This window comes from Polaromonas sp. (assembly GCF_013817205.1).
In the GTDB taxonomy this organism is placed as follows: Bacteria; Pseudomonadota; Gammaproteobacteria; order Burkholderiales; family Burkholderiaceae_C; genus Polaromonas.
The window spans coordinates 1-52,098 of the sequence record NZ_JACDDD010000016.1 but is presented as its reverse complement, the minus strand read 5'-3'; the positions used below and the strand labels follow the sequence as shown (position 1 = coordinate 52,098).

At 61.4% G+C, this 52,098-nt stretch carries 63 protein-coding genes; 40 read left to right on the top strand and 23 right to left on the bottom strand.

Annotated features, from left to right (window positions below; genetic code table 11):
- Positions 1-31: 31 nt before the first annotated feature.
- A complete protein-coding gene (locus tag H0W47_RS05920) occupies positions 32-1,549 on the bottom strand; it encodes a CoA-acylating methylmalonate-semialdehyde dehydrogenase (RefSeq protein WP_296921827.1) in 1,518 nt (505 codons plus the stop codon).
- Between the two features lie 118 nt (positions 1,550-1,667).
- Here H0W47_RS05920 and H0W47_RS05915 point away from each other — a divergent pair, with 118 nt between their 5' ends.
- Positions 1,668-2,648 carry a LysR family transcriptional regulator gene (locus H0W47_RS05915; protein WP_296921821.1) on the top strand — a complete coding sequence of 327 codons (981 nt, stop codon included), beginning with the start codon at positions 1,668-1,670 and terminating at the stop codon, positions 2,646-2,648.
- Positions 2,649-2,660: 12 nt separating this feature from the next.
- On the opposite strand, the gene H0W47_RS05910 is transcribed toward H0W47_RS05915, so the two are convergent.
- From H0W47_RS05910 to H0W47_RS05890, 5 genes are all read right to left on the bottom strand, one after another.
- A complete protein-coding gene (locus H0W47_RS05910; RefSeq protein ID WP_296921819.1) occupies positions 2,661-3,941 on the bottom strand; it encodes a TRAP transporter large permease subunit in 1,281 nt (426 codons plus the stop codon).
- 9 nt (positions 3,942-3,950) lie between these two features.
- A complete protein-coding gene (locus tag H0W47_RS05905; RefSeq protein WP_296921817.1) occupies positions 3,951-4,454 on the bottom strand; it encodes a TRAP transporter small permease in 504 nt (167 codons plus the stop codon).
- A gap of 49 nt (positions 4,455-4,503) precedes the next feature.
- On the bottom strand, positions 4,504-5,892 hold the full coding sequence (locus H0W47_RS05900; RefSeq protein ID WP_296921815.1) for an FAD-linked oxidase C-terminal domain-containing protein: 1,389 nt from the start codon (positions 5,890-5,892) through the stop codon (positions 4,504-4,506).
- 139 nt (positions 5,893-6,031) lie between these two features.
- Positions 6,032-7,045: a TRAP transporter substrate-binding protein gene (locus H0W47_RS05895; RefSeq protein ID WP_296921813.1), complete on the bottom strand. Its 1,014-nt coding sequence runs from the start codon at positions 7,043-7,045 to the stop codon at positions 6,032-6,034.
- 9 nt (positions 7,046-7,054) lie between these two features.
- Complete coding sequence (locus H0W47_RS05890) at positions 7,055-7,942, bottom strand: fumarylacetoacetate hydrolase family protein (RefSeq protein WP_296921811.1); 888 nt, start codon at positions 7,940-7,942, stop codon at positions 7,055-7,057.
- 115 nt (positions 7,943-8,057) lie between these two features.
- Between H0W47_RS05890 and H0W47_RS05885 the strand changes: the two genes are divergently transcribed.
- The 7 genes from H0W47_RS05885 to creD all read left to right on the top strand — a co-directional run bounded on the left by H0W47_RS05885 (position 8,058) and on the right by creD (position 15,117).
- Entirely contained in the window at positions 8,058-8,765 is a 708-nt protein-coding gene (locus H0W47_RS05885; RefSeq protein ID WP_296921809.1) for a GntR family transcriptional regulator, read from the top strand.
- 325 nt (positions 8,766-9,090) lie between these two features.
- Positions 9,091-10,245 carry an ABC transporter permease gene (locus H0W47_RS05880; RefSeq protein ID WP_296921807.1) on the top strand — a complete coding sequence of 385 codons (1,155 nt, stop codon included), beginning with the start codon at positions 9,091-9,093 and terminating at the stop codon, positions 10,243-10,245.
- A 136-nt stretch (positions 10,246-10,381) separates the two neighbouring features.
- Positions 10,382-11,170, top strand: coding sequence for an ABC transporter ATP-binding protein (locus H0W47_RS05875; protein ID WP_296921805.1), 789 nt, complete (start codon positions 10,382-10,384; stop codon positions 11,168-11,170).
- A 173-nt stretch (positions 11,171-11,343) separates the two neighbouring features.
- Entirely contained in the window at positions 11,344-12,297 is a 954-nt protein-coding gene (locus tag H0W47_RS05870) for an MlaD family protein (RefSeq protein WP_296921802.1), read from the top strand.
- On the top strand, positions 12,294-12,989 hold the full coding sequence (locus H0W47_RS05865) for an ABC-type transport auxiliary lipoprotein family protein (RefSeq protein ID WP_296921801.1): 696 nt from the start codon (positions 12,294-12,296) through the stop codon (positions 12,987-12,989). Before H0W47_RS05870 ends, H0W47_RS05865 begins: the two co-directional genes overlap by 4 nt.
- Positions 12,968-13,654, top strand: a complete 687-nt coding sequence (locus H0W47_RS05860) for a cyclic nucleotide-binding domain-containing protein (RefSeq protein WP_296921798.1) — start codon at positions 12,968-12,970, stop codon at positions 13,652-13,654. The genes H0W47_RS05865 and H0W47_RS05860 overlap by 22 nt, the downstream gene beginning before the upstream one ends.
- 104 nt (positions 13,655-13,758) lie before the next feature.
- Positions 13,759-15,117 (top strand): cell envelope integrity protein CreD, encoded by a 1,359-nt coding sequence (gene creD / locus H0W47_RS05855; RefSeq protein ID WP_296921797.1) that lies wholly within the window; start codon positions 13,759-13,761, stop codon positions 15,115-15,117.
- Between the two features lie 26 nt (positions 15,118-15,143).
- On the opposite strand, the gene creC is transcribed toward creD, so the two are convergent.
- The 3 genes from creC to H0W47_RS05840 all read right to left on the bottom strand — a co-directional run bounded on the left by creC (position 15,144) and on the right by H0W47_RS05840 (position 18,014).
- Positions 15,144-16,544, bottom strand: a complete 1,401-nt coding sequence (creC, locus tag H0W47_RS05850; protein WP_296921795.1) for a two-component system sensor histidine kinase CreC — start codon at positions 16,542-16,544, stop codon at positions 15,144-15,146.
- A gap of 147 nt (positions 16,545-16,691) precedes the next feature.
- Complete coding sequence (locus H0W47_RS05845) at positions 16,692-17,372, bottom strand: response regulator (protein WP_296921793.1); 681 nt, start codon at positions 17,370-17,372, stop codon at positions 16,692-16,694.
- A gap of 9 nt (positions 17,373-17,381) precedes the next feature.
- Positions 17,382-18,014, bottom strand: coding sequence for a MarC family protein (locus tag H0W47_RS05840; protein WP_296921791.1), 633 nt, complete (start codon positions 18,012-18,014; stop codon positions 17,382-17,384).
- A 149-nt stretch (positions 18,015-18,163) separates the two neighbouring features.
- Here H0W47_RS05840 and H0W47_RS05835 point away from each other — a divergent pair, with 149 nt between their 5' ends.
- The 3 genes from H0W47_RS05835 to H0W47_RS05825 all read left to right on the top strand — a co-directional run bounded on the left by H0W47_RS05835 (position 18,164) and on the right by H0W47_RS05825 (position 19,693).
- Positions 18,164-18,445 carry a type II toxin-antitoxin system RelE/ParE family toxin gene (locus H0W47_RS05835; protein ID WP_296921789.1) on the top strand — a complete coding sequence of 94 codons (282 nt, stop codon included), beginning with the start codon at positions 18,164-18,166 and terminating at the stop codon, positions 18,443-18,445.
- A gap of 18 nt (positions 18,446-18,463) precedes the next feature.
- On the top strand, positions 18,464-18,775 hold the full coding sequence (locus tag H0W47_RS05830; protein ID WP_296921788.1) for a HigA family addiction module antitoxin: 312 nt from the start codon (positions 18,464-18,466) through the stop codon (positions 18,773-18,775).
- 261 nt (positions 18,776-19,036) lie between these two features.
- On the top strand, positions 19,037-19,693 hold the full coding sequence (locus H0W47_RS05825; protein ID WP_296921786.1) for a hypothetical protein: 657 nt from the start codon (positions 19,037-19,039) through the stop codon (positions 19,691-19,693).
- 34 nt (positions 19,694-19,727) lie between these two features.
- On the opposite strand, the gene H0W47_RS05820 is transcribed toward H0W47_RS05825, so the two are convergent.
- A complete protein-coding gene (locus tag H0W47_RS05820) occupies positions 19,728-20,474 on the bottom strand; it encodes an SDR family oxidoreductase (RefSeq protein ID WP_296921784.1) in 747 nt (248 codons plus the stop codon).
- A gap of 93 nt (positions 20,475-20,567) precedes the next feature.
- On the opposite strand from H0W47_RS05820, the gene H0W47_RS05815 reads away from it, so the two are divergent.
- From H0W47_RS05815 to H0W47_RS05800, 4 genes are all read left to right on the top strand, one after another.
- A complete protein-coding gene (locus H0W47_RS05815) occupies positions 20,568-21,170 on the top strand; it encodes a 2-hydroxychromene-2-carboxylate isomerase (RefSeq protein WP_296921781.1) in 603 nt (200 codons plus the stop codon).
- A gap of 53 nt (positions 21,171-21,223) precedes the next feature.
- Entirely contained in the window at positions 21,224-21,913 is a 690-nt protein-coding gene (locus tag H0W47_RS05810) for a dienelactone hydrolase family protein (protein ID WP_296921779.1), read from the top strand.
- 47 nt (positions 21,914-21,960) lie between these two features.
- Positions 21,961-22,839, top strand: coding sequence for an amidohydrolase (locus tag H0W47_RS05805; RefSeq protein ID WP_296921778.1), 879 nt, complete (start codon positions 21,961-21,963; stop codon positions 22,837-22,839).
- Between the two features lie 133 nt (positions 22,840-22,972).
- Complete coding sequence (locus H0W47_RS05800; RefSeq protein WP_296921776.1) at positions 22,973-23,623, top strand: glutathione S-transferase family protein; 651 nt, start codon at positions 22,973-22,975, stop codon at positions 23,621-23,623.
- On the opposite strand, the gene H0W47_RS05795 is transcribed toward H0W47_RS05800, so the two are convergent.
- The 3 genes from H0W47_RS05795 to hemB all read right to left on the bottom strand — a co-directional run bounded on the left by H0W47_RS05795 (position 23,620) and on the right by hemB (position 26,573).
- On the bottom strand, positions 23,620-24,360 hold the full coding sequence (locus H0W47_RS05795) for a DUF72 domain-containing protein (RefSeq protein WP_296921774.1): 741 nt from the start codon (positions 24,358-24,360) through the stop codon (positions 23,620-23,622). The two genes, H0W47_RS05800 and H0W47_RS05795, sit on opposite strands and share 4 nt — an antisense overlap.
- Positions 24,360-25,505: a magnesium transporter CorA family protein gene (locus tag H0W47_RS05790; protein ID WP_296921772.1), complete on the bottom strand. Its 1,146-nt coding sequence runs from the start codon at positions 25,503-25,505 to the stop codon at positions 24,360-24,362. The genes H0W47_RS05795 and H0W47_RS05790 overlap by 1 nt, the downstream gene beginning before the upstream one ends.
- A gap of 63 nt (positions 25,506-25,568) precedes the next feature.
- Positions 25,569-26,573, bottom strand: coding sequence for a porphobilinogen synthase (gene hemB, locus H0W47_RS05785; RefSeq protein ID WP_296921770.1), 1,005 nt, complete (start codon positions 26,571-26,573; stop codon positions 25,569-25,571).
- Positions 26,574-26,861: 288 nt separating this feature from the next.
- Between hemB and H0W47_RS05780 the strand changes: the two genes are divergently transcribed.
- The 21 genes from H0W47_RS05780 to H0W47_RS05680 all read left to right on the top strand — a co-directional run bounded on the left by H0W47_RS05780 (position 26,862) and on the right by H0W47_RS05680 (position 42,033).
- Positions 26,862-27,290, top strand: coding sequence for a CopD family protein (locus tag H0W47_RS05780; protein WP_296921767.1), 429 nt, complete (start codon positions 26,862-26,864; stop codon positions 27,288-27,290).
- A gap of 219 nt (positions 27,291-27,509) precedes the next feature.
- Positions 27,510-28,625, top strand: coding sequence for a VanZ family protein (locus H0W47_RS05775; RefSeq protein ID WP_296921765.1), 1,116 nt, complete (start codon positions 27,510-27,512; stop codon positions 28,623-28,625).
- Positions 28,622-28,996 carry a (2Fe-2S) ferredoxin domain-containing protein gene (locus H0W47_RS05770; protein ID WP_296921763.1) on the top strand — a complete coding sequence of 125 codons (375 nt, stop codon included), beginning with the start codon at positions 28,622-28,624 and terminating at the stop codon, positions 28,994-28,996. Before H0W47_RS05775 ends, H0W47_RS05770 begins: the two co-directional genes overlap by 4 nt.
- A gap of 104 nt (positions 28,997-29,100) precedes the next feature.
- Complete coding sequence (locus tag H0W47_RS05765) at positions 29,101-29,721, top strand: alpha/beta fold hydrolase (RefSeq protein WP_296921761.1); 621 nt, start codon at positions 29,101-29,103, stop codon at positions 29,719-29,721.
- Between the two features lie 145 nt (positions 29,722-29,866).
- Positions 29,867-30,976 carry a D-alanyl-D-alanine carboxypeptidase family protein gene (locus H0W47_RS05760; RefSeq protein WP_296921825.1) on the top strand — a complete coding sequence of 370 codons (1,110 nt, stop codon included), beginning with the start codon at positions 29,867-29,869 and terminating at the stop codon, positions 30,974-30,976.
- Between the two features lie 191 nt (positions 30,977-31,167).
- Positions 31,168-31,545: a 30S ribosomal protein S12 gene (gene rpsL / locus H0W47_RS05755; RefSeq protein ID WP_092130055.1), complete on the top strand. Its 378-nt coding sequence runs from the start codon at positions 31,168-31,170 to the stop codon at positions 31,543-31,545.
- Between the two features lie 218 nt (positions 31,546-31,763).
- Positions 31,764-32,237, top strand: coding sequence for a 30S ribosomal protein S7 (gene rpsG, locus H0W47_RS05750; protein WP_188710046.1), 474 nt, complete (start codon positions 31,764-31,766; stop codon positions 32,235-32,237).
- Between the two features lie 200 nt (positions 32,238-32,437).
- Positions 32,438-34,540, top strand: a complete 2,103-nt coding sequence (gene fusA / locus H0W47_RS05745; protein WP_296921758.1) for an elongation factor G — start codon at positions 32,438-32,440, stop codon at positions 34,538-34,540.
- A gap of 146 nt (positions 34,541-34,686) precedes the next feature.
- The gene (gene tuf, locus H0W47_RS05740) at positions 34,687-35,877 is read left to right on the top strand and encodes an elongation factor Tu (protein ID WP_296921756.1); all 1,191 of its coding nucleotides are present in this window, start codon (positions 34,687-34,689) and stop codon (positions 35,875-35,877) included.
- Between the two features lie 24 nt (positions 35,878-35,901).
- Entirely contained in the window at positions 35,902-36,219 is a 318-nt protein-coding gene (gene rpsJ, locus H0W47_RS05735; protein ID WP_296921754.1) for a 30S ribosomal protein S10, read from the top strand.
- Between the two features lie 207 nt (positions 36,220-36,426).
- On the top strand, positions 36,427-37,107 hold the full coding sequence (gene rplC / locus H0W47_RS05730) for a 50S ribosomal protein L3 (protein ID WP_296921752.1): 681 nt from the start codon (positions 36,427-36,429) through the stop codon (positions 37,105-37,107).
- Positions 37,107-37,727 carry a 50S ribosomal protein L4 gene (rplD, locus tag H0W47_RS05725; RefSeq protein ID WP_296921750.1) on the top strand — a complete coding sequence of 207 codons (621 nt, stop codon included), beginning with the start codon at positions 37,107-37,109 and terminating at the stop codon, positions 37,725-37,727. The genes rplC and rplD overlap by 1 nt, the downstream gene beginning before the upstream one ends.
- A complete protein-coding gene (gene rplW, locus H0W47_RS05720; RefSeq protein ID WP_077593711.1) occupies positions 37,724-38,050 on the top strand; it encodes a 50S ribosomal protein L23 in 327 nt (108 codons plus the stop codon). Before rplD ends, rplW begins: the two co-directional genes overlap by 4 nt.
- Positions 38,051-38,052: 2 nt before the next feature.
- Positions 38,053-38,877, top strand: coding sequence for a 50S ribosomal protein L2 (gene rplB, locus H0W47_RS05715; protein ID WP_296921748.1), 825 nt, complete (start codon positions 38,053-38,055; stop codon positions 38,875-38,877).
- 9 nt (positions 38,878-38,886) lie between these two features.
- Positions 38,887-39,165: a 30S ribosomal protein S19 gene (rpsS, locus tag H0W47_RS05710; RefSeq protein ID WP_077593713.1), complete on the top strand. Its 279-nt coding sequence runs from the start codon at positions 38,887-38,889 to the stop codon at positions 39,163-39,165.
- A 9-nt stretch (positions 39,166-39,174) separates the two neighbouring features.
- Positions 39,175-39,504, top strand: coding sequence for a 50S ribosomal protein L22 (gene rplV / locus H0W47_RS05705; RefSeq protein ID WP_077593714.1), 330 nt, complete (start codon positions 39,175-39,177; stop codon positions 39,502-39,504).
- Between the two features lie 15 nt (positions 39,505-39,519).
- Positions 39,520-40,455: a 30S ribosomal protein S3 gene (gene rpsC, locus H0W47_RS05700; protein WP_296921745.1), complete on the top strand. Its 936-nt coding sequence runs from the start codon at positions 39,520-39,522 to the stop codon at positions 40,453-40,455.
- Between the two features lie 24 nt (positions 40,456-40,479).
- Positions 40,480-40,896 (top strand): 50S ribosomal protein L16, encoded by a 417-nt coding sequence (gene rplP / locus H0W47_RS05695; protein ID WP_077593716.1) that lies wholly within the window; start codon positions 40,480-40,482, stop codon positions 40,894-40,896.
- 12 nt (positions 40,897-40,908) lie between these two features.
- Entirely contained in the window at positions 40,909-41,115 is a 207-nt protein-coding gene (rpmC, locus tag H0W47_RS05690) for a 50S ribosomal protein L29 (RefSeq protein ID WP_296921744.1), read from the top strand.
- Positions 41,115-41,384 (top strand): 30S ribosomal protein S17, encoded by a 270-nt coding sequence (rpsQ, locus tag H0W47_RS05685; protein ID WP_096671113.1) that lies wholly within the window; start codon positions 41,115-41,117, stop codon positions 41,382-41,384. Before rpmC ends, rpsQ begins: the two co-directional genes overlap by 1 nt.
- 142 nt (positions 41,385-41,526) lie before the next feature.
- Entirely contained in the window at positions 41,527-42,033 is a 507-nt protein-coding gene (locus tag H0W47_RS05680; protein WP_296921743.1) for a peroxiredoxin, read from the top strand.
- 183 nt (positions 42,034-42,216) lie between these two features.
- Here the strand turns inward: H0W47_RS05680 and H0W47_RS05675 are convergent, their stop codons facing one another.
- Together H0W47_RS05675 and H0W47_RS05670 are read right to left on the bottom strand one after the other, a co-directional pair.
- Positions 42,217-42,732, bottom strand: coding sequence for a GNAT family N-acetyltransferase (locus H0W47_RS05675; RefSeq protein WP_296921742.1), 516 nt, complete (start codon positions 42,730-42,732; stop codon positions 42,217-42,219).
- Between the two features lie 33 nt (positions 42,733-42,765).
- Positions 42,766-43,452: a cytochrome b/b6 domain-containing protein gene (locus tag H0W47_RS05670; protein ID WP_296921740.1), complete on the bottom strand. Its 687-nt coding sequence runs from the start codon at positions 43,450-43,452 to the stop codon at positions 42,766-42,768.
- 188 nt (positions 43,453-43,640) lie between these two features.
- Here H0W47_RS05670 and H0W47_RS05665 point away from each other — a divergent pair, with 188 nt between their 5' ends.
- On the top strand, positions 43,641-44,093 hold the full coding sequence (locus H0W47_RS05665) for a cytochrome c (RefSeq protein ID WP_296921738.1): 453 nt from the start codon (positions 43,641-43,643) through the stop codon (positions 44,091-44,093).
- A gap of 199 nt (positions 44,094-44,292) precedes the next feature.
- Here H0W47_RS05665 and H0W47_RS05660 read toward each other — a convergent pair whose 3' ends face one another.
- Positions 44,293-44,823 (bottom strand): TlpA disulfide reductase family protein, encoded by a 531-nt coding sequence (locus tag H0W47_RS05660; protein ID WP_296921823.1) that lies wholly within the window; start codon positions 44,821-44,823, stop codon positions 44,293-44,295.
- Between the two features lies 1 nt (position 44,824).
- Here H0W47_RS05660 and H0W47_RS05655 point away from each other — a divergent pair, with 1 nt between their 5' ends.
- Positions 44,825-45,529 (top strand): DUF4197 domain-containing protein, encoded by a 705-nt coding sequence (locus H0W47_RS05655; protein ID WP_296921736.1) that lies wholly within the window; start codon positions 44,825-44,827, stop codon positions 45,527-45,529.
- 85 nt (positions 45,530-45,614) lie between these two features.
- Here the strand turns inward: H0W47_RS05655 and H0W47_RS05650 are convergent, their stop codons facing one another.
- From H0W47_RS05650 to H0W47_RS05620, 7 genes are all read right to left on the bottom strand, one after another.
- The gene (locus H0W47_RS05650; protein WP_296921734.1) at positions 45,615-46,583 is read right to left on the bottom strand and encodes a PhnD/SsuA/transferrin family substrate-binding protein; all 969 of its coding nucleotides are present in this window, start codon (positions 46,581-46,583) and stop codon (positions 45,615-45,617) included.
- A 520-nt stretch (positions 46,584-47,103) separates the two neighbouring features.
- Entirely contained in the window at positions 47,104-47,694 is a 591-nt protein-coding gene (locus H0W47_RS05645; protein WP_296921732.1) for a GrpB family protein, read from the bottom strand.
- 196 nt (positions 47,695-47,890) lie between these two features.
- The gene (locus tag H0W47_RS05640; protein WP_296921730.1) at positions 47,891-48,427 is read right to left on the bottom strand and encodes a GrpB family protein; all 537 of its coding nucleotides are present in this window, start codon (positions 48,425-48,427) and stop codon (positions 47,891-47,893) included.
- Positions 48,424-48,846 (bottom strand): DUF1801 domain-containing protein, encoded by a 423-nt coding sequence (locus H0W47_RS05635; RefSeq protein WP_296921728.1) that lies wholly within the window; start codon positions 48,844-48,846, stop codon positions 48,424-48,426. The genes H0W47_RS05640 and H0W47_RS05635 overlap by 4 nt, the downstream gene beginning before the upstream one ends.
- Before the next feature lie 9 nt (positions 48,847-48,855).
- Entirely contained in the window at positions 48,856-49,338 is a 483-nt protein-coding gene (locus H0W47_RS05630; protein WP_296921726.1) for a hypothetical protein, read from the bottom strand.
- A complete protein-coding gene (locus tag H0W47_RS05625; protein WP_296921724.1) occupies positions 49,335-50,066 on the bottom strand; it encodes an alpha/beta fold hydrolase in 732 nt (243 codons plus the stop codon). The genes H0W47_RS05630 and H0W47_RS05625 overlap by 4 nt, the downstream gene beginning before the upstream one ends.
- Positions 50,066-51,301 carry a CaiB/BaiF CoA-transferase family protein gene (locus H0W47_RS05620; protein ID WP_296921722.1) on the bottom strand — a complete coding sequence of 412 codons (1,236 nt, stop codon included), beginning with the start codon at positions 51,299-51,301 and terminating at the stop codon, positions 50,066-50,068. Before H0W47_RS05620 ends, H0W47_RS05625 begins: the two co-directional genes overlap by 1 nt.
- Before the next feature lie 151 nt (positions 51,302-51,452).
- Between H0W47_RS05620 and H0W47_RS05615 the strand changes: the two genes are divergently transcribed.
- Positions 51,453-51,707: a GFA family protein gene (locus H0W47_RS05615; protein ID WP_296921720.1), complete on the top strand. Its 255-nt coding sequence runs from the start codon at positions 51,453-51,455 to the stop codon at positions 51,705-51,707.
- On the top strand, positions 51,697-51,858 hold the full coding sequence (locus H0W47_RS05610; protein WP_296921718.1) for a hypothetical protein: 162 nt from the start codon (positions 51,697-51,699) through the stop codon (positions 51,856-51,858). The genes H0W47_RS05615 and H0W47_RS05610 overlap by 11 nt, the downstream gene beginning before the upstream one ends.
- The last annotated feature ends 240 nt before the right edge of the window (positions 51,859-52,098 follow it).

Below are 52,098 nucleotides of genomic sequence, written 5' to 3'. Positions count from 1 at the left end.
GCTACACGCAGTGAGCGACCGCGGGGGGCCATCACTTGGCGGTAGGCATGACAAACTCCGCCCCCTTGCCAATACTCTCGGGCCAGCGCTGCATGATGGACTTTTGTTTGGTGTAGAACCGCACACCTTCCTCACCGTAAGCATGCATGTCGCCAAACAGCGACTTCTTCCAGCCGCCAAAGCCATGCCAGGCCATGGGCACCGGAATCGGCACATTGATGCCCACCATGCCCACCTCGATGCGCCGGCTGAACTCGCGCGCCACATGGCCATCCCGCGTGAAGCAGCTCACCCCGTTGCCAAACTCATGGGCATTGATCAGATCGACGGCTTCCTTTAGATCTTTCACCCGCACACACGACAGCACCGGCCCGAAGATCTCTTCCTTGTAGATCTTCATCTCTGGTGTGACATGGTCAAACAGCGTGCCGCCCATCCAGAAACCGTTGTCGCAACCGCCGCCGGCTTGTTTACCGGCAAAGCCTCGGCCATCCACCAGCAGCTTCGCGCCTTCCTTGACGCCGATGTCGATGTAGCCGGTGATGCGGCTGTGCGCTGCCGCCGTCACGATGGGTCCCATCTCCGCCGCCAGGTTCTCCCCGTCCAGCACCTTCAGGGTTTTTGCACGTGCCACCAGCTTGGGAATCAGCCGCTCGGCAGCATCCCCCACCAGCACCGCCACCGAGATCGCCATACAGCGTTCGCCGGCCGAGCCGTAGCCTGCGCCTATCAGTGCATCGACGGCCTGGTCGATGTCGGCATCCGGCATCACTACCATGTGGTTTTTGGCCCCGCCCAGCGCCTGCACCCGCTTGCCGTGGTGCGCGCCGGTTTCGTAGATGTAGTTGGCAATCGGCGTGGAGCCCACAAATGAAATGGCCTTGACGTCCGGATGCACCAGCAGCGCATCGACCGCTTCCTTGTCACCCTGCACCACGCTGAACACGCCGTCGGGCAGGCCGGCTTGTTTCAAGAGTTCGGCGATGAACAGGCTGGGGCTGGGGTCAATCGGGCTGGGCTTGAGCACAAAGCAGTTGCCGGCGGCAATCGCCACCGGGAACATCCACATGGGCACCATCACCGGGAAGTTGAACGGGGTGATGCCGGCGACCACGCCCAGCGGCTGGCGCAGGGTCCAGTTGTCAATACCGGTGGAGACCTGGTCGGTGAAGTCGCCCTTGAGCAGTTGCGGAATGCCGCAGGCAAATTCCACGATGTCAATGCCGCGTGAGACCTCGCCCTGGGCGTCGGTGAAGACCTTGCCGTGTTCGGCGGTGATCATGTGGGCCAGGGTGTCTTTGTTCTGGTTGAGCAGTTCAAGAAACTTGAACATCACGCGCGCACGGCGGATCGGTGGGGTGGCGGCCCAGGCGGGGAAGGCGGCCTGCCCTGCGGCTACAGCAGCATCGACTTCGGCGGCGTTGGCCAGCGCTACCCGCCCTGTCACTGCCCCGGTGGCGGGGTTGAAGACGTCCTGGCTGCGGCCGGACTGCCCGGGGACCATGACGCCATTGATGGCGTGGCCGATGGCTGTCGCGTGCTGGTTCATATTTGGGCGACTCATATCATTCATTTCACAGACTCCATTGGGTAGTCCCCAAGATTAGCGGCCGAAGCCAGTGGGCGCAAGTTTGTATTTCTCAGTAGTGATATAAATACTTCTAATAATGGACATCCAGACCCTGCGGATTTTTGCGGCCGTCGCCCGGGAGGGCAATCTCTCGCGCGCTGCCGACAAGCTGGCCCTGACGCAGCCTGCCGTCAGCCTGCAGATCAAAGGACTGCAGGCTGCTACGGGCCTCACCCTCTTCACGCGCAGCGCCCAAGGCATGAACCTGACGCGCGACGGTGCGGCCCTTTTGCCGCTGGCTGAAAAAGTGTTGGCCGCGCAGGGCGACTTCAAAAACGCCGCCGCCAGCCTGCACACGCAGGTGCGCGGGCGGCTGCGCATAGGCACCATCCTCGACCCCGAGTTCACCCGGCTGGGGGCCTTTTTGAAGGTGCTGGTGGAAATGGCGCCCCAGGTCGAGACCGAGTTGCGCCAGGCTATGAGCGGTGAGGTGCTGGCCCAGATAGAACGCGGCGAGCTGGATGTGGGGTTCTATCTCGGCTCCCCAGGGCAAGGACCCGGCGGCGCCGTGAATTATGAGCCAAATCGGCCTCCAGCCCTTTCTGTACGGGCGCATCCAGCTATCAATTCAGTAGCAAGCCGGCAGGGCAGCGGGCAGCCGCTGTTTGCCGTGCGTGAACTGACCCACTTCACCTACCGGGTGCTGGCGCCGGCCGGTTGGGGGCCGCAGGTGCGCGGCAAGGGCTGGAAGGCGCTGGCTGCCCTGCCGTGGATTGCCACGCCGCCGGCCTCTGCGCACCACCGCCTGTTGGCCAGCGTGTTTGAGCCGCTCGGCGTCGAGCCGCACCGGGTGGCATTGGTGGATCAGGAGGCCTCCATGCTGGACCTGGTCAAGTCCGGCGTGGGCCTGAGCCTGGTGCGCGACTCGATCGCCATGCGCGAGTCCCATGCGGCCGGCCTGGTGATCGCCGATCAGGTCAGCCTGCAAAGCGTGCTGGGTTTTGTCAGCCTCCAGTCGCAGCGCCAGGCACCGGTAGTGGCCAGCGCCTGGAAGGCACTTGAAGCCGTCTGGGCGTGATGCGAGGGTGCTTTACCGCGTCAGGAATTTCAGCGGCACCATCACGAGCTGCGGAAAGACGATCAACAACAACAGCACGGTCATTTGCGCCAGCAAATAGGGCACCACGGCCCGGATCACCGGCTCCATGCGTTGCCGGGCCACCCCGCAAACCACATTGAGAACCGTTCCCACAGGCGGTGTAATCAGGCCAATGGCATTGTTCATGATGAACAGCACACCGAAGTAAACCGGGTCAATGCCGGCCATGCGCACAACCGGCATCAGCACCGGAACCATGATCAGGATGGTGGGCGCGAAGTCGAGCGCGGTGCCCACCACGAAAATCAGCCCCATGATCACCAGCATCAGCAGCATGGGGCTGTCCACCAGCGGCTGGAGCATGTCGGCCACCGCCATCGAAATGTTGGCAGCGGCGATCAGCCAGGCAGACACCTGCGCTGCGGCCACCAGGAACATCACCACAGCCGAGGTCTTGCCAGCGGTCAGCAGCAGGCTGTACAACTGGGAGACCTTCAGCTCCCGGTAGACCACGAAGCCAACGAACAGGGCGTAGAACACCGCGACCACCGCCGCCTCGGTCGGCGTGAAATACCCGGCTTTCAGTCCGCCGACGATGAGAATTGGCAGCAGCAGCGCCCAGGCGCCTGCGAAGGTGGCTTCCCAGCGTTTGCGGACGGGCAGCTTTTCCCCGCGTGGCATGTTGTCGCGCTTCGCCTGGAAGGCCCAGGTCAGCACCAGCGCCAGTGCCATCAAAAGGCCGGGAAAGATGCCGGCGATGAACAGCTTGGTGATTGAAATGTTTCCGACAACACCCAGCATCACGAACCCGATGGATGGCGGGATCACCGGTGCGATGATGCCGCCTGCGGCGATCAGTCCGGATGCGCGTGGCAGGTTGTAGCCGGCATTGCGCATCATCGGGATCAGCAGCGCGGCGACAGCGGCCGTATCGGCGATGGCAGAGCCCGACAAGGAGGCCATGACCACACAAGCGAAGATCGCCACGTAGCCGAGCCCGCCCTTGAAGTGGCCGACCCAGGCGCCTGCCACATCGACGATGCGCCGCGAGATGCCGCCCGCATTCATCAGTTCTCCTGCGAGCACGAAGAAGGGAATGGCCATCAGGGGGAAGCTGTCGGCGCCGGACAGCATGTTCTGCGCCATGATCTGCGCATCGAAAAAATTCATGTACAGCATCATGGCCATGCTGCAGGCCATGAGAGCGAAGGCGACAGGCACCCCGATGGCCATGGCCGCCAGGAGTGAGACAACAAAAATGGCGACGATCACGGGGCGGCCTCAGTCGCTGTTGGTGGTCGGTATCAACGAAGCCGGCGAGATCCGGCCCGTCAATAACTTGACGATATTGGCAAGGGTCAGGATGCCGATCGAGGCGGCGCACAGGTAGGCCACCGAATACACCACACTCAAGGAAATACCCGTGACCATACCGGTGTTGGCGACGTTGAGCGAATGCTGTCGCATCAATCCCCACAGAAGCACCGCACAGCAAAGCAGAACGATGAGTTGCGCCAGCAGCACCGCCGCAAACTGTGTCTTGCCCGACAGCCGGCGCACCACCATGTCTACGCCCAGATGCCCGCCTTCGCGCATCGCCACTATGGCGCCGAGAAAGGTGAGCCAGATGAACATGAAGCGCGACAACTCTTCCGAAGTGTTGATACCGGAATCGAAGAAGTGCCGCAACACCACATTGCCGAACACCATGACGCACATCGCCGCCAGGGCCAGCACCACGATCAGCTCAAGCGCCTTGTAGTACCAGTGAATAATTTTCTGCATGGGAGGGGTCCTGGTAGATGAGGACCGCTGGCCCGGTGGGCCGAGGCGGTCAGAACGCAAAGATTTTTCCGGGATTCATGATGTTATTCGGGTCCATCGCGTGTTTGATCTGCCGCATCACATGCACCGAAGCGCTGCCGAGCTCATCAACCAGAAAATCCTGCTTGTGCAGGCCTACGCCGTGTTCGCCGGTGCAGGTCCCGTCCATCGCCAGCGCGCGCGCCACCAGGCGGGCGTTGAGTTGCTCCGCAGCCTGCACCTCGTCGTGATTGGCTGCATCGACAAGCATCTGGACGTGGAAGTTGCCGTCGCCCACATGGCCGACGATGGGTGCGAGCATGCCCGACTCCTGAAGATCGCGGGCGGTTTCGTTGACGCATTCGGCGAGTTGCGAGATCGGCACGCACACATCAGTCACCACAGACCGGCTGCCGGGCCTGAGCTGCAGGGCCGCAAAGTAGATATTGTGGCGGGCCTCCCACAGCCTGGTGCGCTCCTCTGGGGTGCGCGCCCACTGGAATTGCGCGCCTCCGCCTTCATTGCAAATGTCCTGCACCATCTCGACCTGCTCACGCACGCCCGACTCGCTGCCATGAAACTCGAAGAACAGATGGGGTTGCTCGGGCAAAGCGGTCTTGCTGTAGGCATTGATGGCGCGGATGGCGACACTGTCCACAAATTCAACCCGTGCGAGGGGTACCCCGAGCTGGATCGACTGAACCACTGCCTGTACCGCCGTGTTGATATCGGGAAAAGCGCACACGGCGGCGAGGATGCTTTCAGGCAAGGGGTAGGTCCGCACAGTCGCCTCGACGACCACGCCCAAGGTTCCCTCGGATCCCACAAACAGGCGCGTCAGGTCGTAACCGGCGGATGATTTCTTGGCGCGCCGCCCGGTCTTGATGATCTCGCCGTCGGCTGTCACCACCGTGAGGTTGAGGACGTTCTCGCGCATGGTCCCGTAACGCACGGCGTTGGTTCCCGAGGCGCGGGTCGCGCACATGCCGCCGAAGCTGGCGTCGGCGCCAGGGTCCACAGGAAAGAACAGACCGGTGTCGCGCAGGGCCGCATTGAGCGCTTTGCGCGTCACGCCCGGCTGCACGGTCGCGGTCTGGTCTTGGTCATGGATGGCCAGCACCTGGTCCATCTGCTGCAAGTTCAGGGTCAAGCCGCCGCGAGCGGCCAGCGTATGGCCTTCTAGCGACGAACCCGCACCGTAGGGAACGATGGGGACGCGGTACTGCTGGCACAAGCGCACGGTGGCAACCACCTCGTCGGTGTTGCGTACAAAGGCCACCGCGTCGGGCGGCATGGCGGGAAAGATGGACTCGTCCCTGCCATGGTGCTCTCGCACGGCGGCACTGGTGGACACACGGTCGCCGAGCAGGGCCGTCAGGCGGACAAGAAAATCAGGAGCCAGGGGTGGATGGGTGGACATGGATGGATCAGGGCGGGAGATGGCGGGCGCCAAGCGCGCCCCGCGAAGAAAGAAATCACTGAACGCCGAACGTAGAGCGCTGAAGTGGCTGTGCAGGCCGCTGCCAGAGTCAGCAGGCCCGCACATCCAGACCATTCGCTTATTTTTTGGCGCGTACCCGAGCGATCTCGGTGCGGACCAGTGTCATGAACTCGGGGCCGATTTTTTCAAGATGCGGTGCGATCGCTGGCGGCACCCGATCGCGAATGGCCTGCAGATCAGCGGCAGAAAACTGCGTGACCTGCATGCCTTTGTCCTTCATGCCTTGCAGGGCGCTACCGGCCTCGGCTGCGGTGGCCTTGCGCTGGAAGGCCGTGGCGTTGGCGGCGGCGGTTGTCATCAGCTGTTTGTCGGCAGGCGACAGGCTGTCCCAATATTTTTTGGAGACGGCGAAGATCAGCGGCGAATAGACGTGGCCAGACAGCGTCATGTACTTCTGCACTTCATAAAAGCGCTGCGTGTACATCAGCACGATCGGATTTTCCTGGCCGTCGAAGGCTTTGGTTTCCAGTGCCACAAAAAGTTCGGACCACGGCAGCGGCGACGCATTGGCGCCTATGGCCTTGAAGGCGTCCAGTGTCAGCGGGTTGGGCTGCGTGCGCAGCTTCAGACCCTTCAGGTCATCGAGCGTGTTGACCGGCCGTTTGGAGTTGGTGATATGGCGAAAGCCGTTTTCCCACCAGCCGAGCACATGGATGCCGACCGCGCTGAGTTTGTCGTTGAGGTGTTTGCCGACCGGCCCGTCAAACACGGCGTGTGCTTCAGCTTCCGTGTTGAAGAGGAAGGGGACATCCTGAAAGCCCAGCTCCTTCACCTGGCCCAGCATGCCCAGGGCGCTGCCGGTGTAAAACTCCTGGACACCGCCTTGCAGCGCGCCCAGCATCTGCGGGTCTGGCCCGAGGGCCTGATTGGCGATGACGCTGGTCTTGATGCGGCCGCCAGTGACTTTTTCCATCTCGGCGGAAAACATTTTTGCGGCCTGGCCAGCCGGGTGGCTGTCGGCCATGCCGTGGCCGAAACGCGTGGTGCGCGCTTTGTCCTGGGCCATGGCACCCAGCGGTGCAATGGCCATCAGTGCGACTGCGGTGGCGGACAGAAATCGGTTCAGTTTCATGGTGTGCTTTCAGTGGTTGACAGTGGACGGGGCGGTGACTCTGCTCTGCACCTTGTTGCGCAGCAGGCCGATGCGTTCGATCTCGACTTCGCAGACGTCGCCAGGCCGCATGTACAGCTTCGGTTCGCGTGCGTGGCCGATGCCTGAAGGTGTGCCAGCGACGATCAGGTCGCCGGCTTCAAGCGTGAAGACCTCGCTGAGAATGACAATCAGGGACTCGACGTCGAACACCATGTCGTCGGTATTGGCCGACTGCACGGTCTGGCCGTTCAGGCGAGTCTCCAGCAGCAGGCCGCGCGCGCCTGGCGGCAGTTCGTCGGCAGTGACCATCCAGGGGCCGAAGGCGCCGGTGCCGTCAAAGTTCTTGCCCATCATCCACTGGGGCGACTTGAACTGGTACTCGCGGATGCTGCCGTCGTTGAAGACCGAGTAGGCCAGCACGTGCGAGAGGGCGTTCTCGCGGGCGATGTTGACGCCGCCCTTGCCGATCACCACCACCAGCTCGCCCTCATAGTCCAGGGTGTCCGACAGGCTGGTATGAAGCAGCGCGTCACCGTGGCCAATCACACTGGTGTTGAAGCGCGAAAACAGTGTGGGGTAGTCGGGTTGCTTGAAGCCGCTCTCTTCAGAGTGGTCCTTGTAGTTCAGCCCAACGCAGATAATTTTGGGCGGGTTGGCCACAGGCGCCAGGAACTGCACGTTGGCCAGGTCAATAGCGGCCTGGTGCGCCATGACCCCGGCGGCCTGCGCCAGCGCGTCGCCGCCTTTGCGGATCAGGGCGTCCATGGTGCCGGGATAGGCCTGCGAATCGGTGGTCGTGCCATGCCAGCTATCCGTCGCGGGGTCATGGACCGCCCACCCTTCCCGCCCTTTTGACAGGAATCGAACCAGTTTCATTATTTCTCCTTGAGTCAACCCTTGCGTGACGTTGCTCGTCAGGGGTGATATGTATAATTTATCAAATAATCTATTATTTATTACTTAGTACATACCCGATAAAATCCCATCAGCCATGCTGACCTCCAGTAAACCCACCCAAGCAGAAACTGTTTGCCGCCTCATCAGGGCTGAAATCCTCGATGGCCAGTTGCCCGCGGGCGCGAAGTTGAACATTGGCGCCCTGGAGAAAAGGTTTGACGTGAGCCTGGGTGCGATACGCGAAGCGCTGTCACGTCTGAGCGCTGAGGGCATGGTGATTGCCGAAGCACAGCGCGGCTATCGCGTGAGCCCGGTCAGCGGTGAGGAGCTGATGGACCTGACGCGCACGCGTGTCGAGGTCGAGTCGCTGTGCCTGGCGCAAGCCATGAAAAACGGCGACGTCGAATGGGAAAGCCGTATCGTCGCCGCCGCCCATCGCATGGAGCGGCTACAGGATTCGCCGGCCGATGCAGAAACGCGTGTGACCCAGGTCTGGAGCAACTCTCACCGGGAGTTTCACGAAGCGCTCGTCAGCGCTTGCCCCAGCCCGTGGTTGCTGCGCTTGCGCGCACTGCTGCATGAGCAAAGTGAGCGCTACCGCCGCCTGTCGGCGCCATTGGAGACAGACAAGCGCGATGTACGCGGTGAACACCGGCAGCTCATGGCGGCCGTGCTCAAGCGCGACGAAGCAGCCGCGTTGCGCGCCCTGGAGCAGCATTTTTTCTCTACCGCCCAGATCATTCTCAGATCCCCTCTACTGCGCACCGGACAAACCAGCACCCACGAGCCGCCGACCAGCTAAAAAGCATCGGCAATGCGCTCATGACACGTTCCCGCCCGGTCTCCTGGCCGGGGGCTGTATTCTCAATTTCCGGACGGTAGCTCGCCTTGCTGGTGAGCCGGCGCACCTTTCGTCCACCAGTCAATCCCATTGCCGCAAAGCGACTGCATCCCGATGTGTGCGGGCAGTCTGTAGGACAGGAGGCCCCAGTTTTGGCGCTAAATGCCTGTAGCCGCGCAGTGACCTGCTGCATTACTATCAGTTTCATTCACGCGGCGCCCCACACATCTGCGACAGGCGCCGGTCTTTTTTGTCTGACTTTCCCAGCGCGCGCACTATCAAACACATGTCATCTCCGGAGGAAAAAGCTGCAGGCGAATCCGCTCCGCACATCGATGTTCAGGAAGCGCCGGAAGGCGCGTCCTGCCTGGTGCTGGGCTTCTGGACTGGCGGGGAGTTGACGGCGCGCCCGGTCTGGGATGCGCTGACCGCCAGCCTGAAGGCCCAGGGCAGCGAAGCCGGCCGTGGCGTGGTCTGGGATTTGCGCCAGATGGATCAGCTTGACCACCTGGGTGCCCAGGTGCTGTGGAACCACTGGGGCCGGCAATGGCCCGAAAAAATCGAAGTCGAAGACGCCCAGCGCGCCGTACTGGAGCGCGTGGCCGAGTTCAGCGTGGACAGGCCTGCCACGCCAGCACCTGGCTTTAAACAGGCTTTTCTCAATCTCGGTGAAGGCCTGATCGAAGTATTTCATCATTTCACCGACCTGGTGGCGTTGGTCGGCCGGCTGATGCTCAATCTGGGCAAGCTGGCCAGGCGACCGGGCGATGGCCCGTGGCGCGACCTGTCGGGACACCTGTATCACATCGGTGCCACTGCCTTGCCGATCACTGCGCTGGTAGGTTTTCTCATCGGCGTGGTGCTGGCTTACCTGATTTCGCAGCAGCTCAAGCAGTTTGGCGCCGACGCCTTCATCGTCGACATTCTCGGCATTTCCCTGATTCGCGAGCTGGGGCCTGTGCTGGCCGCCATCCTGATTGCGGGGCGGTCGGGGTCGGCCATTACAGCGCAGATCGGCGTGATGCGGGTGACTGAAGAGCTGGACGCCATGCGGGTGATGGGCATTGCCCACAGCTACCGCCTGGTGATGCCGCGCGCGCTGGCGCTGGCGGTGGTCATGCCACTGATCAGCGCGTGGACCACCGTAGCAGCGTTGATTGGCGGCATGCTGGCTGCCGACCTGGCCATGGGCATCACGCCCTCGTTTTTCATCAACGCATTGCCAGCTGCGGTAGATGCATCCAACCTCACGCTGGCGACTGCCAAATCGGTGGTCTTCGGCGTGCTGATTGCGCTGATCGGCTGCCACTTCGGCCTGCGCGTCAAGCCGAACACCGAAAGCCTGGGCCAGGGCACGACGGCATCCGTCGTCACGTCGATCACCGTGGTGATTCTGGTGGATGCGCTGTTTGCGGTGCTGTTCAAAAACATTGGAATCTGAACATGACCCCCACGCTCCCCCACTGCGTGTGGGTCGCTGCCCCCAGGGGGGGGGCGCTGCGCCTGCGGTCTGGCAAAGCCAGCCCCGCGGCCCCTGTTTGGTTCAAGAGTGACAGCGCTAATATCAGGAGTGCGCGATGAGTGAGGTGATCGTCGACATCTCAGGCCTGTCCACCGTCTTCACCAACAGGGACAAGCAGTCGGTGGTGCACAAGGATCTGGACCTGACGATACATCGCGGCGAATTTTTGTCGCTGGTTGGCGGCTCGGGTACTGGCAAGACAGTGCTGTTGCGCCAGATGCTGGGGCTGGAGCAGCCGACTGCCGGCGACATCACGGTGCTGGGCAAACCCGCAGCAGAGCTAAGCAAACGCGGCGCGGCACAGCGCGTGGGCATGCTGTTCCAGCAGGGCGCGCTGTTCTCGGCCTTCACCGTGCTGGAAAACATCGCCTTCCCGCTGCGCGAGCTCAAGACCCTGCCGAACTCGCTGATTTACGAGGCGGCCATGGTCAAGCTGCAGATGGTCGGGCTGGCGCCCGAACACGCCGACAAGATGCCCAGCGATTTGTCGGGCGGTATGGTCAAGCGCGTGTCGCTGGCCAGGGCCCTGATCATGGACCCGCCGCTGTTGCTGCTTGACGAGCCGACGGCTGGCCTGGACCCGGACAGCTCGGACAGCTTTTGCGCGCTGCTGCGCGCCCTGCACAAGGGCATGGGCCTGACGGTGGTGATGGTCACCCACGACCTGGACACCCTGTTCGAGCTCAGCACCCGCATCGCCGTGCTGGCCGACCAGAAGGTGATTGTCAGCGGCCCACCGCGCGACGTGATTGCCTTTCCGCATCCCTTTATCCGCAACTTCTTCCTGGGCGAACGCGGGCAGCGCGCGATGGAGTTGCTGCGCGAATACCCGTTTACTGTTTGATGCATGACTGCAAATTCATTTTTTGGGCGAACTGCGGCGTTGCGCGGTGCTCGCAATCCTCATGTACCTGGGTACATTCCGGTTGCTGTGCTCCGGGCGCCTTGCATTTCATCCCAAAAATCTGAATTTTCAGCCATGCATCGCCACAGCTACTAGATAGAGAGGTTTTTAAAATGGAAAACAAAGCCCATGCCATCGCCGCCGGCGCGTTTGTGCTGGTGGTTGCCGCCTTGCTGGCGGTGCTGGCCGTCTGGCTGACGCGCGACGACGGTGAACGCAATCTTTATGAGCTGTCCACGCGTGAAACCATCTCCGGCCTGCAGCCGCAGGCGCAGGTGCGTTTTCGCGGCGTGCCGGTCGGCAAGGTTGAATTCATCGGCTTCGACCACAAGATTGCCGGCAATGTGCTGATCCGGATCTCGGTCGAGATCGGCACGCCGCTGACCCAGTCCACTTTTGCGTCCATCAGCTCGCAGGGTGTCACCGGCCTGGGCTTCATCCAGCTGGAAGACGACGGTCCCTCCACCGTGGCGCTGGTAGCCAACGACGACGACCCGCCGCGCATCCCGCTCAAGCCCGGGCTGCTGGACAAGCTGCTGAAGAAGAGCGAGGTCATCATGAACCAGGTCGAGGCCGCCAGCACCCAGCTCAACAAGCTGCTGGGCGACGGCAACCAGCAGGCGCTGATGGGAGCGGTCAACAATTTCAGCCAGGCGGCTGACAGCATCAACAAGGTGGTGCTCAAGATGGAGCCGGTGGTGGCCAGTTTGCCCAAGCTGAGCCGGGAAGCGGGTGCAACCATGAAGTCGCTCAAGACTGCGGCCGACGATGTGTCAACAACCGCCAACAGTGTGACAGCCACCTCTGATCGACTGAACGCCAAGGGCGGACCGATCGACAAAGTTGCCGAAGGCACTGCCGCACTTGCGACCACCGTGGAGACCTTCAGTGCCACGACGCTACCGCGCGTTGCCGAGGTGGCCGAGGAAACCGCCCGCGCCATGCGTCAGCTGCGTCGCACCGTCAACTCGGTGGACGACAACCCGCAGTCGCTTATTTTTGGCAACGGCCCGCCTGTACCAGGCCCAGGCGAAAAAGGCTTTATCCCTCCCGGAGGAAAACCATGACCTGCTTATTTGCTATGAATACAGGAGCAACATATGCCCGTAAATCAAGGGCTGGAGGCCGATTTGGCTTGATGTTGTCGCTGGCCCTGTTACTGGGCGCCTGCTCGGCCCTGCCAGACAAACCATTGCGCGCCGCGCTCTACGACTTCGGGCCCGGTGCCATGGTGTCCATGCCCGCTACGCGACAGGCACCTCTGGCACCGATTGCACTGGCAGAGATCACAACGCCCGGTGGCGTGCTCGACAATCAGACCGTGCTTTACCGGCTGGCTTATGACGATGCGCAGCAACTGCGCCCGTACGCGCAGGCGCGCTGGAGTATGCCGCCGGCGCAGTTGATCCGCCAGCGCCTGCGCGACACGCTGGGCCGCACGCGCGCCGTGCTCAACGCCGGCGAAGGCCCGGCGCTGAATCGCAGCGCCAATCAAGGCGTGTTGCCGCGCGTGCTGCAGCTCGAGCTTGACGAGTTCAGCCATTTCTTTGAGTCCCCGGCCACCAGCGTGGGACTGATCCGCCTGCGAGCCACCCTGGTGGAAGCCACGCCCAGCGGTGAAAAGCTGCTGGCCCAGCGCAGCATCACAGTGGTGCGCCCGGCGCCTAGCACCGATGCGCCCGGCGGCGTGCGCGCACTCACCGCCGCGACAGACGCCGCAATCGAAGAGATAGCGACATGGCTGCAACAGATCCCTTGAAGCCCGACGCCGCAGGCGGCGCGCCCCAGGAGCGCAGCGCAGAGCCGGCCCAGGCAAGCCCGGCCCCCCCGGGTGGCGTTCGACAAACTGAGAGCGAACCGAACACCGACGTGGGGGCCATCTCACTGGAGCAGAAGCTGCAGGATGCCGGGCTGGAGCTGCTGGGCAACTGCCAGAAGATGTCCGGGCGCGGGCCTGGCCTGCTTGAGCATTCGGCGATTCTGGAAGATTTCACACCGCAGGAGCTCGACACCCTGGGCGAGTCCATGCTGCTGGTACGCGCGCAACCGGGCCAGGTGCTGCTCAGCGAAGGCGACCAGGGCGACTGGATGCTGTTGTTACTCAGCGGCACGGTGGACGTGACCAAGTCCACGCCGCCAACGGACGACGAAGCCCAGTCCAATGAAAGCTTTTCCCGCCTGGGTGTGGCCACCGAAGGCGCGACCCTGGGCGAGATGTCCATGTTTGACCGCGACGTGCGTTACGCCACTTGCACCGCCATTGACGTGGTGGAGGCCGCTGTGCTGAGCCGCGCCGCCATCGGCCAGTTGATCCGCCAACACCCCGGTGTAGGCGCCAAACTGGTCGTCAAGATCACCCAGCTGTTGGCCCAGCGCCTGCGCAACACCAGCAACCGGATGGTCAAAATGCTGCAAAAAGAGTAGTTTTTCCGCCTGACTTCACACCGGCTTCACACAGCGGATCTTTCTCCCTGCTGGCTTCACCGTCGGTTTGCACACTGTCTTTCGTCATCAACGAAAGGATCCACGTGAAGTCAAAATTGATATCCATCGCCCTGGTGCTTGTCTTGCTGGTCATTGCACTGCTACAGATCAGTGCGGTGGTGCATGACCGGCAGCTGTACCGCAACATCGCGGTCCAAAGTGTGGCGCAGAGCCTGGCTGGCGCGCAGACGCTGACCGGGCCCCTGATCCACATGGCCTGTACGGAAGAGTGGGAAAGCCGGACCGACAAGGAAACGCGTCCCGAGCGGCGCGAGTTTCATCTGGTGGCCACCCCTGCGCTGCTGTCGATCAAGGGAAGCAGCGAACTTGAGCCCCGTGCAAGGGGGCTGCATGCAACGCAGGTATTCAGCCTCAAGGCACAGGTGGTCGCGCAATGGACAGACACCGAAGCGCTCAAGCCGGTCGCCCAGCATGGCGGCTCACGCATGAGTTGCGGCCAGCCGCTGCTGATGATGGCAGTCTCCGATGCCCGGGGCATCCGGCACGCCAGCGCGAAGGTCGGCGACCAGCTTCTGCCACTCAAGCCAGGCACTTTTTTTGGCCGTTATCCCCGCGGCGTCCATGTTCCCCTGCCGCCCGCCCTGGCGCGTGCCCAGCCGCTGCAGGCCGAGTTTCAGCTGGAATTGGTCGGCACACAAAGTATCTCTGTCGTGCCACTGGGCGGCGACACGCAAATGCAACTGAGCTCCAACTGGCCCCACCCGAGCTTTGGCGGCCAGTTTCTGCCTGTCGCGCGAAAGATCAGCGATCAGGGATTTGAAGCAAACTGGCGGGTCAGCGCGCTGGCCAGTACGGCGCAGCAGGACATGGCCAGCAACGGCGGCGCTGCCGAAAAGAGAGCGTGCGCGCCGTCCGACGACGGAACGCCGGGCAGCGGATGCGTCGAGGCTTTCAGCGTCACCTTTGTCGATCCGGCCAACACCTATGCCCTGAGCGATCGCGCCACCAAATATGGCCTGCTCTTTATCGGACTGACCTTTCTTGCGGTCGGCCTGTTCGAGTTCATGAAAGCCCTGCGTGTGCACCCGATCCAGTACTTTTTGGTGGGCGCGGCGATGAGCATGTTTTTCCTGCTCCTTGTCAGTCTCTCTGAGCACATGCGGTTTGACGTCGCCTATGTGATTGCCTCGTCGTCCTGCGTGCTTTTGCTCGCCTATTACGCCAGTCACATGCTCGGCAGCTGGGCGCGTGGCCTGCCTTTCGGGCTGGGCATCGCGGTGCTGTACGGCATGCTCTTTGTGCTGTTGCAGATGGAGCAGACCGCTCTGGTGGTGGGCGCCGTGGCCTTGTTCGTCGTGCTGGCCAGCATCATGCTTCTGACTCGCCGTATCGACTGGTACGCCCGCTTCCGTAACAGCGAACCTGCCAAGGCTGTCACATGATGCGTGTGCCCGTCACTTTTGTTGCCTCAGAAGTGCAACTCCACCCTGAGTCCGGGGCTGGTGTTGCGCACGACCATCCGGCCGCCATGCAGCACCATGATTTGCCGCACGATGGCCAGCCCGAGGCCAGAGCCTTTGGTTTGCCCGTCGGGGCGCACTGTGGAGAAAAATCGCTCCCCCAGTCGGGGCAGGGCAAAGTCCGCCACGCCGGGCCCTGCATCCTGAACGGCGACGAAGTTGTGAGATGCCTGCACAGTGATGGTGGAACCTTCCGGCGCGAACGAGCGGGCGTTTTCCAGAAGATTGCCCAGCGCCAGTGCCAGCAAGCCGGGTTCGGCGTGCACGCCGGCGCGTTCGGGGGTCACGGTCACCTGCATAGCGGGTCGGGTCTTGTGCAGCAGGCCACCGGTGGCAAGTGGCTGGAGCACATCAAGCCAAAGGAGATTCTCGCGTTGGACCTGTGCATGACGTTGCTCCAGCTTCGTCAGCTCGAGCATGCGATCCACCAGCGCCTGCAGGCGAGCGGACTGCGTGAGCACCTGCCCCGAAAACTCGCGGCGCGCGTCTTCGGGCAAGTCGTCCTGGAGCAGCTCACCGGCACCGCGAATCGCCGCCAGCGGGCTCTTCAGTTCGTGCGTCAATGCGCGCACGTAGCCCTCGATGTACTCATGGCCCTCGAGCTTGAGCCGCATGGCATCGACCGCCAGCGCGAGCTCGCCGAGTTCACCGGGTATCTGCGGCACCGGGGGTTTGCCGCCCTCGCCGACGGCATGGGCATAGTGGCGCAGCTTGCGGATGCTCCACACCACCCAAAGTGTCACTGCCACACCGATGACCAATGACAGTGCAAGCAGCAGCAGACCGCGCAGGAGGATCTTGCGCTCGGCCCGGTCAATGAACGCCTGGATGGTGGACATCGGTTTGGCCACCGTCAGTACGCCTATGGTCTTTCCGCCCTGCTGCACCGGAGCGGCGACATACATCACGGAGGTGCGGTCGTCGTGCTGGACCTCGCGGGTGGCGCGGGCGCCGTATTCGCCGCGCAGGGTGAGGGCGACATCGCGCCAGCGCGAATAGTCCTGGCCAATGGCCGCGCTGTTTTCCGAGTCGAATACGACGGTTCCCCGGATGTCGGTGACGTATACCCGGAAATCCAGCGACTGCTTGGCCATTCCCCAGATGCGAACGTCGACGGGCCGGCGGGCGTAGCCCTGAACCTGCTGCGCGAAGCGCCCGGTTGCCATGCTGCCCGCAGCGAGATCGTCGCTGGCAAGTTCGGCCAGGATATTGGCCGTGTCCACCATCATGTCTTCCATGACCTCGCGCACGCTGGGCCGCACCTCGGTCATGAAAACCCGCAGCACAAAAAAAGCCGCCAACCCTGTCACCAGAAAAAAGCCGAAGAGCAGGCGTATGCCTAGGCGCATTTCAGTTGCTCAGTGCGCTATGCGCAAACGCGTGAAGCTGGCACGGCGCAATACCAGCAGACGCCGCGGAACTGGCTTCGCCAGGCCGCAGGCGTCGCCCCCTGCAGGGGGGGAGGCGGCTACACGCAGTGAGCCGCAACGGGGGGGTCATATTGAATAACCCATGCCGCGATGCGTTGCGATGTAATCGTGCCCTGGGGCGACCTCCTGCAATTTGGCGCGCAGTGTCTTGATGTGGGTATCGACCGTCCGGTCCATGCGGTCCGAACCGCTTCCCCAGACCGCGTGCAGAAGTTCTTCCCGCGACCGGATGCGGTTGCGGTGCTGCAGCAAGTCAGACAACAAGCCGAACTCACGCCGCGTCAAGGCCAGCACACGCCCATGCAGGCTGATGCGCTGGCCGGCTATGTCGATGTCGAAGGGTCCGGTATCTGAAGAACGCCTCTGGACTGGTGCCTGCATCTGGGCGCGCCGCAGCATGCCACGTACTCGGGCCAGCAACTCGCGTGGGCTGAAAGGTTTGCTCACGTAGTCGTCGGCGCCGAGCTCAAGGCCGAGGACGCGGTCGATTTCTTCTCCATGAGCGCTCAGTATCAGCACCGGCAGGCCGCCGGCGGCGCGGACCTCCCGGCACAGGTCGAGTCCGTTGCCATCGGGCAAGCCGATATCCAGGATCAGCATATCCGGGGGGCGCAGGTCCAGCTGCCTGCGGGCATCGCCGAGGAGCAGGCTGTGCGTGACCGTCAGGCCCCCTCGCTCCAGCGCGAAAATGATGGACCGGGCAATGGCCGGGTCGTCTTCGACAAGCAACACCCTGGCTCCGGCCATCCTGTGCCTTCAGCGCGCCAGGATGGGAAACAGCTTGACCAGCCCGCCGGTCATCACCTCGATGGCCAAGGCCGCCAGAATCAGGCCCATCAGGCGGGTCATCACGTTGATGCCGGTTTTGCCGAGCACACGCGCAATCGGGTCAGCCAGCGCAAAACACGCGGCCGTCGCCAGCCCGATCACCACGCCGTAGCCGACCAGCGCGGCCAGCTGCAGGGCGTTCTGGGCTTTTTCAGCGTAGATCACCACCGTGGACATGGTGGCCGGGCCCGTCAGCAGCGGAATGGTCAGCGGTACCACCGCGATGCTGGCGCCCATGGCCGCTTTCTCGGCACCATCTTCCAGCTCGTGGGTTTGCGCCTTGACCTCGGCCGGCTGCGCGTTGAGCATGTTCATCGAGCTGATCAGCAGCAGCATGCCGCCGCCGACCTGGAAGCTCGCCAGCGAGATGCTGAAAAACTCCAAAATCTGCAGACCCAGCAGCGCACTGGTGGCAATCACCAAAAACGCGCTGAATGACGCAGTGACGATGGTGCGGCGCCGCTGCGCGGTGGAAAAGCCCTGCGTGTAGTGGATAAAAAACGGCACGATGGCCAGCGGGTTGACGATGGCCAGCAGGGTGACGAGAGGTTTGAAATCCATAGAAGTTTCTTTTACGGCTCGTTCGTCAAATGACGGCTTGAACGACGTCGTTATACCTCAAGCGGCCGAGAGTTCAGCAAAGAATCGGGCTATAGCTATTGAAATCGGTCAGGGGTTGTATGCTGTAACGATACGCGATACAATCCCACATGATCAAGACGTTCAGGCACAAGGGGCTGAAAGCCTTTTTCGAGAAAGGGAGCATGGCAGGCATTCAGGCCGCCCACGCCCCAAGACTGGCCGCCATGCTGCGACGCCTGAACGAAACGACCAACGCCCAAGGTATGAATCTGCCAGGCTGGGGATTGCACCCGCTGAAAGGGCGCGACCTGAAAGGGCATTTTTCGGTTTGGGTGAACGGCAACTGGCGCATGACTTTCACCTTTGACGGCACGGATGCTGTGCTGGTGGATTACCAGGACTATCACTGAGCAACTGGAGTAACGAAGATGGCACGCATGTTTAACCCCCCGCACCCTGGCCTGACGCTGCGCGACGATGTGTTGCCTGCGCTAGGGCTGACCGTGACCGAGGCAGCGCAGCAGCTTGACGTTTCCCGCGTGGCGCTGTCCCGCGTGCTCAATGGCCGTGCCGCCATTTCGCCTGAAATGGCCCTGCGCATCGAGGCCTGGCTGGGTGTTGCGCGCGGCGGCGAGGCCCGTTTGTGGTTGGCAGAGCAAAGCGCCTACGACGTGTGGCAGGCCGCACAACGATTCAAGACTGCGCCCATGCAGGTTCAACCCGCGCCGATGGTGGCCTGAAACCGTTTGCGCCGCTGCCGCAGTTGATGTTTTCGTAATTCAACAGACTGCGTCGTTCGGTCTGAACTTCCCGCCGTACAGCTAACAATGAGTTCAGCTGAAATCTGCGGTGAGTGCTGATTTTTATCAGCCTTTCCAGATTGTCAAAATGAGAGAAGAGATATTGACTGTCAATGATTTAGCGCAACGTTCAAGCGCCGCTTTCTGTTGGATTGGTGGTTTTATACCGCAGAGTGTGCGGTATAGATTGCGTGAGTCTCCATGAAGTTGCGGCGTGACGATTTCGACCATATGTTCGCGCAATATCGAGAACATCTTCGCACCGAGATTCATCGTTTCTGCGATTGCGCATCTGTGTATCGCCAGATTAGCGACCGAACGAAAGATCATCTGGCCGAACTCAATTTGGCACCGGCGTTCTTTCGCACGATTGAGGGCGCCCTGTTCACGACGATTGTGCTATGGGCTGACAAACTGTTCGATGAACGCGGGGAGCGCGGTCTGTTCAACTTCCTTACCTTCGTTGAATACAACCGAGAGTGGCTCACGACGAAAGAGCTCCAACGTCGACGCGGCTACCCCGACGACCACTGGATGTTGCAGAATCGAATACCGATCACCTTGGAATCGATTGAGGAAGACCGATCAAAGATACGTTCTCTATCTGCTTTGAAGAGCATCCGGATTCGACGGGATAAGTTTCACGGGCACTTCGACAAGGACTACTTCTTCGACCGGGCGCGCCTTCAAAATGAAGCGCCCATTCGGTGGCAGGAGCTGGATGACGCAGCTGAAGTTATGGGTAATGTCATTAACGATTACTCTGTAGACTTCGACGGCAATATGTTCTCGTGGAAGACTATGAACGTCGCTGACCTGGGAGTGCTCCTTCAGGCAGCAGCAGGGAGACGGCGATGAATAGAGCCGGCGCTTGCAGCTCCTAAACGCTTACCTACCTGCCCCCCGCCACATCCACCATGGCCCCCGTGGTGTAACTGGACTCTTCCGACAGCAGCCACACAATGGCGCGTGCCACTTCGTCGGCGCTGCCCGCGCGCTGCATCGGAACCTGCGGCGCCAGGTCGCGCGCGCGGTCGGGCAGGCCACCCGAAGCGTGGATCTCTGTCTCGATGATGCCGGGCCGCACAGCATTGACGCGTATGCCTTCGGCTGCGACCTCTTTGGCCAGGCCGATGGTGAAGGTGTCCACCGCGCCCTTGGCCGCCGCGTAGTCCACGTATTGGCCCGGCGCGCCGAGCCTCGCGGCAGCGCTGGAGACGTTGACAATCGCGCCGCCTGCGCCGCCGTAACGTGTGCTCATGCGCTTGACCGCTTCCCGCGCGCAGACCATGGTGCCAATCACGTTGATGTTGAACATGCGCTTGAGGCGTGCCACGCTCATGCCGTCCACCCGTTCGGTGCGGTCCACCACGCCGGCGTTGTTGACCAGCGCCGTGAGCCGGCCGAGTTTGGCGTCGACTTTTTCAAACATGGCCAGCACCTGGGCCTCATCGGCCACGTCGGCCTGCACCGTGATCGCCGTGCCGCCGCCCTGGCGAATCTGGCGCACCACCTCGTCGGCAGCAAGCGAATTGGCGCTGTAATTGACGGCGACGGTGTAACCCTGACGCGCGGCCAGCAGCACGGTGGCGGCGCCAATACCGCGCGAGGCGCCAGTGATCAAAACAATCTGGGACAAATCCGGCCTCCAGCAAAAAAGGGCAATCCCGGTTACAACCGGGGACCAAATCAATGTACATCAATCGGCTGCAAAGCCCACAGGAGACGCCCCTTGAGCATCAGCATCGACTACTACTTCACGCCGCAAAGTCCCTGGACTTATCTGGGCCACGATCGTTTTGTGCGGATGGCTAGTGCAGCCGGTGCGGCGGTGCGAGTGCTGCCGGTGGACTTTGGCAAGATTTTTCCGATCTCCGGCGGCTTGCCGCTGGGCCAGCGTGCGCCGCAGCGCCAGGCCTACCGGCTGGTAGAGCTGCAGCGTTTCAGCGAACACCTGCAGATGCCGTTGAACCGGCAGCCCAAATTTTTCCCGGTGGGCGGCGACCCGGCAGCGCGGCTGATCATGGCCGTAGACCAGCACGACGGCAGCACCGCAGCGCTGGCCTTGGCGGGTGCCATTTTCCGCGCGGTATGGGCAGAAGAGCGTGACATTGCCAGCGAGCAGGTGCTGGCGGAGATTCTTCAGGCCGCTGGCCGCGACCCGGCCCGGCTTGCGCAATCGAAGGGCCCCGACATTCAACAGACTTATGAGGCGCACACGCAGCAAGCCATAGCTGCAGGCGTCTTCGGCGCGCCCAGTTACGTTGTGAACGGGGAGATCTTCTGGGGCCAGGACAGGCTGGACTACTTGGAGCGCCGGCTCGCGCGCGGCTGACTTGTCAGCAGCCGTCACTGAATTTGCAACCCTTCCATAAACAGGAGACACCCATGGCCAATTTTATCGACCTCCAGTCCGCCGACGGATTCTTATTCCCAGGCTATGTAGCTGAACCGGCCGCCAAGCCCAAAGGCGCCGTGGTGGTGCTGCAGGAGATTTTCGGCGTCAATTCGCACATCCGCTCTGTTGCTGACGGGTATGCGGCTGCAGGCTATCTGGCCGTTGCGCCCGCTACCTTCCACCGCGTCAAGCCGGGCGTTGACTTGGACTACACCGACGCTGACATGAACGCCGGTTTTGCACTCAAGACTGCGGTGGAAGCACTGCCAGCGCCCGGCGTTTTGCAAGACATCCAGGCTGCCATCAACCACGCGGCGCAAACCTCAGGCGGCAAAGTCGGCATCGTCGGTTTCTGCTGGGGCGGCCTGCTGACCTGGCGCGCGGCCTGCACGTTGTCCGGTCTGTCGGCGGCTGTGCCTTATTACGGCGGCGGCATGACAGCCGGTGACGAGCCGGCGCGCCAGCCGGCCTGCCCGGTGATGGCCCACTTCGGCAACCAGGACCACTGGATTCCGCTGGACACCGTCGAAGCCTTCAAAAAGGCGCAGCCCGGTGTCGAGGTGCATGTATACGATGCCAACCACGGTTTCAACTGCGACCAGCGCGGCTCGTACAACGAAGCAGCAGCCAAACTTGCCAAAGAGCGCACGCTCGCGTTTTTCGCCCAACACTTGGCCTGAGCATGGTTTGCGGTCGGAATTTCAAGCATTTTTGGCCCTCAGCCCTTGTGTGGCGGGCGCAAGCAGCTATTATTTTTGTAGCGTTTTCGGCGCTGGCACAAGCGGCTGATTACAGCGGACCGCTGTTCGACGCCCACCTGCATTACAACGAAGAGGCTTGGGATGGCCGGGCCGGACCACACGGCCCCGCCGATGTGCTGGCGCGCATGAAACGCAACGGGGTCAGGGCCATCGTCGCCAACTCGCGGCCCAACGATGGCACCAAGGCACTGGCCTCCATGGCCGAGACCAAACAGGCCGGTGTGACGGTGGTGCCCTTCATCCGCCTCTACCGCAACCGCGCGGACTACGACAACTGGTTCCGCGACGAGACGATTTACGAGATGGTGCAGGCCGAATTCGCGCGCGGCGTCAGCGGCGCCCAGGCCGGGCCGTACAAAGGCATTGGCGAATTTCATTTGTATGACAGCGCCAATGCCAACGGGCCGGTGGCGAAGAAGCTGATGCAGTTTGCCGAGAAAAACAAGCTCGCCATCCTGGCGCATGTGGACGACGTGGCGATTGATTTGCTGATGGCACATGCCCCTGGCGCGCGGCTGATCTGGGCGCACACGGGTATTGGCGGCGCACCGGCTGCGCGCGTGGACGCGCTGTTCGCGCGTTATCCGACCTTGATGGGCGAGTTGTCTTACCGGCCTGGCCTGACGTGTGACAGTGGGACGCTGTGCCCCGAGTGGCGCGCCTTGCTGCTCAAGTACCCGTCGCGTTTCATGATCGGTTCGGACACCTGGGTCAACCAGCGCTGGCAGTATTACGACGAACTCATGAAGGGCTACCGCGCCTGGCTGGGGGACCTGCCCCCCGATGTGGCACGCAAGATCGGCTGGGACAATGGTGCGAGCTTGTTTGGCGTTGCCAAGCCATAAACGGTTCAATGCACTTCCCCGAATTTTCAAGCAGGGGCCGCGGATCTGGCTCTGCCAGTCCGCAGGCGCAGCGGCCCCATCGAGGGGCAGCGACCCACACGAAGTGGGGGAGTGTGGGGGCACAATATCGGCCATGATGCATCTGCACTACTACCCCAGCACCGCAGCCATGGTGCCGCACATCCTGCTCGAAGAAATCGGCCTGCCTTACCAGCGTGTGCTGGTGGACCGCACGCAGAATGCGCACAAGGCGCCGGACTATCTCCGCCTCAACCCGAACGGGCTGATGCCGGTTCTGGTCGATGGCGATCTGGTGCTGTATGAAACCGCCGCGATCTGCCTGCACCTCAGCGACAAGCATCCTGGCGCCGGGCTGGTGCCACCGCTGGGTAGCGTGGAACGTGCGCATTGCTACAAATGGCTGATGTGGTTGACCAACACGCTGCAGGCGACGCTGATCGTTTATTTCTATCCGGAGCGATCGGTGGCCCCGGGCAACACGGCCGGTGCGGCAGAGGTCAAAGCGCAGGCCGAACTGAAAATCGGCGGCATGCTGGATCAGCTGGACGCCGAACTAGCCCGCCATGGCGGGCCCTGGTTTGCCGCCAAAGACTACAGCCTGCTCGATGCCTATGTGTTCACCCTGTGCCGCTGGACGCGCAATTTCGCTTCGCCTGCCGCGCGCACGCGGCCGCAGCTCGGGCCCTACCTGCAGCGCATGCTGGACCGCCCTGCGGTGCAACGCGTGTTGGCGGCGGAAGAACTCTCCCCGCCCTTTGTCTAGCGTTCAAGCAGAGTCTGGAGTTCCAGCGCGTTGCTGACCGCAGCGCCTGACGCGGTGTTGTCGAAGATGCACCAGACGTCGGCGCCGCATTCCGCCGCCTCGCGCAGTTTCGCGGCCAAGGCCTGCAGCAGCGCGGGAGCGTAAGACGAGTAATACATGCGCGGCGAGCCATGCAGCCGCAGGTACACCAGGCCGGGCCACCCGCCCGGCGCGCTGCCTGCGTCATGCAACACCGGGTCGGCCAGTACGCGGCCAATGCGCTGCCTTTTCAGCAGGGTATCGGCTTCTGGCGTGAACCAGCTCGCGTGACGGGGCTCCAGCGCGACCGCGCCCGCATGGCGCTTGCGCAGGCTGGTGAAAAACCCGACAGCGGCTCGCTTGTCGAAAGCCAGGCTGGGCGGCAGTTGCACCAGCAGGCAGCCCAACGAGTCGCCCAAGCCCGCCGCTTGCAGCAGGAAATCGTCCAGCAATGCGCCGCAGTCGCGCAGCCGCTTTTCATGCGTGATGGTTTTGGGCAGCTTGACTGAAAAACGGAAGCCCGGCGGCACGCTGCCTGCCCAGCCCGCATAGGTGGCCGGCTGGTGCGGCCGGTAAAACGAGGAGTTGATTTCTGCAGCGACCAGACGACCGGCGTAGCGCTCCAGATGTGTCCCGGCCTCGGGAAACTGTGGCCAGCTTTCGCGCGGCAGGCTCCAGCCGGCGCAAGCGATGCGTAATGTCGCCGCCCCGCCTGGCATCAGTGCCGGGTCCTGGCCAGATACTGCTTGCGCCAGAACACCATCACCACCACGATGCCCAGCAGGATCATGAAGCCGGCCACCCACCAGAAGCCGGCGGCCGTTTGAATCAGCGGCAGGAACTCGAAGTTCATGCCGAAAAAGCCGGTGATCAGGTTCAGCGGCAGGAAGATGGCGGTCAGCGCGGTCAGCGTGCGCATGATGTCGTTGGTGCGATTGCCCTGCGCGCTGAAGTGGATCTGCACCACGGTTTCGGCCGATTGCTCAAGCCGGCGCGCATGGTGCACCACCCGTTCGATATGTTCGATCACATCGCGCGCCCGCGCCACCATCTGGTCACGGCGCGTCTGCGCAAGCTGGGCATCGGCGGCAAAGGACGACATCGGCTGCTCGCGCAATGAGTCCAGCCACTCCTGCATCGCGTCGTGCTGCTCGTCGCACAGGTCTTCCAGCACATGCAGCTGGCTGCGCGCGCCCATCAGCGAGCCCCAGTTGATAAAACGCGAATTGGGCTTGAGCAGCTCGCCCTGCCAGTGCTCGAGCTGTGTCGTGAGTTCTTTGCGCACGTCGAGGTAGCTGTCCACCATGGCATTGACCATGCGCAGCACCAGATCGGCGGGGCTGGACGGAATGCGGCTGCGCGCCGACACGGCGTTCACACTGAGCCTTGCGTCTGTCAGGGACCGCTCGATGAAACTTTTGGCGGTGTAGCAGCCGCGCGGGTGCACGCTGATCAGCAGCCGGTCAAACATCACAAACCCGACGGCGCGCGAGCTGATGCGGTTGAAGGCTGGCAGGCTGCCACCCGGTTTGCTGTGCGCCTGGCCGCGCTTGGCCTGGGCCGCAGTCTCATCTTCGACCTCGGCGCGTGTTTCATCCGGCGTGGCCAGCCGCCGGAAGATGACCAGGTCGTAAATCGAGGTGAAGTCGTAGTGCGAGGGGTGAAGCGCGTTGCGCAGATCCTGGCAATGCAGGTCCAGCAGGGCCGAGCCGCCGAGCTGCTGAGCCGCCTGCTGCAGCAAGGCCTGGTGGCTTTCGAACTCCTCGCGGTCAACAAACACCCAGACAAAACCGTCGGTCGGTGCTTTGGCGGGCAGGCTGTCTGAAAAGCGCAGGCTGTCAGCGGTGAATTCAACAATTTGCACGGCGTGTGTCCGGTTTCAAGCCAAATCGGCTTATAGCCCTCGTCAATGCTGCGCGAGTAGCTATTATTTTAATAGCAATCGAGCGGCAGCCACGGCGAAGTAGCTGAGCACGCCGTCGGCGCCCGCGCGCTTGAATGCCAGCAGGCTTTCCATCATCACCGCGTCGTGGTCCAGCCAGCCGTTTTGTGCGGCGGCCTTGAGCATCGCGTATTCACCGCTGACCTGGTAGGCAAAGGTCGGCACGCCGAACTCGTCCTTCACGCGGCGCACCACGTCCAGGTAAGGCATGCCGGGCTTGACCATCACCATGTCGGCGCCTTCGGCAATGTCCATGGCGACTTCGCGCAGGGCCTCGTCGCTGTTGCCCGGGTCCATCTGATAGACCTTTTTGTCGGCCTTGCCGAGGTTGCCGGCAGAGCCGACCGCGTCGCGGAAGGGGCCGTAAAAGGCGCTCGCGTATTTAGCGCTGTAGGCCATGATGCGGGTGTGGATCAGCTTGCGTGATTCAAGTGCGTTGCGAATCGCGCCAATACGGCCGTCCATCATGTCGCTGGGCGCAACGATGTCGACCCCGGCTTCGGCCTGGGCCAGTGCCTGCCCAACCAGCAGCTCAATGGTTTCGTCATTGAGGATGTAGCCGGTCTCTTTATCAGGCAGCCCATCCTGGCCGTGGCTGGTGAAAGGGTCCAGCGCCACATCGGTCATCACGCCGAGTTCGGGAAAACGTTTCTTCAGCTCGCGCACCACGCGGGGCACCAGGCCGTCGGGGTTGAGCGCTTCCTTGCCGTCATAGGTCTTGAGTGACGCGTCGATCACCGGGAACAAGGCCATCACGGGAATTCCGAGTTGAACGCATTCCTCAGCCACCGGCAGCAGCAGGTCCAGGCTCAGGCGTTCAACACCGGGCATGGAAGCCAAGGCTTCGCGCCGGTTGTTGCCGTCAGTGACAAACACCGGATAGATCAGGTCGTGGGCGCTCAGTGTGTTTTCACGCACCAGGTTGCGCGTGAAAGTGTCGCGGCGCAGGCGGCGCGGCCGGCCAGCGGGGTAGGGGGCATGAACTGTCATCGGCAAATTGTGCCAAAGCTTTTGTGCTGCAGCAGCGATTAATTTTTCCCATGACCTGCGGGGCAGGGTGGCAGACAAAAAAATGCCCGGATGACACTGGGTCAACCGGGCCTGGAAGCCTTTTTGCTGTGACACGTCAAGGCACCCGCTCAGGGAGGAAAAGCGGGGCGCTGTCACCAAAAGGTAACAACACATATTAATTTTAGTCGCCCGGGCTGGAAGTGACAAGGCCCGGGCCGAATCCCCGGAGCCTGCTCGTTGCGTGGGCCTGCGGGCTACACTTCGCCCATGCTCTGGGTCAAATCACTTCACATTGTTTTTGTCGCCAGCTGGTTTGCAGGCCTGTTCTACCTGCCGCGCATTTTTGTGAACCTGGCAATGGTGCCGCCCGAAAGCGTCGCCGAGCGCGAGCGCCTGCTCCTGATGGCGCGCAAGCTGCTGCGCTTTTCCACCCTGCTGGCGGTGCCTGCGCTGGCCTTTGGCTTTTGGATGTACCTGGGCTACGGCATCGGTCGCGGACCGGGCAATGGGTGGATGCATGCCAAGCTGGCCGTGGTGGTGCTGGCCATCGGTTACCACCATGCCTGCAGCCGCATCCTCGCGAAATTCATCGCCCAGCGCAACACGCACAGCCACATGTGGTGGCGCTGGTTCAACGAGGTACCGGTGCTGCTGCTGCTCGCAGCCGTGGTGCTGGTCGTCGTCAAGCCTTTTTAACCACCGAGGCCGCGCAGCGTGAGCCCTCCGAATTCACCAGACGTCATGCCAGCGGACGCGGGCGAACCGGCTTCGCCGGGCGCAATGCGTCGTCCCCTGCAAGGGGAGGCAGAACTACACGATGCGCAGCATCGCGAGGGTGTCAGGGGTGTGCCACCTGTTTCCCTGCAAGGGGAAAAGGAATTACGCGGAGCAAAGCGTAGTGAAGACGATAGGGGTGTGCAATCAGCCAGCTGGCCCCTCGCCCTCGCCACCATCTGCCTGATTGTTTACGCCAGCCTCTACCCTTTCGCTGAGTGGCGCAACCAGGGCATCTCGCCGCTCAGGTTCCTGATGGCGCCGCTGCCGCGTTACTGGACGGGTTTCGACGTGGGCATCAACCTTGCGGGCTACGCCCCCATGGGCTTTTTGCTGGCACTCGCCGGGTTGCGCAGCAGGCGCGTGCGCTGGGCGGTGACTGTGGCGGTGATCAGCGCGGGCCTGTTGTCGCTGCTGATGGAAACCCTGCAGAGTTATCTGCCGTCGCGTGTACCGTCCAATGTTGATTTCGCGCTGAACACCGCCGGCGCCTGGCTGGGCGCCTGCAGCGCCTTGTTACTGGAGAAATTCGGTGCGATTGCGCGCTGGAGTCGCGTGCGCGATCGCTGGTTTGTGCGCGACGCGCGCGGCGCCTTGGTGCTGCTGGCGCTGTGGCCAGTGGCGCTGCTGTTTCCCGCATCGGTGCCGCTGGGTTTGGGTCAGGTGGCCGAGCGCCTGGAATACTGGCTGGCCGAGATGCTGGCCGACACGCCCTTCCTGGAGTGGCTGCCGGTGCGTGACATCGAACTGCAGCCCCTGGTGCCCGGCGCCGAGGTCATCTGCGTGGCGCTGGGCGCACTGATTCCCTGCCTGCTCGCTTATGGCATTGTGCGCACCTGGCCGCAACGGGCATTTTTTCTGGTGATGGCGCTGGCGGGCGGCGTCACACTGACAGCCCTGTCAGCAGCTTTGAGCTACGGACCGGAGCATGCGTGGGCCTGGCTGGACCTGCCGGTGCAGGTGGGCCTGGGTATGGGCGGGGTGCTGGCGTTGCTGCTGCTGCCGGTACCGCGCCGGGCGAGTGCGGCGCTGTTGCTGGTCGCGCTGTGCGTGCATCTGTCCCTGCTCAACCAGGCGCCCGTCGGGCCCTACTTTGCCGAAACCCTGCAGATCTGGGAGCAGGGCCGTTTTGTGCGCTTCAACGGCTTGGCCCAGTGGCTGGGCTGGCTCTGGCCGTTCGCGGCGCTGGTCTACGTGCTGGTACGTTTGTCCATGCGCAAGGCCGGCGATGCGGGCGAAAGTAAAATCGGGGCATGACCCCTACCAGCGCGACAGGCGCGGCTCCAGCCGCAGCCACCCCGGATTCCTATTACGAGCGACACATCTTCTTTTGCCTGAACCAGCGCGAAAACGGCGAGGATTGCTGTGCCAACCACCGCGCGCAATTGGGCTTTGACCGCTGCAAGTCGCAGGTCAAGGCCGCCGGCCTTTCCGGCCCGGGCAAGGTGCGTGTCAACAAAGCGGGCTGCCTGGACCGCTGCGCTGCTGGGCCGGTGGCTGTGGTTTATCCGGAAGCCGTCTGGTACACCTATGTGGACGAACATGACATTGACGAGATCGTCGAGTCACACCTCAAAAACGGCAAGGTTGTCGAGCGCCTGCTGACGCCAGCGCACCTTGGTCGCTGATGGCCGGGCGTCCTGAAAACGGATGATTTGTGCTTCTAGCCCTCGTCGGACGGGCGCAAGCAGCTATGAATTCGATAGCATGTCAAACCCAGGAAAAACACCTCTTGAACGCCCATACCCAAAAAACCACCTTCTCAGGCCCGGTCGGCGCCCTTGAGGTCGCCCTCGACGCCCCAGCCGGAGTGCCGCGCGGTGTCGCGGTGATCGCCCACCCGCACCCGTTGTTCGGCGGCACGCTGGACAACAAGGTGGTGCAGACGCTGGCGCGCGCCTTCACCCAGAGTGGCTGGACGGCGGTTCGTTTCAACTTTCGCGGCGTCGGCGCCAGTGAGGGGACGTATGACGAGGGCCGCGGCGAGGTCGAGGACATGCTCGCGGTGGTGCAGCAGACGGCGCCCGGGGGCGCGCTGGCGCTGGCTGGTTTTTCCTTTGGCGGCTTTGTCACCTCGCAGGTGTTTGCGCGCCTGCAGCCAGATCGGGCCATCGACAAACTGGTGTTGGTGGCGCCGGCGGCCAGCCGCTTCGCGGTTGCCCCGGTGGCAGAGGCTGCGCACGAGCAAACGCTGGTGATTCACGGCGAGCAGGACGACACCGTGCCGCTGCAGGCAGTGATGGACTGGGCCCGGCCACAGCTACTGCCTGTTACGGTTGTTCCGGGTGGTGGGCATTTCTTTCATGGACAATTGCCGCTGCTGAAAAGTCTGGTCGCGCGGCACCTGCGCTGAGTTTTTTCAATCCCGTCTGCTTTTCTTCTGCCTTTCCATTTCCAGGTCTTATTTCCCCATGCGTTTTCTGACAGCTTTCCGCGGCCTGGCCGCTCCCCTGTTTTTGGTGTCGTCCGCTTGTTTTCTGCCCGCGGCGCATGCCCAGATGCCGCAGCCGCCCGAAGTGGCTGCGCGCTCTTATCTGCTGCTCGACGTCACGGCCAACCAGATCCTGGCGGCCAAGGACATCGATTCGCCGGTCGAGCAAGCCTCGCTGACCAAACTCATGACCGAGTACCTGGTGTTTGACGCGCTGAAGTCCAAAAAAATCGACCTCAAGCAGACCTTTCCCGTGAGCCAACGCGCCTGGAAGATGCCCGGCTCCCGCATGTTCATCGACCCCAAGATGCAGGTGCCGGTGGAAGACCTGATCAAGGGCATGATCGTGCAGTCTGGCAACGACGCCACCATGGCGCTGGCCGAGGGTGTGGGCGGCACGGCCGAAAACTTCGTCAAACTCATGAACCAGCAGGCCAAGGCGCTGGGCATGAACTCGACCAGCTACAAAAACCCGGAAGGACTGACCGAGCCCGGGCACACCACAACGGCGCGTGACCTCAGCATTCTGTCGGTCCGCCTGATGCAGGATTTTCCGGATTACATGGGTTTTTCGGCCATCAAGAAGTACCGCTACCCCGGCACGCCAGCTGCCAACGACACCAACCGCAACACCCTGCTGTTTCGCGATCCCACGGTCGATGGCCTGAAAACCGGCCACACCAACGCCGCCGGTTACTGCATGATCGCCACCGCCAAACGCGACTTCCCGAACCTGGGCGCTGCCGGTGCCCCCGGCAGCCGCCGCCTGCTGGCGATTGTGCTGGGCGCTGCCAGCGACAGCGAGCGGGCCAACGAGTCGCAGAAACTGCTGAACTGGGGCTACACCGCGTTTGAAGCGGTGAAATTGTTCGACGCCGGCCAGGCCGTGGCAACGCCCGCCGTCTGGAAGGGCAAGTCGAACACGGTCAAACTGGGCCGCCCGCAGGCCATCGTGCTGGCCATTCCCGCCGGCAGCTCGGCCAAACTCCAGACCCAGGTCGCCCGGCCGGACCCGCTGGTGGCGCCTTTTGTCAAAGGCCAGGCCCTCGGAACCCTGAAAGTCACAACCGGTGCCGGCCAGCCGGTGGCGGACATCCCGCTGGTCGCGCTGGAGGCGGTCGAGGAGGCCGGTATTCTGGGCCGCGCCTGGGATGCTGTCCGGCTCTGGATCAAGTAAAGCCCGCCTGGCGCGGCTTCCAGGCCGTTTTGGGCCCGGGGCGCCGGGTTGGCCCGGCCTGATTTGCGGCAGGGCGTCCAAACTGCTACACTCGAAGGCTTTTCCGGAAATTCCGGGGAGATTCTCGTTTTCACGTAAATATTCACGTATTTCAGTCAAGTCAGAAATCAGACGTTTAGGGACGTTTTTACATGCCAACCATTAATCAGCTAGTCCGTCAGGGGCGCGAGGTCGAAAAGATCAAGTCCAAGAGCCCTGCGATGGAAAACTCACCGCAGCGCCGCGGTGTGTGCACCCGTGTGTACACCACGACGCCCAAGAAGCCCAACTCCGCTCTGCGTAAAGTCGCCAAAGTGCGCCTGACCAACGGTTTTGAAATCATTTCCTACATCGGCGGCGAAGGCCACAACCTGCAGGAACACAGCGTGGTGCTGGTTCGCGGCGGTCGTGTCAAGGACTTGCCTGGTGTGCGTTACCACATCGTCCGTGGCTCGCTCGATCTGCAAGGCGTGAAAGACCGCAAGCAATCGCGCTCCAAGTACGGTGCGAAGAAGCCAAAGGCCAAATAATCCGGCCCGGCTCGGGTTTTTGCCTTCAGGTAAGAATTCCGCGCCCGAAGAAGTTGTCACAACGTCTTCAAAACAAGGTGTTTCAATCGTCCTGGCAGGTGGTTGAAACGAAGTGACCCAAGTGCAAATTGTTGTGCCGGTCGAGTAAGTGAGGGTTTTGATAACCCTCGCGGCATGGCCCGAAACGGCCCTGCCAACTGAAGCAAAGAGGTGAAAAAATGCCACGTCGTCGCGAAGTCCCTAAACGTGAAATTCTTCCTGATCCGAAATACGGCAATGTTGACCTTGCCAAATTCATGAACGTGATCATGCAAGGCGGCAAGAAAGCCGTCGCAGAGCGCATCATTTACGGCGCGCTCGACTTCATCGAGAAAAAGAACCCGGGCAAAGATCCGCTGGAGGCCTTCCACATGGCCATCGGCAACATCAAGCCCATGGTTGAAGTGAAGTCCCGCCGCGTTGGTGGTGCCAACTACCAGGTGCCGGTTGAAGTGCGTCCGGTCCGCCGCATGGCGCTGGCCATGCGCTGGCTGAAAGAAGCCGCCAAAAAGCGCGGTGAAAAATCGATGTCCCTGCGTCTGGCCAATGAGCTGATGGAGGCCACCGAAGGCCGTGGCGGCGCCATGAAAAAGCGTGACGAAGTTCACCGCATGGCCGAAGCCAACAAGGCATTCAGCCACTTCCGCTTCTAAGAGCGGGAGCCATGTTTGCTGCGCGGATTTGACGCGTTGCCGGCTGAAGTCAAAGGCGCCCCGGCGCATTGATTCCTGCCGGTTCAACCCCATTTCCTGCCGGCTGCGTGCAAAACGTGCAGCTTGGCAGACGCGTAGAAAAAACATGAAAAGTGTTTTAGCAACGAGTCTTTGTTCGTCTTTCGAACTGAAAGTAATTTATGTCCCGCGCTACCCCCATTCAAAACTACCGCAATATTGGTATTTCCGCGCACATTGACGCCGGCAAAACCACGACCACCGAGCGGATCCTCTTTTACACCGGTGTGAACCACAAGATCGGTGAAGTTCATGACGGCGCCGCCACCATGGACTGGATGGAGCAGGAGCAGGAGCGTGGCATCACGATTACTTCCGCTGCAACTACCTGCTTCTGGAAGGGCATGGACACGTCGCTGCCAGAACACCGCATCAACATCATCGACACCCCCGGTCACGTGGACTTCACGATCGAAGTCGAGCGCTCCATGCGCGTGCTGGATGGCGCCTGCATGGTTTATTGCGCCGTGGGTGGCGTGCAGCCTCAGTCGGAAACCGTCTGGCGCCAGGCCAACAAATACAAGGTGCCGCGTCTGGCCTTTGTCAACAAGATGGACCGCACCGGTGCCAACTTCTTCAAGGTCGTTGACCAGATGAAACTGCGCCTGAAAGCCAGCCCTGTGCCCATGGTGATCCCCATCGGCGCTGAAGAAAACTTCACCGGCGTGGTCGATCTGCTGAAGATGAAAGCCATCATCTGGGACGAAGCTTCCCAGGGCATGAAGTTCACCTACAGCGAAATCCCTGCCGAGCTCGTCGAGCTGGCCAAGGAGTGGCGCGAGAAGATGGTTGAGGCTGCTGCCGAGGCGTCTGAAGAATTCATGAACAAATACCTTGAAGAAGGTGATTTGAGTGAAGAAGAAATCAAGCTGGGCATCCGCACGCGCACCATCGCCAGCGAGATCCAGCCGATGTACTGCGGCTCCGCGTTCAAGAACAAGGGCGTGCAGCGCATGCTGGACGCCGTGATTGAATTCATGCCGTCGCCTATCGACATCCCGCCTGTCAAGGGCATGGATGAAGACGAGGCGCCTGTGACCCGCAAGGCCGACGACGAAGAGAAATTCTCTGCGCTGGCATTCAAACTGATGACTGACCCGTTTGTGGGACAGCTCACCTTTGTGCGCGTGTATTCCGGCGTGCTGAAAAAGGGCGACAGCGTTTACAACCCGATCAAGGGCAAGAAAGAGCGTATCGGACGTATCGTGCAAATGCACGCGAACAACCGCGAAGAAGTCAGCGAAATCCGCGCCGGCGACATCGCTGCCTGCGTGGGCCTCAAAGACGTGACCACGGGCGAAACCCTGTGCGATCCTGATGCCATCGTCATGCTCGAGCGCATGGTCTTCCCCGAGCCCGTGATTACCCAGGCCGTGGAACCCAAGACCAAGGCCGACCAGGAAAAAATGGGCATCGCACTGCAGCGCCTGGCCCAGGAAGATCCGTCGTTCCGCGTCAAGACCGACGAAGAGTCCGGCCAGACCCTGATCGCCGGTATGGGCGAGCTGCATCTGGAAATCATTGTGGACCGCATGAAGCGCGAGTTCGGCGTGGAAGCCAACGTCGGCAAGCCCCAGGTGGCTTACCGCGAGACTATCCGCAAGACCATCGAAGATGCCGAAGGCAAATTCGTTCGCCAGTCGGGCGGCAAGGGCCAGTACGGCCACGTGGTGCTCAAGATCGAACCCAATGAAATGGGCAAGGGCATTGAGTTCATCGACGCCATCAAGGGCGGTGTGGTTCCGCGCGAGTACATCCCCGCGGTCGAAAAAGGCATTCACGAGGCCGTGACCTCGGGCGTGCTCGCTGGCTACCCGGTCGTTGACGTCAAGGTCACGCTGCATTTCGGCTCGTACCACGATGTGGACTCGAACGAGATGGCGTTCAAGATGGCTGCAATCTTTGGTTTCAAGGAAGGCTGCCGCAAGGCCGGCCCGGTGATTCTGGAGCCGATGATGGCTGTCGAGGTGGAAACACCTGAAGACTACGCCGGCAACGTGATGGGCGATCTGTCCTCACGCCGCGGCATGGTGCAGGGCATGGAAGACATGGTTGGTGGCGGCAAGGCCATCAAGGCGGAAGTGCCGCTGTCCGAGATGTTCGGTTACTCGACCACGCTGCGTTCGATGTCGCAGGGCCGTGCAACCTACACCATGGAGTTCAAGCACTACTCCGAGGCCCCGCGCAATGTGTCCGAAGCCATCATGGCTGCACGCGCCAAGTAAGTAAAACCGGTGCCGGTTCCGCAAGGGCCGGCATCACTCTTTTCCTGTCTGCGATTGTGTGCCCCTCACTGCCCGTGGTGATGGAACCAGCAACACAGTGCAAACGTTAAACCATACACGGGCGCGTTCTTTATCTGGAGTTAAAAATGGCAAAAGGCAAATTTGAGCGGACAAAACCGCACGTCAACGTCGGCACGATTGGGCACGTTGACCATGGCAAGACCACGCTGACAGCTGCGATCACGACCGTGCTTGCGGCCAAGTTCGGCGGCGAAGCCAAAGGCTACGACCAGATCGATGCAGCTCCGGAAGAAAAAGCCCGCGGCATCACCATCAACACCGCCCACGTGGAATACGAAACGGCCAACCGCCACTACGCCCACGTTGACTGCCCCGGCCACGCCGACTATGTCAAAAACATGATCACCGGCGCTGCCCAGATGGACGGCGCCATCCTGGTGTGCTCCGCCGCTGACGGCCCCATGCCCCAGACCCGCGAGCACATCCTGCTGGCCCGCCAGGTGGGCGTGCCTTACATCATCGTGTTCCTGAACAAATGCGACATGGTAGATGACGCTGAGCTCCTTGAACTGGTCGAGATGGAAGTGCGCGAGCTCCTGGACAAGTATGACTTCCCAGGCGACGCCACCCCCATCATCCACGGCTCAGCCAAGCTCGCCATGGAAGGCGACAAAGGCCCCCTCGGAGAAGAAGCCATCATCAAGCTGGCCGAAGCCCTGGACACCTACATCCCCCTGCCAGAGCGCGCAGTCGACGGCGCCTTCCTGATGCCAGTTGAAGACGTCTTCTCCATCTCCGGCCGCGGCACCGTCGTGACCGGCCGTGTTGAGCGCGGTGTGGTCAAAGTCGGCGAAGAGATCGAAATCGTCGGTATTGCAGATACCCAAAAGACCATCTGCACCGGCGTGGAAATGTTCCGCAAACTGCTCGACCAGGGCCAGGCCGGCGACAACGTCGGTATCCTGCTGCGCGGCACCAAGCGCGAAGACGTCCAGCGTGGTCAAGTCCTGTGCAAGCCAGGTTCGATCAAGCCGCACACCCACTTCACTGGCGAGATCTACGTTCTGTCAAAAGACGAAGGCGGCCGTCACACACCATTCTTCAACAACTACCGTCCCCAGTTCTACTTCCGCACGACGGACGTGACCGGTGCGATCGAGTTGCCAGAAGGCAAAGAAATGGTGATGCCAGGCGACAACGTGTCGATCACCGTCAAGCTGATCAACCCGATCGCCATGGAAGAGGGTCTGCGTTTCGCCATCCGCGAGGGCGGCAAGACCGTCGGCGCCGGTGTTGTGGCCAAGATCATTGCGTAATTCCGCATAACTTAAGGAATTACCATGGCCACCACCAAGCAAAAAATCCGCATCCGCTTGAAAGCGTTTGACTACAAGCTGATCGACCAGTCGGCAGCTGAAATTGTTGACACCGCCAAGCGTACCGGTGCGATCGTCAAGGGCCCTGTGCCCCTGCCGACCCGCATGAAGCGTTTTGACATCCTGCGTTCGCCCCACGTCAACAAGACGAGCCGCGACCAGCTGGAAATCCGCACCCACCAGCGCCTGATGGACATCGTTGACCCGACGGACAAAACCGTTGATGCCTTGATGAAGCTCGATCTGCCCGCTGGTGTGGACGTCGAAATCAAGCTGCAGTAAGAAGAAATGGGGGTTTCGGCGAAAGCCGGGGCCTCCAAAAGACCGGAATTCAGCGCGGATTTGCCAATCAGGCAAGTCCGCGCTATACTCTCGGGCTGTCCTGAACTTGCGAAAGCGGTTTTTGGGCGGTTTTATTAACAGTCTTCCACATCAAAACGTCTGCGGCCAATTGAAGTCGCAGCGGTGGAAGTTACGAAAGAACACATCATGAGTCTGAGCAACTCCCTCGGGTTGCTGGGCCGCAAGGTTGGCATGATGCGTCTGTTCACTGATGATGGGGACACAGTTCCTGTCACGGTGGTGGATGTATCCAACAACCGCGTGACCCAGGTTAAAACCGAAGCAAATGACGGCTACGATGCCCTGCAAGTGGCATTCGGTGCGCGCAAGGCGTCGCGCATCACCAAGCCGGCCGCTGGCCACCTTGCGAAAGCAGGCGTTGAAGCCGGTGAAATCCTCAAAGAATTCCGCGTGACGGCTGACGTCGCAGGCAAATACGCCGCCGGCACTGTTGTGCCCGCTGCTGACGTGTTTGTTGTGGGCCAGAAGGTGGACGTGCAGGGCACTTCCATCGGTAAAGGCTTCGCCGGCACCATCAAGCGCCACAAGATGAGCTCGCAGCGCGCGTCGCACGGTAACAGCCGTTCGCACAACGTGCCCGGCTCCATCGGTATGGCGCAGGATCCCGGCCGCGTGTTTCCTGGCAAACGCATGACGGGTCACCTCGGTGATGTCACCAAAACCACGCAAAACCTCGACATCGTTCGCATTGACGAAGCCCGTCAGCTGCTGATGATCCGTGGCGCCGTGCCTGGTTCCAAAGGTGGTTTTGTGACGGTTCGTGCCGCCATCAAGGCCAAACCAACCGCTGCCAAAGGAGCGAACTGATGCAGGTCGAACTCCTGAATGACCAGGGTCTGGCTTCGTCCAAAGTGGACGTGCCCGATACCGTGTTTGGTCGCGAATACAACGAAAGCCTGATTCATCAGGTGGTCGTGGCCTTCCAGGCCAACGCCCGTCAAGGCACCCGTGCCCAGAAAGACCGTGAGCAGGTCCGCCACTCGACGAAAAAGCCGTTCAAGCAAAAGGGAACTGGCCGCGCTCGCGCCGGTATGACTTCCTCCCCGCTGTGGCGCGGTGGTGGTCGTATTTTCCCGAACATGCCTGACGAGAACTTCACGCAGAAAATCAACAAGAAGATGTACCGCGCCGGCATGGCCTCCATCTTCTCCCAACTGGCCCGTGAAGGCCGCTTGGCTGTGGTTGATTCGCTGACCGTGGACTCGCCCAAGACGAAAGTCCTGGCCGACAAGTTCAAGGCCATGAACCTCAAATCGGTGCTGGTGATCGCTGACGAAGTCGACGAAAACCTGTACCTGGCTTCCCGCAACCTGACCAACATCCTGGTGGTTGAGCCCCGCTACGCCGATCCGGTGTCGCTGGTTCACTTCAAGAAGGTCCTGGTCACCAAGGCTGCCATGGACAAACTCAAGGAGATGTTCGCATGAGCGCCGTGAACACCAAACCAAAATTTGACGAAGGCCGCCTGATGCAGGTGCTGGTCGCTCCCATCGTGTCTGAAAAAGCCACCATGGTCGCGGATAAGTCCAATGCCGTGCTCTTCAAGGTGCTGCAGGACGCCACCAAGCCTGAAATCAAGGCTGCCGTGGAGCTGATGTTCAAAGTGGACGTCAAGGCCGTTTCCGTACTCAACCAAAAGGGCAAGACCAAGCGTTTTGGCAAATCCACAGGTCGCCGCGACAACATTCGCAAGGCCTATGTGACGCTGAAGCCGGGTCAAGAGCTCAACATCGGTGGGGAGGCTGCGTAATCATGGCTGTCATCAAAATGAAACCCACTTCTCCCGGCATGCGCGGGATGGTGAAGATTTCCCGGGATCACCTGCACAAGGGTGAGCCTTACGCGCCACTGCTGGAGCCACAATTCCAGAAATCCGGCCGTAACAACAACGGGCACATCACCGTTCGCCACAAGGGCGGCGGTCACAAGCACCACTACCGCGTGGTGGACTTCAAGCGCAACAAGGACGCCATTCCGGCCAAAGTCGAGCGTATCGAGTACGACCCAAACCGCACGGCCCACATTGCGCTGATCTGCTACGCCGACGGCGAGCGTGCCTACATCATCGCCCCACGCGGCCTTGAAGTCGGCGCCACGCTGGTCAGCGGTTCTGAAGCCCCGATCCGCGTCGGCAACACCCTGCCGATCCGCAACATCCCGGTGGGTTCGACGATCCACTGCATCGAGATGCAAATCGGCAAAGGCGCGCAGATTGCACGTTCGGCCGGCACCTCGGCAACGCTGCTGGCCCGCGAAGGCACTTACGCCCAGGTCCGCATGCGCTCCGGTGAGGTTCGCAAGATCCACATCGAGTGCCGCGCCACCATTGGCGAGGTCGCCAACGAAGAACACAGCCTGCGCCGTCTCGGCAAGGCCGGTGTCAAGCGCTGGATGGGTATCCGCCCGACGGTTCGCGGTGTGGTCATGAACCCGGTCGATCACCCACACGGTGGCGGCGAAGGCAAGACCGGCGAAGGCCGCCATCCTGTCGATCCATGGGGTAACCTGACCAAAGGCTACCGCACCCGCAACAACAAGCGCACGCAAGTGATGATTGTTTCGCGTCGCAAGAAGTAAGGCTAACCCATGACACGTTCACTCAAAAAAGGTCCCTTTGTCGACCAGCACCTGGTGGCCAAGGCCGACAAGGCTGTTACCAACAAAGACAAAAAGCCGATCAAGACCTGGTCGCGCCGCTCCATGATCCTGCCCGAGTTCATCGGCCTGACCATCGCCGTGCACAACGGCAAGCAGCACGTCCCTGTCTACATCACCGATCAAATGGTTGGCCACAAGCTGGGCGAGTTCGCACTCACCCGGACTTTCAAAGGTCACCCGGCTGACAAAAAAGTTGTGAGAAAGTAAGGAAAGACCATGGAAACACGTGCAACCCTCCGGGGCGTTCGTCTGTCGGTCGACAAAGGCCGTCTGGTCGCTGACCTGATCCGCGGTAAAAAAGTGGATCAAGCGCTCAACATCCTGAACTTCACGCAGAAAAAAGCTGCGGGAATCATCAAGAAAGTCGTTGAGTCCGCCATTGCCAATGCAGAACACAACGATGGCGCCGACATCGACGAACTGAAGGTGAAAACCATCTACGTCGAGCAGGGCACCACGCTCAAGCGTTTCTCGGCGCGCGCCAAGGGCCGCGGCAACCGTATCAGCAAGCCCACGTGCCATGTGTACGTTGTGGTTGGCAATTAAGAAGGCAGACAGGATATGGGACAAAAAATCAACCCAACCGGGTTTCGCCTTGCGGTCAGCCGTAACTGGTCCAGCCGCTGGTACGCAAGCAACAAGGACTTCGCCGGCATGCTGGCGGAAGACATCAAGGTTCGCGAGTACCTCAAAGCCAAACTGAAGAACGCCGCAGTGTCGCGCGTTCTGATCGAGCGTCCTGCCAAGAACGCCCGCATCACGATTTTCTCGGCACGTCCGGGCGTTGTGATCGGCAAAAAAGGCGAAGACATCGAAGCACTGAAAAAAGAACTGAGCCGCCAACTGGGCGTGCCGGTCGCCGTGAACATCGAAGAAGTTCGCAAGCCTGAAATTGATGCCAAGCTGATCGCAGACAGCATCACCCAGCAGCTTGAAAAACGCATCATGTTCCGCCGTGCCATGAAGCGCGCCATGCAAAACGCCATGCGTCTGGGTGCCCTGGGCATCAAGATCATGTCGTCTGGCCGCCTGAACGGCATCGAGATCGCACGTTGCGAGTGGTACCGCGAAGGTCGCGTGCCCCTCCACACCCTGCGCGCCGACATCGACTACGGCACCTCTGAAGCCAAGACCACCTATGGTGTGATCGGCGTCAAGGTCTGGGTCTACAAGGGCGACAACCTGGGCCGTGGCGATTCGCCTGGCGCCAAGCTGGATGCCGCTCCTTCCGACGAAGAACGCAAGCCCCGCGGCCCTCGCCGCGACGCGCGTCCTGGCGACCGCACGGACCGTCCGTCCGCACCCCGTGGAGCCGCACGCCCAGCGCGCGGCCCTGTCGGTGGTGTGAACACGGCCCCTGCAGACGGCAGCGACAAACCTGCAGAAGCTACGGGTGCCGCACCAGCGGCAGCCGGCGCCGATGCACCGAAAACCACCGTTAAGCGCGTCCGCAAAGCCGCGCCAGCTGCAGCAGCTGACGGTGCCAAGACCGAGTAATCGGTCTAACTACGGAGAATACAAATGCTGCAACCCGCGCGCAGAAAATACCGCAAAGAGCAAAAAGGCCGCAACACCGGCATCGCCACTCGAGGCAACTCGGTGGCGTTCGGTGACTTCGGTCTCAAATGCACCGACCGTGGCCGCCTGACGGCCCGTCAAATCGAAGCCGCACGCCGTGCGATTTCCCGTCACGTCAAACGTGGCGGCCGTATCTGGATCCGTGTCTTCCCGGACAAGCCGATTTCCCAAAAGCCTGCTGAAGTGCGTATGGGTAACGGTAAAGGCAATCCCGAGTACTACGTGGCTGAGATCCAGCCCGGCAAGATCGTCTTTGAAATTGTCGGTGTGCCTGAAGAGCTGGCCCGCGAAGCATTCCGCCTGGCTTCTGCCAAGCTGCCGCTGCGCACCACCTTCGTCAGCCGCATGATCGGCCAGTAAGGGGAAATGAGCATGACCAAATCTACTGAACTGCGTAAAAAAGACGTTGCCGGCCTGAAAACCGAAGTCAAAGAGCTGCAAAGGGCCCACTTCGGCCTGCGCATGCAAAAGGCCACGCAACAACTCACCAACACTGCCACGCTGCGTTCCGCACGCCGTGACATCGCTCGTGCCAAGACCATCCTGGCCGAGACCAACGCCCGCCAAGGAGCGAAATAATGACGGAAGCTAAAAAATCCCTCAAGCGCACCCTGGTTGGCCGTGTGGTCAGCGACAAGCGCGCAAAAACCGTGACGGTGCTGGTTGAGCGTCGCGTCAAGCACGAGCTGTATGGCAAGATCGTTTCGCTGTCGAGCAAGTACCACGCCCATGACGAAAAAGGCGAGTACAAGACCGGCGACCTGATCGAGATCACAGAAAGCCGTCCTATCTCCAAGACCAAGAACTGGGTTGTGACCAAGTTGCTGGAAAAAGCGGCGGTGGTTTAAGTCTTCCGGACTTCAGCTATCCCCTCATCAAAAGCGGCCCCCTGTGGGCCGCTTTTGTTTTTGCCCCGCGTTTTCAAAGGCTTCGCGCAATGGTTGAAAATGCGTTGTACCGATTCATCACCAACCCCCGAGGAGCAGACACATGATCAAAGTAGGCGACACCCTTCCCGCAGCCACGCTGATGGAGTTTTCCGAAGTCGAAGGCAACGGCTGCAGCATCGGCCCCAACCCGGTGGACGTGGCCAAGGCCAGCGCCGGCAAGACGATTGCTCTGTTTGCCCTGCCCGGCGCATTCACGCCGACCTGCTCGGCCAAACATGTGCCCGGCTACGTTGAGCAGGTGGAGGAATTCAAAAAGGCCGGCGTTGACGAAATCTGGTGCGTCAGCGTCAATGATGCATTTGTCATGGGTGCGTGGGCGCGTGACCAGAAGACAGGAACCAAGGTCCGCATGCTGGCCGATGGCAGCGCCGACTTTGCCAACGCCACCGGACTGACGCTGGACTTGACCACACGCGGCATGGGGGTGCGCAGCAACCGTTATTCGATGCTGGTCAAGGACGGAAAGGTTGCTTCGCTGAATGTTGAGGCTCCTGGCAAGTTCGAGGTCAGCGACGCGGCCACCCTGCTGGCGCAAGCCAAGGGCTGATGGTCTGAAGTGTGGCTGGCGCTCACTCGCCAGCTCGCAACCCGCAAAAGAAAAAGCCGCAGGTCGTGCGACCTGCGGCTTTTTTTGTGCCCATTGGAGCGTAGCCTTGCTGGCCCTGTGGCTCGAAACTGCTATCAAAATAAGAGCTACTCCCGCCCGATGGACGAGGGGTAGAGGCCCTTTTTACTCCAAATCCACCTTCAGGTAGTGAGCGCCCGCTATCGGGTTGTGGTAGTAGGGCGGGATGTTCTTGAAGCCGAGGTCGTCGTACAGCGCGCGCGCCGCCTCCATGTCGCTGAGGGTGTCGAGCAGCACGCTGTGGTAGCCGGCCACACGCGCAGCGTCCAGAATCGCTTCGGCCAGTTGCCGGCCCAGGCCGGAGCGGCGGTGCGCCTGCCGCACGTACAAGCGCTTCATCTCGGAGGCGTTGGGGTAGTCAACATTGTCCAGCGGCCGCAGCGCGCAGCAGCCGGCCACCTCGCCGTTCTGCATCGCCAGCAACAGGCAGCCCTGGGGTGCCGCATAGTCGCCTGGTAGCGCGGCCAGTTCCTCGTCGAAGTTCTGGAAGCACAGGTCGATGCCTAGCTGGGCAGCGTACTCGCGGAAGATCTGGCGGGTGGCCTCCAGCAGCGCCGGGGTGTCCGGTGTGATGAACTCGTAAGCGGGCTGGGTATGGGCGTCGGGCTGGGCGGGGCTCATGTCGGCCCAGTGTATCGGCTTTTTCGGTCTGCCTCAGAAGGCCGGTGCTGCCAGCGTGCTGATCCAGTACACCCCGCCGGCGCAGGCCGCCAGCACCACCAGTGCCGCGGTGCGCGATGCTGCGTCATCACGCGATGGCGCAACACGCGCGACCAACTCCTTGTCGCCGTGCAGCATGGCGCCAACCAGGTTGTGCTTGCGCCAGAGGTAAAAAACAATCGCTGCAATGTGCAGCAGCACCAGCGCCAGCACAATCCATTTGCCGATATTCTTGTGGTAATTCGTGGCTAGGCTGACGGTGGCATTGGAGACAAAACGCGTCAGCGGCCCGGCAAAGGCAATTTCGTCGTCGCTGAGCAGTCCGCTGCCGACCTGCGCCAGCAGGATGCCCAGCATCGCAAACACCGAGCCCGCGCCTATCGGGCTGTGGCCGACGGCATGGTCAGCCTTGCCGCGGCCCTTGAGGTAGTCGAAAACACTTTGCGGCGAGTAGATGAAAGCACCAAAACGGGACCAGCGCCCACCGATCAGGCCCCAGACGAGGCGAAACAGCAACAAGGTCAGCACTGCATAACCGAAGCGAAAGTGCCAGATCATCGCGTTACCGCCAATGGTGCCGCTGATGGCCAGTCCCAGTACGCCGGCGACCAGCGCCCAGTGAAAAACTCGTGTCGGCAGATCCCACACCCGCACCTTGTTCAGTGTCTCGTTGTTGTACATATGCACTCCTCGCTGTAGTTTGTTTTTCAGGGGCGGATTGGCAGGTAGGCTGCCAGGCTGCAGCTTGGTGCTTTCCCGTACAGCATTGGTTCCAGCGGAACTTATCACTTCCTGCCAAACTCCAGCTGTGTGGCAACGGCCTGCCCGCGCTGCCAGCACGATAACTCAATACACCACGAGAGGAACACATGAAAGTATTTGCCTGTATTGCCGCAGCAGCCACATTGATGGCCTTTGCCGCCCCGGCTTCGGCCCAGTTTGCCAAACCTGAAGATGCCGTCAAGTACCGCCAGAGTGCCCTCTCGGTGATGGGCACCCATTTTGGTCGTGTGGGCGCCATGGCTTCCGGCCGTGCGCCGTTTGATGCCAAGGTCGCAGCCGACAATGCGGAGATCGTGGCCGACATGGCCAAGCTTCCATGGGCCGGTTTCGGACCTGGCACCGACAAGGGCACCACCAAAGCCAAGCCTGAAATCTGGACCGAGCAGGCCAAGTTCAAGGAAGGCGCCGACAAGCTGATTGCCGAGTCCGCCAAGCTGTCTGCCGCCGCCAAAACCGGCAACCTCGACGCCGTCAAGACCGCTTTTGCCGCAACCGCCGGTACTTGCAAAGCGTGCCACGACGCATATCGAAAAGAGTAATCGGCACACCCCCGTCGGACGCTCACTGCGTGTAGCGCCTTCCCCCCTTGCAGGGGGGGGGGCGGCGCCTGCGGCCCGGCTAAGCCGGTTCCGCGGCCCCTGCTGGCCTAAGAGCCTGTTGGAGACGCCTGCGGTCAGCGTAAAAATGGTCGGTTCCTTTCCGGGAGCAGCCATTTTCTTTGGTGTTGAAGTTGGGTACTCAGGTTTCAGCGAGCAATTTTTCTATCAACTTGTGCAAATCGGCAAAATCCGGCTCGCCGACATACCGTTTGACGATCTCGCCGCGTTTGTTGACGATGTAGGTGGTGGGGGTGAGTTGCACGTCGCCCCAGGCTTTGGCCACTGCGCCGGTATTGTCGATGGCGACCTTGAAGGGCAGTTGGCGGGTTTCGGCGTAGTTGACGACGTAGCTGGGCGGGTCGTAACTCATGGCGACTGCCAGCGTGTCGTAGCCCCTGGCCTTGTACTTGTCATAAGTCGCGACGAGCTGGGGCATCTCGGCCACGCAGGTGACGCAGCTGGTGGCCCAAAAATTGACCAGCGTGACTTTGCCCTTCATGTCAGCCGTAGTCTGCTTGCTGCCGTTAAGCAGTACAAAGGTCGACTCGGGCGCGGCCTGCGCGCCGCCGCAGCCCGACAGCGCGGCGAGCGAGCCCAGGGCCAATGCCGAGGCCAGCACGATCCGGCATACTGACGCGGACACGGGATTCAACTTCTGGAAGGTATTCATCATGCAACGTCGCAATTTTAACCAAGCCGGTATCAGCGCACTTGGCATACTGATCCTGGCCACCCACCAGCAGGCGCGGGCCTTGTCACTCGGCGACCTGACCAACGCCGAAGCGTCCAGCGGCCTGAAAGCCGCCCTGGAAAAAGGGGCGCTGGCGGCCGTGGCCCTGCTGGGTAAGACGGATGGATTCCTCGGCAACCCGAAAGTTCGCATCCCTTTGCCGGGATACCTTGAGGAGGCCTCCAAATTTTTGCGAAACTTCGGCCAGGGCAAACGCATCGACGAGCTGGTCACCGCCATCAACCGCGCCGCCGAAGCCGCCGTGCCCATGGGCAAGGACCTGCTGGTCAGCGCCGTGCGTTCCATGAACGTCAACGATGCCAAAAACATCCTGCAGGGCGGTGAAACCTCCGTCACCACCTTCTTCGCCGAAAAGACCCGCGAGCCGCTGGCCGTGCGGTTTTTGCCGGTGGTGACGCAGGCCACCGCCAAGGTGGGCCTGGCCAACAAGTACAACGAGTTCGCCGGCAAGGCCGCAGGCTTCGGCTTGGTCAAAAAGGAAGACGCCAATATCCAGCAGTACGTGACCGGCAAGTCGCTCGACGGCCTCTACCTGATCATTGGCGAGGAAGAAAAAAAGATACGCCAGGACCCGATTGGCACCGGCAGCGCGATCCTGAAACGCGTCTTCGGTTCGATGAAGTAGGGCCGCCACGGTCGCTCAGTTATGCCCGCAGGCACCGCCCCCTCGAGGGGGAACGGGCTACAAGCAGTAAGCCTGGACGTGGGGCCTACTTCTTCGCGGCTTGGGACTTGCGGAAAACTTCCATCACGGTGGCAAAGTCGCGATCAAAGTTGATGGGCAAGAAGGTGTCATTGCCCGGCAACTGCTTCTGCAGGTTTGGTGAGAAGTTGTAGCTGAACGAGCACTTTTTCACCCGCGCCTGCAATTCAGGCGAGACGTCCTTGCTCATGGTCCAGGTTTCGGTCATGAAAGGCGGGCTTTCCCAGATCGTGCGAATGCTCGAGCCCTTGACGTCGCCCTTGACGATCATGCGCTGGTACAAATCGCTGGCCACGGCCGCGGCGGGGTAAAAACCGTGCATCACGCCGGTGACTGAGCGCTCATGCCCGTTGGAAAAAACCACTTCGTAGTCCTTGTCAGGCGCCAGGCCCAGCGCAGGGAACAGCGCGCGCGGCGCCAGGTTGCCGGAGTTCGAGGTCGGTGTGGTGTGCGCGACCTTTTTCCCCACCAGGTCCTTCGGCTCCTTGAAAGGACTGTCGACGCGGCTGATCAGGATTAGCTTGTAGGAGTTGCGCACGCCGCTGGTCTTGTTGCCAGGCACGCCGAACGGCGCTGGCTGGCCCGCGGTGACGAGTTGCGCGGCCAGGCCGGGGTTGACTTGGGCGAGCTGGGCTTTGCCGGTCGAAATGGCTTCAATCAGTTCTTTTTCACCAAGGATGTCGACATTGGAGGTCTTGTCCAGCGATTCGCCCAAGGCATTGTGCAGGTCGATATTGCCGCAGCGCGACAGGTGGCTGAAATAGTCGCCCCACAGCGCCATGGTTTCGCTTTTGCCGTAGGTCTTGGGCATGGCCACTACCATTTTCTCGCGTGGACCGGTGTAGGCGGGCGCTGCTGGTGCCGGTTTGGCTGCAGGCCGGGCGCGTGGCGCACTGCCATCGGTCTGGGCCGCTGCGGGCGCCAGGACAAAAGCTGCGGACGAAAGCAGAAAGCCGCAGTAGCTGTGAATCTTCATGACATGTTCCTGTTTTGTTGGAATGATTGCAGGCTGTCTCGCCTGCCCGGGGCAACCGCCCTCGAAGCGAGTTTCCACGAAAACGCGCCTTTAAGAACGTTTTGTTACTTCGAAACTTTGCGTTTTGTCACGGAAAAGACATAAATCACAAATTTCCGACGAGAAAACGCGCAAAAACGAACTAAAAAGTTCGCAGTTCGCAGTTCGCAGTTCGCAGTTCGCAGTTCGCGGTCGAAGGTTTGTTCCGTTACACCGCAGGCCCCGCTCGCCAGTGGCTGCATGGTCTGGCAAGGTCACGGCTTGTGGTCAGCGGGGACGCTCAGCAGCAACGGTCTTCGAGGCGCTACTGTTTTGATAGCTTGCAGCGCTCGCCACACATGGGCCGCAGCCCGATTTGGTTCATCAACATGGCCTGCGGTCGTGCTGCCGGGCCGGTTTGTCGCCGCTCGATGCATCAAAACACATCCCAGCCCCCGTCAGACAAGCGCAAGTAGCTATCAAAGACAGAGCAAATTGCTATTCAGTCCGGCCCCGCGACTGACTGCACAAACGCCGCTTTAGCTTCGGTGTAGACCTCGCGGTCTGTGCCGTGCCGCAAGGCCAGGGTTGCCTTCAGTGCGGCATAACGCGCAGCAAGAACGGCATCGCTGCGCAGGGCGTCGCGAAAGCGCAGGCGTTGCATCCACACCGGGCCACCGTGCACCACCACGTGCAGGTGGTGGGTGCTGTGCCCGTCGGCCCAGCTCATGAACCATTTGCGACGGCCCCGTCCAACGGGTTCTGCCGCCACGTCACGGAACACGATCATCAGCATGCCTTGCAGAGCGGAAAGGTCCCGGATCGCCTGCACGGTGACATCGACAATCTGCGCGTCCCCAGCCAAGTGTGTACGCAGTTTAGGCAAATGAACTGCTTCGGTCTGGGTGGCGGCAAGCTTCAGAGCGTCGACCAACGGTGAGCGCAGGCCCTCGCGCACCATGGCGTGAAAGTTCCAGTTCGCCTTGCCTGCGGCTGGCTCCAGGTACTTGCCGGTGCGACCACTGATGTAGATGATGTCGCCCGCGTTGTTAACCACCACGGCCGCGGGCGCGTAATGCATCAAGCTTCGCATGGTGAGTGCTCCGTGACCTTTGAAGACGGCTTGGCGAGTCAACTCGCGGCGGCATAAGACTGATGACCGATTTGACGCACAAACAGACTCCACCTGCTTGGCCTTGGGGTACTTTCCACACTGGTGATGAAGAAAATCCGCATCCAGCCCTTATCTGTCAGGCACAAGCAGCTATCAAAATTAGAGCGTTTCAGTCTCAGTCGGGCCCCGTCACCGACTGCACAAACGTGGTTTTGGCTTTGGTGTAGGCCTCGCGGTCCGCGCTATGCCGCAAGGCCAGCGCTGCCTTTAATGCGGCATAACGGGTGACAATGACCGGATGGCTGAGCAGGGCATCCCGAAAGCGCAGGCGTTGGTCCCAGGCCGGACTGCCGTGCACTACGATGTGCAGATGGTGCGTGCGGTGTCCATCAGCCCATCGCATGAACCACTGCCGGTCTGTCAGTGTGGCGTTGAATTCGGCTGAAGTGGTGTAGCCGGCTTCCAGTAGCGCGCCGCTGAGCGAGCGGGCCATGCCCATGCTTTCCACACCCGCAAGCAGGTCAATAACCGGCTTGGCGATCAGGCCGGGTACGGCAGTGCTGCCGATGTGTTCGATGTCTATGAAGCTCAGCGGAAGCAGCCCGAGAAGGCGGTCCCGCTCGGCCACAAACATCGCCGGCCAGGCCTCGTTGTAGGCTTCTAGGGCCACTTCTTCGTGAATGGCCGCCTGCAGAGACTCGTCGCTGTTCAAGCGCCCACCCCGGTTTTGTTGCGGTGGTAAGTCAGTGTCATGGCGATACAAAAGCGCAGCGCGTCTTCATGCACGGCCTGGTCCGTATCAAACACGATGGCGCGGTTGCCTTCGTAGTTGAACTCTGCCGGAAACAGCGTCCTGAAGGTGTCGACCAGACGGGTCTGGCAATTGAAATACATCGCGTACTGCGTGGCGCCGGATTTTTTCGGCGCGATCCTGATCGTGCTTCCGCTTTTTGATTGTGTCGTCAGGTAGGCCGGTTCGTTCCACTTCAGGGTTTCCTGCAGTTCACCCACCCCCGGAGTGCTGGCCGCTACCTCGAAGATCATGGCGCGCAGGGACAGCAGTTTTTTCTTCAGCGCGGGCGGGCAGGCCTTGAAGACGGCTTCCACGGACGGATCGGCAAATGCTTGCATGGGCGGCTTCTAGCGGACCGATGCCAGCACCTTGCGCGCCGTCGCCAGCCGGTCGTCCAGGTAGGCACCGTAAAAGTCGTTGGAGCCCAGGCCCACCAGCCTTTCGGCCAGCTCCTGCCCCTGCGGGCCGAGAAACAGCACGGTCGGCGTGAAGCCGGCTTTCCACACCGCGATTTGCGCCGTAGCTGTGGTCGCCTTGCCGTCGAAACCGACCAGCGGTGTGGTCTTGTCGCTGATGTTGAGCTGCCAGGCCTGCAGGCTGCCATCACGTTGCGCAGGCAGCAGGTAGTTGCGCCGCACCACCTCGCAATAAGGGCAACCGGGCAGGCTGACCAGCAGCACCAGCGGCTCTTTTTTGGCGGCAGCGGTTTGCGCTGCGCCTGGTAGAGAGGTTGGCACTGGCAGCGCCGTGTCTTTGGCCAGTGCCAGCGGTGGCAGCAAAAGCCCGCCTGCCAAGGCGGCCGTGAAGTGGCGGCGGTCCAGCATGTTCATGCAGCGCAGTCGAGCAAAATTTTTGTCAGCGCGGCTGGCTCAGTGATCATCGGGTCGTGCCCGGTCTTGATCTCGACTATTTTCGAGTTGGGCAGCCAGGCGCCATCCCAGAATTTGGGGTCTTTGACGCGCAGGCGGCTTGGCTCAATGGTGCCCAGCGCCGGCTCGGTGCAGTTGACAAAGGTGCGCGGTATGGCGGAGACACGTTTCACATCAAAGTCCAGCGGCGCCTGGTAGGTGTTGCCGGGGTGCGGCGTCTGCCGGCGCTTGACCCAAGCGTGGTCGGCATCAATCAGGCCAAACACCTCCGGGTCTGGCGGCGGAAAGCTGAAGCGCGTTGTCGACTGCGCGGCCGACAGCCGCTGCTGCTGCGTCGCTGCCGACTGCGTGCTGCTCCAGCTTTCGCCGGGCTTGGGGATCACCGCATCGACATAGACCAGATGCTTCAAATGCTTACCAAGCCGGTCTGCGACCGCGGTGCCAATCATGCCCGCGTAGGAGTGCACGACCAGGATGACGTCGTGCAGCTCTTCTACCTCGATGGCGCTGATCACGTCGTCGATGTGCGTGTCCAGCGTGATGCTGGGCGCGAGCAAATGGGCGCGCTCGCCCAGCCCAGTCAGCGTGACGGCATGCACGCGGTGGCCCTGCGCCTGCAGCGCAGAGGTCACGCGTTGCCAACACCAGCCGCCGTGCCAGGCACCATGCACCAATACAAAATTAGCCATCAGATCACTCCTTGTTGTTTCAGGTCAGACAGCTGCGCGTCGGAGTAGTTCAACACCTCACGCAGCACCTCTTGTGTGTGCTGGCCCAGCAGCGGCGGCGGCAGGTCTGTGCGCACTGGCGTGGCGCTCAGCTTCATGGGGCTGGACACCAGCCGTACCTTGCTTGCCAGCGGGTGCTGCCAGTCGGTCACCATGGCGCGCTGCTGGATTTGGGGGTCTGCAAAAACCTCAGCAATATTGTTGATGGCGCCGCAAGGCACCTTGGCCGCTTCCAGCGTGGCCAGCCAGTCGGCCTTGCTGCGCTGAAGCATGATGGCGGCCAGCAAAGGCACAAGCACTGCGCGGTTGCGCACGCGGTCCTGGTTTTTGACATAGCGCGGGTCACCGGCCAACTCGGGGTGGCCTGCCACTGCGCAAAATTTGGCGTACTGGCTGTCATTGCCCACGGCCAGAATGAGATGGTCCTTGCTGCCGTCCTTATTGGGTGCAACTTCGAACACTTGATAGGGCACGATGTTCTGGTGCGCATTGCCCGCGCGCCCAGGCACAGAGCCGCTAACCAAATAGTTGGCGCCCAGGTTGGCCAGCATGGCCACCTGCGTGTCCAGCAAGGCCATGTCCACCTGCTGGCCTTCGCCAGTTTTTTCAGCATGGCGCAGCGCGGCCAGGATGGCGACCGTGGCGTACATGCCGGTCATCAAATCAGCCACCGCCACACCCACCTTTTGTGGCCCGCCACCTAAATCGTCACGCTCACCCGTCACACTCATCAACCCGCCCATGCCTTGAATCGCGTAGTCATACCCCGCGCGTTCGGCATACGGCCCGGTCTGGCCAAAGCCGGTGACAGAGCAGTAAACCAGTTTCGGGTTGAGCTTTATCAGCGAGGCATACTCCAGCCCATAACGCGCCATGTCGCCAACCTTGAAGTTCTCGACAAACACATCGCAGTGTTTGACCAGTTCACGAATTAGGGCCTGGCCTTCCGGCTTGGCAATGTCACAGGTGACCGAACGCTTGTTGCGGTTGGTGCCCAGGTAATACGCTGCTTCGGCCGTATCAGCGCCAACACTGTCCTGCAAAAACGGCGGCCCCCAGGTGCGCGTGTCATCACCCGTGCCGGGGCGCTCGATCTTGATCACGTCGGCACCCAGGTCGGCCAAAGTCTGGGTACACCAGGGACCCGCCAGCACGCGGGAGAGGTCGAGGATGCGGATGCCGTCTAGGGAGTTCATGGGGACATTTTGCCCTCAGAGCGGCGTGATGCGATGAACTGCACCGGCGGTGGCTGCAGGCGAGTCGCCACCGCGATAGTTGGCCGCTGGTGCCGCCATAGAATTTCGAGGAGCGACCACACGGCGCTTCAATTCCGGAGCTTTGACAGCCATGACAACTCAGCATCGCGGTTCTTGCCTGTGCAAAGGCGTCCACTTCATCATCGAAGGTGAACTTGCCCCCATCCAGATCTGCCATTGCAGCCAGTGTCGGCAAGCGCAAGGCGGTGCCTTTGGCGCCAACATTCCCGTGGAAACGGCCAAGCTGAAGTTCCTGTCGGGGACTGGACCTGTTGCATCGCTACGAGTCCTCGCCCGGCAAGACAAGGGCCTTCTGCGCCATCTGTGGCTCGCCGGTGCTCAGTGAGCGCAGCTCGCTGCCAGGCGTCGTTCGAATTCGCGCCGGGCTGCTGGCTGAGCCTGTTGCGGCGAAAGTAGCCTCACACGCTTATGTGGACTCGAAGGCTTCGTGGTGGTCCATCGACGATGGGCTCACGCAACATCCCGAAGGCATCTGACGCCTGACGCGGTGTGCAAAAAAAGCATCTCTGTTGGAAGCCCTGGTGGCACGAGGCAAGGTTGGCTTAGTTAACTGACCTGATGACATCAGCGCCTAAGCTGCCAGCGTCTGTGTGAATCGCCCCGGGAATTGAGGAGGCTCCAACCTTTGAGAAGATGGAGCCATGAAGAAATCAAACAAGTTTTCCCCCGAAGTACGCGAACGCGCGGTCCGTATGGTGCAGGAGCACCGAGGCGAG

Coding starts and splice junctions, on each gene's coding strand:
- H0W47_RS05620 (WP_296921722.1), bottom strand. CDS start 51,301: ATGAACTCCCTAGACGGCATCCGCATCCTCGACCTCTCCCGCGTGCTG.
- H0W47_RS05845 (WP_296921793.1), bottom strand. CDS start 17,372: ATGGCCGGAGCCAGGGTGTTGCTTGTCGAAGACGACCCGGCCATTGCC.
- H0W47_RS05870 (WP_296921802.1), top strand. CDS start 11,344: ATGGAAAACAAAGCCCATGCCATCGCCGCCGGCGCGTTTGTGCTGGTG.
- rplD (WP_296921750.1), top strand. CDS start 37,107: ATGCAGGTCGAACTCCTGAATGACCAGGGTCTGGCTTCGTCCAAAGTG.
- H0W47_RS05625 (WP_296921724.1), bottom strand. CDS start 50,066: ATGGCTAATTTTGTATTGGTGCATGGTGCCTGGCACGGCGGCTGGTGT.
- H0W47_RS05660 (WP_296921823.1), bottom strand. CDS start 44,823: ATGAATACCTTCCAGAAGTTGAATCCCGTGTCCGCGTCAGTATGCCGG.
- H0W47_RS05885 (WP_296921809.1), top strand. CDS start 8,058: ATGCTGACCTCCAGTAAACCCACCCAAGCAGAAACTGTTTGCCGCCTC.
- H0W47_RS05915 (WP_296921821.1), top strand. CDS start 1,668: ATGGACATCCAGACCCTGCGGATTTTTGCGGCCGTCGCCCGGGAGGGC.
- H0W47_RS05635 (WP_296921728.1), bottom strand. CDS start 48,846: ATGCAAGCATTTGCCGATCCGTCCGTGGAAGCCGTCTTCAAGGCCTGC.
- creC (WP_296921795.1), bottom strand. CDS start 16,544: ATGCGCCTAGGCATACGCCTGCTCTTCGGCTTTTTTCTGGTGACAGGG.
- H0W47_RS05760 (WP_296921825.1), top strand. CDS start 29,867: ATGCCGCAGCCGCCCGAAGTGGCTGCGCGCTCTTATCTGCTGCTCGAC.
- H0W47_RS05800 (WP_296921776.1), top strand. CDS start 22,973: ATGATGCATCTGCACTACTACCCCAGCACCGCAGCCATGGTGCCGCAC.
- H0W47_RS05630 (WP_296921726.1), bottom strand. CDS start 49,338: ATGAACATGCTGGACCGCCGCCACTTCACGGCCGCCTTGGCAGGCGGG.
- H0W47_RS05650 (WP_296921734.1), bottom strand. CDS start 46,583: ATGAAGATTCACAGCTACTGCGGCTTTCTGCTTTCGTCCGCAGCTTTT.
- H0W47_RS05890 (WP_296921811.1), bottom strand. CDS start 7,942: ATGAAACTGGTTCGATTCCTGTCAAAAGGGCGGGAAGGGTGGGCGGTC.
- H0W47_RS05880 (WP_296921807.1), top strand. CDS start 9,091: ATGTCATCTCCGGAGGAAAAAGCTGCAGGCGAATCCGCTCCGCACATC.
- H0W47_RS05770 (WP_296921763.1), top strand. CDS start 28,622: ATGACCCCTACCAGCGCGACAGGCGCGGCTCCAGCCGCAGCCACCCCG.
- H0W47_RS05875 (WP_296921805.1), top strand. CDS start 10,382: ATGAGTGAGGTGATCGTCGACATCTCAGGCCTGTCCACCGTCTTCACC.
- H0W47_RS05780 (WP_296921767.1), top strand. CDS start 26,862: ATGCTCTGGGTCAAATCACTTCACATTGTTTTTGTCGCCAGCTGGTTT.
- H0W47_RS05895 (WP_296921813.1), bottom strand. CDS start 7,045: ATGAAACTGAACCGATTTCTGTCCGCCACCGCAGTCGCACTGATGGCC.
- H0W47_RS05860 (WP_296921798.1), top strand. CDS start 12,968: ATGGCTGCAACAGATCCCTTGAAGCCCGACGCCGCAGGCGGCGCGCCC.
- rplP (WP_077593716.1), top strand. CDS start 40,480: ATGCTGCAACCCGCGCGCAGAAAATACCGCAAAGAGCAAAAAGGCCGC.
- H0W47_RS05835 (WP_296921789.1), top strand. CDS start 18,164: ATGATCAAGACGTTCAGGCACAAGGGGCTGAAAGCCTTTTTCGAGAAA.
- H0W47_RS05645 (WP_296921732.1), bottom strand. CDS start 47,694: ATGCGAAGCTTGATGCATTACGCGCCCGCGGCCGTGGTGGTTAACAAC.
- H0W47_RS05840 (WP_296921791.1), bottom strand. CDS start 18,014: ATGGATTTCAAACCTCTCGTCACCCTGCTGGCCATCGTCAACCCGCTG.
- rplW (WP_077593711.1), top strand. CDS start 37,724: ATGAGCGCCGTGAACACCAAACCAAAATTTGACGAAGGCCGCCTGATG.
- rpsG (WP_188710046.1), top strand. CDS start 31,764: ATGCCACGTCGTCGCGAAGTCCCTAAACGTGAAATTCTTCCTGATCCG.
- H0W47_RS05920 (WP_296921827.1), bottom strand. CDS start 1,549: ATGAACCAGCACGCGACAGCCATCGGCCACGCCATCAATGGCGTCATG.
- tuf (WP_296921756.1), top strand. CDS start 34,687: ATGGCAAAAGGCAAATTTGAGCGGACAAAACCGCACGTCAACGTCGGC.
- rpmC (WP_296921744.1), top strand. CDS start 40,909: ATGACCAAATCTACTGAACTGCGTAAAAAAGACGTTGCCGGCCTGAAA.
- H0W47_RS05665 (WP_296921738.1), top strand. CDS start 43,641: ATGAAAGTATTTGCCTGTATTGCCGCAGCAGCCACATTGATGGCCTTT.
- H0W47_RS05615 (WP_296921720.1), top strand. CDS start 51,453: ATGACAACTCAGCATCGCGGTTCTTGCCTGTGCAAAGGCGTCCACTTC.
- H0W47_RS05865 (WP_296921801.1), top strand. CDS start 12,294: ATGACCTGCTTATTTGCTATGAATACAGGAGCAACATATGCCCGTAAA.
- rpsJ (WP_296921754.1), top strand. CDS start 35,902: ATGGCCACCACCAAGCAAAAAATCCGCATCCGCTTGAAAGCGTTTGAC.
- rplB (WP_296921748.1), top strand. CDS start 38,053: ATGGCTGTCATCAAAATGAAACCCACTTCTCCCGGCATGCGCGGGATG.
- rpsL (WP_092130055.1), top strand. CDS start 31,168: ATGCCAACCATTAATCAGCTAGTCCGTCAGGGGCGCGAGGTCGAAAAG.
- rplC (WP_296921752.1), top strand. CDS start 36,427: ATGAGTCTGAGCAACTCCCTCGGGTTGCTGGGCCGCAAGGTTGGCATG.
- H0W47_RS05680 (WP_296921743.1), top strand. CDS start 41,527: ATGATCAAAGTAGGCGACACCCTTCCCGCAGCCACGCTGATGGAGTTT.
- H0W47_RS05655 (WP_296921736.1), top strand. CDS start 44,825: ATGCAACGTCGCAATTTTAACCAAGCCGGTATCAGCGCACTTGGCATA.
- H0W47_RS05670 (WP_296921740.1), bottom strand. CDS start 43,452: ATGTACAACAACGAGACACTGAACAAGGTGCGGGTGTGGGATCTGCCG.
- rplV (WP_077593714.1), top strand. CDS start 39,175: ATGGAAACACGTGCAACCCTCCGGGGCGTTCGTCTGTCGGTCGACAAA.
- rpsQ (WP_096671113.1), top strand. CDS start 41,115: ATGACGGAAGCTAAAAAATCCCTCAAGCGCACCCTGGTTGGCCGTGTG.
- H0W47_RS05675 (WP_296921742.1), bottom strand. CDS start 42,732: ATGAGCCCCGCCCAGCCCGACGCCCATACCCAGCCCGCTTACGAGTTC.
- rpsC (WP_296921745.1), top strand. CDS start 39,520: ATGGGACAAAAAATCAACCCAACCGGGTTTCGCCTTGCGGTCAGCCGT.
- H0W47_RS05830 (WP_296921788.1), top strand. CDS start 18,464: ATGGCACGCATGTTTAACCCCCCGCACCCTGGCCTGACGCTGCGCGAC.
- H0W47_RS05795 (WP_296921774.1), bottom strand. CDS start 24,360: ATGCCAGGCGGGGCGGCGACATTACGCATCGCTTGCGCCGGCTGGAGC.
- H0W47_RS05810 (WP_296921779.1), top strand. CDS start 21,224: ATGGCCAATTTTATCGACCTCCAGTCCGCCGACGGATTCTTATTCCCA.
- rpsS (WP_077593713.1), top strand. CDS start 38,887: ATGACACGTTCACTCAAAAAAGGTCCCTTTGTCGACCAGCACCTGGTG.
- H0W47_RS05905 (WP_296921817.1), bottom strand. CDS start 4,454: ATGCAGAAAATTATTCACTGGTACTACAAGGCGCTTGAGCTGATCGTG.
- H0W47_RS05825 (WP_296921786.1), top strand. CDS start 19,037: ATGAAGTTGCGGCGTGACGATTTCGACCATATGTTCGCGCAATATCGA.
- hemB (WP_296921770.1), bottom strand. CDS start 26,573: ATGACAGTTCATGCCCCCTACCCCGCTGGCCGGCCGCGCCGCCTGCGC.
- H0W47_RS05900 (WP_296921815.1), bottom strand. CDS start 5,892: ATGTCCACCCATCCACCCCTGGCTCCTGATTTTCTTGTCCGCCTGACG.
- fusA (WP_296921758.1), top strand. CDS start 32,438: ATGTCCCGCGCTACCCCCATTCAAAACTACCGCAATATTGGTATTTCC.